Source organism: Streptomyces sp. NPDC049954 (assembly GCF_040656295.1).
In the GTDB taxonomy this organism is placed as follows: domain Bacteria; phylum Actinomycetota; class Actinomycetes; order Streptomycetales; family Streptomycetaceae; genus Streptomyces.
In genome coordinates, this window is the sequence record NZ_JBFALS010000003.1 from 228,121 (window position 1) to 285,791 (window position 57,671).

General features: G+C 73.6%; 43 protein-coding genes, 1 tRNA gene and 2 pseudogenes (2 of these 46 only partly in view). 20 read left to right on the forward strand and 26 right to left on the reverse strand.

Annotated elements, in window-relative coordinates; all coding sequences use genetic code 11:
- Positions 1 to 918: the 5' end (the start) of a S8 family serine peptidase gene (locus AB0J21_RS07515; protein WP_363144903.1), read on the reverse strand. Its footprint begins 2,820 nt before the window's first position; the window shows 918 of its 3,738 coding nt (coding positions 1-918); the start codon lies at positions 916 to 918; its stop codon lies beyond the left edge, outside the window.
- A 213-nt stretch (positions 919 to 1,131) separates the two neighbouring features.
- Here AB0J21_RS07515 and AB0J21_RS07520 point away from each other — a divergent pair, with 213 nt between their 5' ends.
- Entirely contained in the window at positions 1,132 to 2,016 is an 885-nt protein-coding gene (locus AB0J21_RS07520) for a helix-turn-helix transcriptional regulator (RefSeq protein WP_363144904.1), read from the forward strand.
- 30 nt (positions 2,017 to 2,046) lie between these two features.
- Here the strand turns inward: AB0J21_RS07520 and AB0J21_RS07525 are convergent, their stop codons facing one another.
- From AB0J21_RS07525 to AB0J21_RS07535, 3 genes are all read right to left on the reverse strand, one after another.
- Positions 2,047 to 6,213 carry a S8 family serine peptidase gene (locus AB0J21_RS07525; protein WP_363144905.1) on the reverse strand — a complete coding sequence of 1,389 codons (4,167 nt, stop codon included), beginning with the start codon at positions 6,211 to 6,213 and terminating at the stop codon, positions 2,047 to 2,049.
- A 449-nt stretch (positions 6,214 to 6,662) separates the two neighbouring features.
- Entirely contained in the window at positions 6,663 to 7,268 is a 606-nt protein-coding gene (locus AB0J21_RS07530) for a response regulator transcription factor (RefSeq protein WP_363144906.1), read from the reverse strand.
- Positions 7,265 to 8,479, reverse strand: coding sequence for a histidine kinase (locus AB0J21_RS07535; RefSeq protein ID WP_363144907.1), 1,215 nt, complete (start codon positions 8,477 to 8,479; stop codon positions 7,265 to 7,267). The genes AB0J21_RS07530 and AB0J21_RS07535 overlap by 4 nt, the downstream gene beginning before the upstream one ends.
- Before the next feature lie 166 nt (positions 8,480 to 8,645).
- Between AB0J21_RS07535 and AB0J21_RS07540 the strand changes: the two genes are divergently transcribed.
- Positions 8,646 to 9,125: a hypothetical protein gene (locus AB0J21_RS07540; RefSeq protein WP_363144908.1), complete on the forward strand. Its 480-nt coding sequence runs from the start codon at positions 8,646 to 8,648 to the stop codon at positions 9,123 to 9,125.
- Between the two features lie 234 nt (positions 9,126 to 9,359).
- Here the strand turns inward: AB0J21_RS07540 and AB0J21_RS07545 are convergent.
- From AB0J21_RS07545 to AB0J21_RS07555, 3 genes and pseudogenes are all read right to left on the reverse strand, one after another.
- Positions 9,360 to 9,491, reverse strand: a pseudogene (locus AB0J21_RS07545) (VapC toxin family PIN domain ribonuclease); the annotation flags it as partial.
- A 180-nt stretch (positions 9,492 to 9,671) separates the two neighbouring features.
- Entirely contained in the window at positions 9,672 to 10,814 is a 1,143-nt protein-coding gene (locus AB0J21_RS07550) for a Fic family protein (protein ID WP_363144909.1), read from the reverse strand.
- A gap of 175 nt (positions 10,815 to 10,989) precedes the next feature.
- Positions 10,990 to 11,065: transfer RNA gene (locus AB0J21_RS07555), tRNA-Arg, on the reverse strand.
- A gap of 309 nt (positions 11,066 to 11,374) precedes the next feature.
- On the opposite strand from AB0J21_RS07555, the gene AB0J21_RS07560 reads away from it, so the two are divergent.
- From AB0J21_RS07560 to AB0J21_RS07590, 7 genes are all read left to right on the forward strand, one after another.
- Entirely contained in the window at positions 11,375 to 13,003 is a 1,629-nt protein-coding gene (locus tag AB0J21_RS07560; protein ID WP_363144910.1) for a dynamin family protein, read from the forward strand.
- On the forward strand, positions 13,000 to 15,537 hold the full coding sequence (locus AB0J21_RS07565) for a GTPase (protein WP_363144911.1): 2,538 nt from the start codon (positions 13,000 to 13,002) through the stop codon (positions 15,535 to 15,537). The genes AB0J21_RS07560 and AB0J21_RS07565 overlap by 4 nt, the downstream gene beginning before the upstream one ends.
- Positions 15,538 to 15,808: 271 nt before the next feature.
- Positions 15,809 to 16,426: a single-stranded DNA-binding protein gene (locus tag AB0J21_RS07570; RefSeq protein WP_363144912.1), complete on the forward strand. Its 618-nt coding sequence runs from the start codon at positions 15,809 to 15,811 to the stop codon at positions 16,424 to 16,426.
- A gap of 418 nt (positions 16,427 to 16,844) precedes the next feature.
- Positions 16,845 to 18,245: a Cys-Gln thioester bond-forming surface protein gene (locus AB0J21_RS07575; RefSeq protein ID WP_363144913.1), complete on the forward strand. Its 1,401-nt coding sequence runs from the start codon at positions 16,845 to 16,847 to the stop codon at positions 18,243 to 18,245.
- 271 nt (positions 18,246 to 18,516) lie between these two features.
- The gene (gene ettA / locus AB0J21_RS07580) at positions 18,517 to 20,181 is read left to right on the forward strand and encodes an energy-dependent translational throttle protein EttA (protein ID WP_363144914.1); all 1,665 of its coding nucleotides are present in this window, start codon (positions 18,517 to 18,519) and stop codon (positions 20,179 to 20,181) included.
- Positions 20,182 to 20,187: 6 nt separating this feature from the next.
- Positions 20,188 to 20,637: a thioesterase family protein gene (locus AB0J21_RS07585; protein WP_363144915.1), complete on the forward strand. Its 450-nt coding sequence runs from the start codon at positions 20,188 to 20,190 to the stop codon at positions 20,635 to 20,637.
- Positions 20,634 to 21,368, forward strand: coding sequence for a hypothetical protein (locus AB0J21_RS07590; RefSeq protein ID WP_363144916.1), 735 nt, complete (start codon positions 20,634 to 20,636; stop codon positions 21,366 to 21,368). The genes AB0J21_RS07585 and AB0J21_RS07590 overlap by 4 nt, the downstream gene beginning before the upstream one ends.
- 45 nt (positions 21,369 to 21,413) lie before the next feature.
- Here the strand turns inward: AB0J21_RS07590 and AB0J21_RS07595 are convergent, their stop codons facing one another.
- Positions 21,414 to 21,818, reverse strand: a complete 405-nt coding sequence (locus AB0J21_RS07595) for a globin (RefSeq protein WP_363144917.1) — start codon at positions 21,816 to 21,818, stop codon at positions 21,414 to 21,416.
- 136 nt (positions 21,819 to 21,954) lie between these two features.
- On the opposite strand from AB0J21_RS07595, the gene AB0J21_RS07600 reads away from it, so the two are divergent.
- Positions 21,955 to 22,962, forward strand: coding sequence for a methyltransferase domain-containing protein (locus AB0J21_RS07600; protein ID WP_363144918.1), 1,008 nt, complete (start codon positions 21,955 to 21,957; stop codon positions 22,960 to 22,962).
- Between the two features lie 94 nt (positions 22,963 to 23,056).
- On the opposite strand, the gene AB0J21_RS07605 is transcribed toward AB0J21_RS07600, so the two are convergent.
- From AB0J21_RS07605 to AB0J21_RS07670, 14 genes are all read right to left on the reverse strand, one after another.
- Positions 23,057 to 24,109 carry an FHA domain-containing protein gene (locus AB0J21_RS07605; RefSeq protein ID WP_363144919.1) on the reverse strand — a complete coding sequence of 351 codons (1,053 nt, stop codon included), beginning with the start codon at positions 24,107 to 24,109 and terminating at the stop codon, positions 23,057 to 23,059.
- Between the two features lie 96 nt (positions 24,110 to 24,205).
- Positions 24,206 to 25,531 (reverse strand): VWA domain-containing protein, encoded by a 1,326-nt coding sequence (locus AB0J21_RS07610; RefSeq protein ID WP_363144920.1) that lies wholly within the window; start codon positions 25,529 to 25,531, stop codon positions 24,206 to 24,208.
- Positions 25,532 to 25,696: 165 nt separating this feature from the next.
- Positions 25,697 to 27,100: a PP2C family serine/threonine-protein phosphatase gene (locus AB0J21_RS07615; protein ID WP_363144921.1), complete on the reverse strand. Its 1,404-nt coding sequence runs from the start codon at positions 27,098 to 27,100 to the stop codon at positions 25,697 to 25,699.
- Positions 27,101 to 27,103: 3 nt separating this feature from the next.
- Positions 27,104 to 29,923 carry a tetratricopeptide repeat protein gene (locus AB0J21_RS07620; protein WP_363144922.1) on the reverse strand — a complete coding sequence of 940 codons (2,820 nt, stop codon included), beginning with the start codon at positions 29,921 to 29,923 and terminating at the stop codon, positions 27,104 to 27,106.
- A 33-nt stretch (positions 29,924 to 29,956) separates the two neighbouring features.
- The gene (locus AB0J21_RS07625) at positions 29,957 to 31,249 is read right to left on the reverse strand and encodes a hypothetical protein (protein ID WP_363144923.1); all 1,293 of its coding nucleotides are present in this window, start codon (positions 31,247 to 31,249) and stop codon (positions 29,957 to 29,959) included.
- Between the two features lie 267 nt (positions 31,250 to 31,516).
- The gene (locus AB0J21_RS07630; RefSeq protein ID WP_363144924.1) at positions 31,517 to 32,548 is read right to left on the reverse strand and encodes a glutamate ABC transporter substrate-binding protein; all 1,032 of its coding nucleotides are present in this window, start codon (positions 32,546 to 32,548) and stop codon (positions 31,517 to 31,519) included.
- 70 nt (positions 32,549 to 32,618) lie between these two features.
- Positions 32,619 to 34,109: a hypothetical protein gene (locus AB0J21_RS07635; protein WP_363144925.1), complete on the reverse strand. Its 1,491-nt coding sequence runs from the start codon at positions 34,107 to 34,109 to the stop codon at positions 32,619 to 32,621.
- 347 nt (positions 34,110 to 34,456) lie between these two features.
- Positions 34,457 to 35,494, reverse strand: a complete 1,038-nt coding sequence (locus AB0J21_RS07640; RefSeq protein ID WP_363144926.1) for a BadF/BadG/BcrA/BcrD ATPase family protein — start codon at positions 35,492 to 35,494, stop codon at positions 34,457 to 34,459.
- Positions 35,485 to 36,750: a 6-phospho-beta-glucosidase gene (locus AB0J21_RS07645; RefSeq protein WP_363144927.1), complete on the reverse strand. Its 1,266-nt coding sequence runs from the start codon at positions 36,748 to 36,750 to the stop codon at positions 35,485 to 35,487. Before AB0J21_RS07645 ends, AB0J21_RS07640 begins: the two co-directional genes overlap by 10 nt.
- A gap of 4 nt (positions 36,751 to 36,754) precedes the next feature.
- The gene (locus tag AB0J21_RS07650; RefSeq protein ID WP_363144928.1) at positions 36,755 to 37,663 is read right to left on the reverse strand and encodes a carbohydrate ABC transporter permease; all 909 of its coding nucleotides are present in this window, start codon (positions 37,661 to 37,663) and stop codon (positions 36,755 to 36,757) included.
- A 2-nt stretch (positions 37,664 to 37,665) separates the two neighbouring features.
- Positions 37,666 to 38,658, reverse strand: a complete 993-nt coding sequence (locus AB0J21_RS07655) for a sugar ABC transporter permease (RefSeq protein ID WP_363144929.1) — start codon at positions 38,656 to 38,658, stop codon at positions 37,666 to 37,668.
- Between the two features lie 10 nt (positions 38,659 to 38,668).
- Positions 38,669 to 40,009, reverse strand: coding sequence for an extracellular solute-binding protein (locus AB0J21_RS07660; protein ID WP_363144930.1), 1,341 nt, complete (start codon positions 40,007 to 40,009; stop codon positions 38,669 to 38,671).
- 167 nt (positions 40,010 to 40,176) lie between these two features.
- Positions 40,177 to 41,343 carry an ROK family transcriptional regulator gene (locus AB0J21_RS07665; RefSeq protein WP_363144931.1) on the reverse strand — a complete coding sequence of 389 codons (1,167 nt, stop codon included), beginning with the start codon at positions 41,341 to 41,343 and terminating at the stop codon, positions 40,177 to 40,179.
- 333 nt (positions 41,344 to 41,676) lie between these two features.
- Positions 41,677 to 42,750, reverse strand: a complete 1,074-nt coding sequence (locus AB0J21_RS07670) for a mechanosensitive ion channel family protein (RefSeq protein WP_363144932.1) — start codon at positions 42,748 to 42,750, stop codon at positions 41,677 to 41,679.
- 282 nt (positions 42,751 to 43,032) lie between these two features.
- Here AB0J21_RS07670 and AB0J21_RS07675 point away from each other — a divergent pair, with 282 nt between their 5' ends.
- Positions 43,033 to 43,569, forward strand: coding sequence for an HNH endonuclease (locus AB0J21_RS07675; RefSeq protein WP_363144933.1), 537 nt, complete (start codon positions 43,033 to 43,035; stop codon positions 43,567 to 43,569).
- Between the two features lie 78 nt (positions 43,570 to 43,647).
- Here AB0J21_RS07675 and AB0J21_RS07680 read toward each other — a convergent pair whose 3' ends face one another.
- A complete protein-coding gene (locus tag AB0J21_RS07680) occupies positions 43,648 to 44,205 on the reverse strand; it encodes a Uma2 family endonuclease (protein WP_363145210.1) in 558 nt (185 codons plus the stop codon).
- Positions 44,206 to 44,485: 280 nt separating this feature from the next.
- On the opposite strand from AB0J21_RS07680, the gene AB0J21_RS07685 reads away from it, so the two are divergent.
- From AB0J21_RS07685 to AB0J21_RS07700, 4 genes are all read left to right on the forward strand, one after another.
- On the forward strand, positions 44,486 to 44,809 hold the full coding sequence (locus AB0J21_RS07685) for a hypothetical protein (RefSeq protein ID WP_363144934.1): 324 nt from the start codon (positions 44,486 to 44,488) through the stop codon (positions 44,807 to 44,809).
- 60 nt (positions 44,810 to 44,869) lie between these two features.
- A complete protein-coding gene (gene malQ, locus AB0J21_RS07690) occupies positions 44,870 to 46,975 on the forward strand; it encodes a 4-alpha-glucanotransferase (protein WP_363144935.1) in 2,106 nt (701 codons plus the stop codon).
- A gap of 66 nt (positions 46,976 to 47,041) precedes the next feature.
- The gene (locus AB0J21_RS07695) at positions 47,042 to 47,290 is read left to right on the forward strand and encodes a hypothetical protein (protein WP_363144936.1); all 249 of its coding nucleotides are present in this window, start codon (positions 47,042 to 47,044) and stop codon (positions 47,288 to 47,290) included.
- Between the two features lie 449 nt (positions 47,291 to 47,739).
- Complete coding sequence (locus AB0J21_RS07700) at positions 47,740 to 48,153, forward strand: PPOX class F420-dependent oxidoreductase (protein ID WP_363144937.1); 414 nt, start codon at positions 47,740 to 47,742, stop codon at positions 48,151 to 48,153.
- A 15-nt stretch (positions 48,154 to 48,168) separates the two neighbouring features.
- Here AB0J21_RS07700 and pssA read toward each other — a convergent pair whose 3' ends face one another.
- Together pssA and pepN are read right to left on the reverse strand one after the other, a co-directional pair.
- Positions 48,169 to 48,939, reverse strand: coding sequence for a CDP-diacylglycerol--serine O-phosphatidyltransferase (gene pssA, locus AB0J21_RS07705; RefSeq protein ID WP_363145211.1), 771 nt, complete (start codon positions 48,937 to 48,939; stop codon positions 48,169 to 48,171).
- A 349-nt stretch (positions 48,940 to 49,288) separates the two neighbouring features.
- Positions 49,289 to 51,859 carry an aminopeptidase N gene (pepN, locus tag AB0J21_RS07710; protein WP_363144938.1) on the reverse strand — a complete coding sequence of 857 codons (2,571 nt, stop codon included), beginning with the start codon at positions 51,857 to 51,859 and terminating at the stop codon, positions 49,289 to 49,291.
- Positions 51,860 to 52,368: 509 nt separating this feature from the next.
- Here pepN and AB0J21_RS07715 point away from each other — a divergent pair.
- Positions 52,369 to 53,655, forward strand: coding sequence for an FAD-dependent monooxygenase (locus AB0J21_RS07715; RefSeq protein WP_363144939.1), 1,287 nt, complete (start codon positions 52,369 to 52,371; stop codon positions 53,653 to 53,655).
- Positions 53,656 to 53,858: 203 nt separating this feature from the next.
- Here AB0J21_RS07715 and AB0J21_RS07720 read toward each other — a convergent pair whose 3' ends face one another.
- Entirely contained in the window at positions 53,859 to 54,887 is a 1,029-nt protein-coding gene (locus tag AB0J21_RS07720) for an aspartate-semialdehyde dehydrogenase (protein WP_363144940.1), read from the reverse strand.
- Between the two features lie 243 nt (positions 54,888 to 55,130).
- On the opposite strand from AB0J21_RS07720, the gene AB0J21_RS07725 reads away from it, so the two are divergent.
- The 4 genes and pseudogenes from AB0J21_RS07725 to AB0J21_RS07740 all read left to right on the forward strand — a co-directional run.
- Complete coding sequence (locus AB0J21_RS07725; protein ID WP_363145212.1) at positions 55,131 to 55,649, forward strand: sigma-70 family RNA polymerase sigma factor; 519 nt, start codon at positions 55,131 to 55,133, stop codon at positions 55,647 to 55,649.
- A gap of 1 nt (position 55,650) precedes the next feature.
- Positions 55,651 to 56,517: a hypothetical protein gene (locus AB0J21_RS07730; RefSeq protein ID WP_363144941.1), complete on the forward strand. Its 867-nt coding sequence runs from the start codon at positions 55,651 to 55,653 to the stop codon at positions 56,515 to 56,517.
- A gap of 118 nt (positions 56,518 to 56,635) precedes the next feature.
- Entirely contained in the window at positions 56,636 to 57,085 is a 450-nt protein-coding gene (locus AB0J21_RS07735) for an NUDIX hydrolase (protein ID WP_363144942.1), read from the forward strand.
- Positions 57,086 to 57,299: 214 nt separating this feature from the next.
- Positions 57,300 to 57,671, forward strand: a pseudogene (locus tag AB0J21_RS07740) (TIGR03767 family metallophosphoesterase); it runs 1,397 nt beyond the window's last position.

A 57,671-nucleotide genomic window follows, 5' to 3' on the forward strand; every position in this document is an offset into this window, starting at 1 on the left:
GGAGCCGTCGTCGCCGAGCACCTTGCCGATGAGCAGCCCGGCCCCGGGCGCCATACCCGCGTACCTCCCGTTGGACGCGGCACCCGTACCGGCGACGGTCGACGCGGTGTGCGTGCCGTGGCCGGTGCGGTCCTCGGCGTCCGCACCGGTGACGAAGACCTTCGTCCCCGCGATCCGCCCGGCGAGGTCGGGGTGGTCCGCGTCGACACCGGTGTCCAGGACCGCGACCTTCACGCCGGAGCCGTCGAGTCCCGCCCGGTGGGCGGTGTCGGCCCCGGTGAGCGGGACGGTCGGGGCGGGCAGGCCGGTGACGGCGGTGCCCCGGACCTTCGCGTCGAGCCAGATCCTGCTGACGCCGCCCGCGCTCCGGGACTGCTTCGCGTCCGTGGGGGCGAGGTCCGCCCAGGCCGCCTCCGCCGTCTTCTTGGTGACGGCCAGTCCGGCGCCGCCGATGGAGTCGAGGCTCGCGGTGGCCCTGACGCCCGGGGTGGCGGCGCGGGGCGAGCGGCCGCCCGCGTACTCGACCACGACGGGCACGGAGTCCGTGTGCGCGTCGTCGTACCCGTCGGCGACGAGCGCGCCGATGTCGAACAGGCGCGGATCGACGAGACCGGCGTCCACCAGCCTCTCCACGCCCTGCGGGAAGACGTAGGTGCTCCTGCCGTCGCGCCAGGTGGCGGCGGGGTGGTCGGTGCCCTGCGCGGTGCGCGGGGAGGCGGACAGGACGGTGCCGTCGGCGTCCACGCGGGCGTCGACGACATCGCCGGTGACGAGGGTGACGGTCACGGGATGCCCGCCGGTCTCCGGGGCGGGCGCGGTCGAGGGATCGGCGGCGGTCGCGACGGGCACGCCGACGGCGAGCAGCGCGACGGCCACGAGCGAGGCGGCGATCGGCCGCCGGGGTCTGCTGCGTCTCACAGATGTCTCCAGGTGGTCCGGGGCCCCTGAGGGCGGGTACGGCCGGAGTGCGGGTGAGCAGCAGCGTCGCCAATCGCCGTGCGCCGTGGGGGGTTTGCCGCTGGCGAGAGAGCGCCATGACGTATTCGCGACAGCCGCGCGCGGGCCCGTCAGAGGTGGGCGGACGGCGGGGACGGGGGTGACGGTGGTGGCTCACCTGGCGACACTGGAGACATGTCGTCCGATCTTGGAATACCCCTCCGGCAGACCGCCGGCCCCGCCGCCTCCCCGTCGCCCCACCCCGCCGACGCCCCCGACCCGACCGGCCTGCGCTCCCGCCTCACGGAGCTGCGGGAAGACCTGCGCAGGACCGACGCCTCACTGGACCGGCTGCTCACCGAGTGGCGCCCCGGGCAGAGCGGGGACCCGTACGTCACGGTCACCGAGGGCCGCCGGGCGCAGGCCCGCCGCGTCCACGAGCTGGAGTACGGGGCGCGCTCGACGCTGCTCGTCTTCCAGTCGGGGGCGAACACGGTCGCGCCCGTGCCGACGACACTGCCCGACCCCGAGAACCCCTCGGCCGAGGAGCCGGACCCGGCACACGAAGCCGGACCGGGGGAGGGGAGCGCGGAGCCGGAACCGATGCGCAAGGACGGGAACCCCGACGCCGCCTACCGCGTCGTCGTGGACCGCGCCTTCCTGTCCGAACCGGCCGCGCTGCGCGCGCTCGACCTGCGCCTCGCACGCGGACACGACGTGCGCGTCGTGGACCAGCCGTTGATCAAACTGGTCGTCGCGGACGGCGAGCGGGCCCTGGTGCAGCTGGAGCCCGAGCGGTCGATGGAGCTGCGCCCGCCGCTCGTGCTCCTGGCCACCGAGCTGTTCGAGTCGGTGTGGCGCCGCTCCCGCCCCTACCTGCGCGAGGACGGCGACCTCGGTCCCACGGACCGGCGCATCCTCCAACTGATGCTGTCCGGACTCACCGACGCGGCGACGGCCCACCAACTGGGCACGTCGCCGCGCACGGTGCAGCGCCGGGTGCGCGCGCTCATGGACCTGACCGCCGTGACCTCCCGGGTCCAGCTGGGCTGGTACGCGATGCGCAACAACTGGGTGTGACACGGCGGTCCTGGCCCCCGGGCGGTGGCGTCACATGAGGTCGAGGTAGTCCTCCAGGGTCCTTCCGTGCCACTTCTTCACCGGGTCGGTGTAGTGGTCGGCCGTGGAGTTCTGCCGGAGGTAGTTCGCCTTCACCCAGGCCAGGTCCTTCCTGCCGACCGTGCCGTCGTGGTCGATGTCGGCGGCCCTGCTGTACGTGGTGCGGGCCGCGTACACGGCCGCCGCGTCCCGGACGTCGACGACGTCGTCGCCGTTGACGTCACCGGCCACCAGAGCCGGGTCAGAACCGGCGCTGGTGCCCGCCGTCCCGAAGGCGCCGTGCAGCGCGAGGCCGACGTCCTCGTGCCACGTGAAGTGCCCCGGCACCGCGACCTCGAACCGGTAGGGCTCGTCAGCCGGTTGGATGCCGTCGGCCGACATCCGGGCCGTGGAGTCCGCCGTCAGCGCCCGGCTCGTGCCGTCGGGGGCGGTGAGCTTCGCCCGGAATCCGTCGGCGCTGTAGTCGCGACCGGTGTCGAAGGCGTAGCCCTTGGTGAGCAGCGCCTCGGCGGCGGGCCGCGCGCTGAACGAGGAGGTGGCGTTGAGCAGCCGCACGGAACCGTAGAACTGGATGTTCAGCGGCACCTTGGTGCCCGAGGTGTCGACGGCGGAGGTGGTGCCGGTGATCAGGCCCGCCGAGGCCGTCCCCGGCCGCCCGGTGACCTCGTAGGTGACCTTGAGCAGCGGCATCGAGTCGGCGGTCAGGCCGTCGGGGTCCGGCACGTCGAAGGCGACGGTGCGGTACGAGGACGATCCGGCGGACACGTCGGCGGTGGTACGCACGGCGGACGGGTCGTGGGCGGCGAGTTCGCCGGTCGGCGCGATGTCGAGCAGCTTCATGACGTCGGCGTTGTAGCGGATCTGGGTGGTGTACGACTTCCAGTGCCTGAGGTCGTGCGCGGTCAGCGTGTAGGTGACCTTGTCGCCGGGCCGGGCGGCGGCGGCCCCCGCGTCCCCGACGACGTACGGCACGTCGTCCTTGACGGTGTTGATGACGCGGACGCCGCCGATGTTCCCCGCGGCGTCGGCGGGCCACAGCTTGAACGTCGCGGTGGGCGGTCCGGCGCTCAGCGGCAGTTCGGCGTCCACCGTGCCGTCGGCGGCCACCGGGGCCCGGCCGGTGGGGGCGTTGGCGTTGTTGTACGAGTAGTGCAGGACGTTGTCGTCCTGGCCGATGTCGAGCCCGGAGGCGTGGATGGCGCCGGTCTCCCCGTCGCGCAGCGTGCCGCCCACGTGGAACGTGGTGTCGGCGGCCGGGTGTTCGACGACGACCGGGTGGGCCGGGTCCCAGGTCCCGTACGGGTCGTCGTAGGAGGGGACCTTGGAGTCGACGTAGATGTCGCGCAGTGCGGTGTCGGTCCCGCCGTCCGCGTCGGTCCCGACGATCCGCAGCCGGTAGGCGCCGTCCGGCATCCAGCGGCCGCGCGGGTCGACCGGGGTGGCCTTGTCGCCGGTGAGCGGGAAGTACCAGGGGCCCACGGTGGCCGGGCCGTACAGGACGCCCTCGGTCAGGCCCGTGGTGTTGACGCCGCCGACGTAGCCGAGGTCCCTGCCCTTCTTGTCGGTGAGGAAGATGTCGACGCTGCGCAGCTGTCCGGCCATCTTCAGGTCGAAGGTGGCCGCCCCGCCGCCGACGGCTCCGTCGGGCGAGTTGCGGCCCGTGGACAGCACCGGCTTGGTCATGTCCAGCTCGGCGAAGCCGGACCTGGCGACGCGCAGGCCGAACGGGACGCGCAGCGCCGCTGCGTCGGTGCCCTTGACCGGGGTCGCGGTGACGTGGCCCTCGTAGGAGCCGGCGGGGGCGCCCGCGGGCACGCGCAGCTCGGCGTGGAGCGTGCGCCTGCCCCGCGCGCCGACGGTCACCCTGCCCTCCGTCGTGAGGGTGACGTGCGCCGCCGCCGCGTCCTCGGAGCCGCCCGAGCCACGGCTGAAGCCGGTGGCGATCTCGTAAGTGACGGGCTTGCGGCCCTCGTTGACCAGGGTCAGCCCGCGCTGGCGGCTGCTCTTCTGACCGAGCGGGAGGACGCCGAGGTCCAGGGCGCCGGTGCGCTCGTCCAGCCGGGTCGAGGTGCCGTCGAGCGTGACGTAGGGCGTGGTGGCGGGGACCTGGAGCGTGGCCGTGGTGTGCACGGCGGCGTACGGGTCGACGGCGCCCGCGCCCTGGTCGAAGACGCTGACCTCGCCGGGCAGCGCGGTGGCCGTGTTCATGAGGGCCGTCTTGATCCCGTCGGGCGTGAGACCGGGATCGTGCTGGAGCATCAGGGCGGCCGTACCGGCGAGGAAGGGTGTCGCCATGGAGGTGCCGCTGAGACGGGCGTACGCGTACGTGTAGTCGCCGCCGGCCGGGTCGACGACGTCCGCAGGGACGGACGACAGGACGCTGACGCCGGGACCGGTGATCTCCGGCTTGATGGCGCTGGTGCCGTAGACCGGGCCGCGCGAGCTGAAGTCGGCGAGGGCTCCGCTGCCGAGCCGGAAGGTGCCGGCGGCGGTGAAGGAGACCGGCGCGTCCGCGGCGGCGAGCGCGGCGCCGTCGGTGGCGGTCACCGAGAAGGCCGGCACGTAGGACGGGCCCTCACCGATGTAGAACGGGATGTGCCCCTCGTCGGCGTCGGCGTCGTCGTTGACGAGGAGGACGGCGGCGGCGCCCTCGCTGCGGGCGCGCCGCACCTTCTCGTCGAGAGTGATGCCGCCCCGCCTCACCAGGGCGGCCTTGCCGGTGACGTCCTTGCCGGAGTAGCCGGCCGCGGTGCCGGTACCGGCGTCGACGACCGGGAGGCTCGTACCGTCGAGCCTGTCGAGGGCGTCGCCGTAGGGCTGGGCGAGCAGCCGTCCCTGAGCCTTCGCGGCACCGGCGGTCAGCGTGTACGCGGGCAGGGTCAGCGGCGCGTCGTGGGCGCCGACGGTGAGCGGCAGCGCGGCGGCGCCCGGCGTGGCGAGGCTCCGGGCGTCCGGACCGCTGTTGCCGGCGGCTATGACGGTGGTGACCCCGGCCAGCACCAGGTTGTCCGCGGCCAGGGCCTCCGGGCTGAGCGGGTCGTTGACGGAGGCGCCGAGCGACATGTTGACGACGTCCATGCCGTCTTCCGCGGCCCGGTCCATGGCCGCGAGGATGTCGCTGGTGCTGCCGCCGCCGTAGGGGCCGAGCGCGCGGTACGCGTAGAGCCGGGCGCCGGGGGCCACACCGTGCGCGGCCCGGTCCACGGCCCGGTCGCCCTGCCCGGCGATGATGCCGGCGACGTGGGTCCCGTGCTGGGTGTAGTAGGTCTCCCCGCCGTTCGTCTCCGCCTGGCCGGACGCCTTCCAGTCGGCGTAGGTGGTCTCCATCGGGTCGGAGTCGTCGTCGACGAAGTCGTACCCGCCCTGGTAGACCGCCCGCAGATCGGGGTGGTGGTAGTCGATGCCGGTGTCGATGACGCCGACCTTGACGCCCTTGCCCGTGACGCCTTCGGCGTGCAGGCGGGTGAGGGCCTCGTCGTCGGCGGAGGTGTCCGTCCCGCCGACGGCGGCACCGGTGGCGGCCTGACCGTGGTCGGCGAGCGCCTTCACCTTCGTGTCCGGCCAGACGGCGGTGACCTCGTCGTGGTCGAGCAGGTCGGCGATGCGGTTGCCGGGGAGGCTCAGGCTCACGCCGTCGAAGCTGCGGGTGTAACTGCGGTGGATGTGAACGGCGTTGCCGCTCCCGGCGGCGCCCTTGGAGCCGGAGCCGGAGCCGGGCTTCGCGGACTTCCCGGACGGAGACGTGGTCTTGGTCTCGGTCTTGGGGAACATGCCGTCCAGCGCCCCCTGGAACGTCTGATGCGCCTTCTGCACCGCGGCGTTGGCGTCCGCGTCGCTGAGGCTGCGCCCGTCGGCGGCGGCGAGCAGCCTCGCGGTGCGGGCCGGGGGTGTCCTGAGCTGGACGATGACGTTCACGGGCCGGTCGGAGCGGAGGGCCGCCCGGTCCGTGACGTGCAGGCCGCCCAGGTCAAGGGCGGCCATCCGGTGCAGGGCGTCGATCTCCTGGCCGTCGAGCGAGGCGAGCACCTCGCGCGCGCTCGGCCGGGCGTCCGGGGCGGGCGCGGCGGCCGTCGCCGTGACGGGCAGAGCCGCGCCGGCCACGAGGGCGACGGCCGCCGCCACCACGGTGAGCCGTCTGAGTCCGGGGTCGTACGTCATGGTCGGGTGCTCCGCTCTGCGCTGCGAGAGGCCGCCCGCCGCTGCGTCGGGGCGGGAGAGGACGTCGCACGAGCATGCTGGAGCGGATGATCGTCACGGAAGGGCGGCCCCTGGCGGAAACACGACGTGGCAGCAAGTCGCCAGCGGTTCGCGGCCTTTGCCCCCGTCCGCAGTACGGCGCGAAGCGTCCGTGGCCACCGCGACGGAGCGACGGGCCGCCACTGCGACGGAGCGACGGGCCGCCACTGCGGCAGGGCGACAGTCTGCCACTGCGGCCCGGCAACGGCCCGCGCTCACCGGCGGCTTGCCCGTCCCGAGGCCCGGTCCGGGCGGACGCGGAGGGTGCTTCCCCACGGAGAGTGCCGGCTTCACTGAGGTCAATGGCCGGACACACGTCGGACACGTCGGACACGGCCCCGGGCCCGCCCGCGAGGCGGGGCGCGCGGCCGTCACAGCCAGCCGTTGGCCTCCGCGAGCCGGGCCGCCTCGGCACGGGTGCGGGCCCGCGTCTTGCCGATCGCCGAGGACAGGTGGTTGCGCACGGTGCCCTGGGACAGCCGGAGCGCCCTCGCGATGTCCGCCACGGTGCCGCCCTCGGCGGCGGCGCGTAGCACGTCCGCCTCGCGCCCGGTCAGCGGGCTCGTACCGCCGGCCAGCGCTTCCGCGGCGAGGGCCGGGTCCACGAAACGCAGGCCGGAGTGGACGCGGCGGATCGCGTCGACCAGCTGCTCGGGCGGGGAGTCCTTCACGACGTACCCGGCCGCGCCCGCCGCCATCGCCCGCGAGAGGTAGCCGGGCCTGCTGAACGTCGTGCAGATGACGGTGCGGCAGCCGGGCAGCGCCCGGTGGAGGTCGGCGGCGACGGTCAGGCCGTCCCGGCCGGGCATCTGCACGTCGAGCAGCGCGATGTCGGGCGCGGTGCGCCGCGCGGCGGCCAGCACCTCGGCACCGTCACCGATCTCGGCGACCACGTCGAGGTCGGACTCCAGCCGGAGCACGGCCGCGAGGGCGCCGCGTACGAGTGCCTGGTCGTCGGCCAGCAGGACACGGATCATGTCGGCTCGGCTTCCTGCGAGGGTGAGGGCGCGGGACCGGTGGCCGGGGCCGGACCGCGGGCGACGACCCGGAAACCGCCGCCGGGAGCAGGCCCGTGTTCGAGGGTGCCCGACACGGCGGCCAGCCGTTCGGCGAGGCCGGTGAGCCCGTTCCCGGCGCTCGCCCCGCCGCTGGAACTGCCGTTGTCGACGACCTCGACCCAGTCGGGCCCGACGCGGACAGCGCACACTTCGGCGTCGGAGTGGCGCAGCACGTTGGTCACCGCCTCCCGTACGACGTAGCCGAACACCTCGCGCAGCCCGCCGCGCACGGCGTCGGTTTCGGCGGGCAGATCGGCCCGTACCCCGGCGGCACGCAGGGCCAGGCGGGCGCCGGCCAGCTCGCTGTCCAGCGACAGGGTGCGGTAGTCCGAAACGGTGGCCCGTATGTCGGACAGCGCCGTGCGCGCCATGTTCTCCAGCTCGGTGACCTGGCCGACCGCGAGGGCCACGTCCCCCGAGGACTCCAGGATGCGCCGCGTCAGCCCCAGTTTGACCGTCATCGTGGAGAGGCTGTGGCCGAGGATGTCGTGCATGTCCCGCGCGACACGTGCCCGTTCCTCGTTCACGGCCAGCCTCCTGACCTGCTCGCGCGCCGCCCGCAGGTGACCGATCGTGAAGCTGAGCGCGAAGACGGTGCCGAGTGCCGCGGTCACGCCGACGAGGACGGCCACCTGCACCCAGGCCACCTCCCCCCGGGCGAGGCTCATCCAGAGGATCTGCCCCAGCACCGTGACGAGGCCCAGCAGCAGCGAACGGCGCAGCGGCAGCAGCATGAGCCCGATCGCGAGGGCGTAGGTCAGATCGGTCAGATGGGACGGCGACGCGAGAAGCACCGCCGGTGCGGCCCCGAGCAGGAACACCACGGCCACCATGGCGACGCGCCCCCGGCGCCGCGCCACCGGCCCGTACCAGGCGGCCAGTACGCAGCCGACGCCGTAGCAGGCGACGAGGCCGATCGCGAACGAGGTGAGCAGGGGAGACCCGGAGCCGTGCGCGATGTCCTCGGCCCGTGCGATCAGGGTGAGGGAGGCCAGCGACACGGCCGTGGCGACGGCCACGCGGCCCCGGTTGCGGGCCCCGCCGCCGTCCGGCTGATCCTTCCAGAAACTCCAGTCCGGCCACTGGCCGACGGAGAACTCGTCCGGATCACGTGCAGCCACGTCGGCCATGGTACGGCCCGGCCGCCCCAGGGGTGGGCAGGCTGCGGCCCGGGATGCGGCAGTCATACGGGCGAGCAGCGCCCACCCCTGGCCGGCGCCCCCGTCCGGAACGTCACCCGGTCATGCATGACATTTGGCAGGGGTCCGGCCGGTGGGCCGATGGTGGGATGAGGCCATGCTGCATGCGAAGAGGATCCGTCCGCCCAGCCAGGAGTACGAGTTCACCGAGGACGGCCGGGCACTGACGACGCTCACGTTGCGCGGCGGCGGCTTCGGAGCGCGGTTCACCCTGCACGGGGTCGACTACCTCGTCCGCACCCACCGCTTCAGCGGCGTCTACGCCCTGCACGACGCCACCGGGACGGCCGTCGCGACCACGGACCGGGTGCGCCGACGCTGGAACATCACCTCCCCCGGGAGGGTCGTCCGATTCCGCCGGACCGCGGCGGCCGACCGGGAGTACACCATGCTCGGCGAGGACGGTGAGCCCGCGGGCACGATCCGCCGCACCGGACACGTCCACACCGAGGCGACCGCCGACCTGCCGGGCCTGGAACCCGCGCTCCAGGTCTTCGCGCTCCTCGTCGTACTGCTGCGCAGGCGGCGCAAGCGGACAGCGGCGGCCGTCCGCTCGACCTCCCTCACGGGCGGCTGACACCCGGGCGGAGCGCGCAGACAGCCCCTGCCACCACGGCCTTGGCCGCCGATTCGTGGCGCCCCGAAACCGGCGTCACGGAAAAGGACGTTCCGTGTCACTGCTGCGGAGAGATTCTCAGGGTTCGACGATCATCCCTGGCAGCCTCCCTCCCACGACTAGCGTTGCGCAGGGACCGGGCTGAGCGACGCGGTTGGCGGCCGGCATGATCCCGGTACCCGCTCGGGCGCGGTGTTACCGGTCGTGCGGGATCTCGGGGCGCGCGACCGGCACGATGGTGATCAAGCTGTCGAGGCCCTTGAAGTCATCGGGGTTGGTGGTGAAGAGAGGAAGTTCTTCGGCGGCCGCGACGGCGGCGATCATCAGGCTATTCCGTGCTACCCCGTGCCGGGCGGGGAGCTGTGGCGCGGGTCGTCGATATCACCGCGCAGTCCTGTCGGCATGGGGGAGCCTCCGCAGGTGAAGGCGCTTGCTCGTGCGGCGACGCGCGGCTCGATGCGATGCAGGACACCCGGGCCACCCTGGTCGCGTAAGCGCCGACGGGGGTCATCGCTCCCGCCGGTAGGGGTCCGTGTACGGCTCCATGGACTGACGGACCTCGTCCCGGACCGGATCCATGAGCGGGCCAGGCGCGTAATAGCGGGCGCGGGCCTTGCCGTGGGGGACGAGCCAGCCGCGGGCGACGAGTTCGCGGATGTCGCGGATGGCTTGCTGGTCGCTGAGGTCGGCGTCCTGCTGGTAGACGGTGCGGCGCAGCTTCGCGTCCGAGAACGCGGGCAGCAGGGCGTAGACGACCCGCTCGTCCAAACCGGCGGCCTCGACGCCTTCGACCAGGCGGGTCCAGGCCCGCGACATGACGTCGAAGCGGCGCTGGGCCTGCTGGGCCTGGCGGTGGTGGGCGGTCAGGCAGAACCGGATCCAGGGCCGGGTGTCCCGCTCCGGACTCCAGCGGGGGCCGCCCACGTCCTCCAGGATCTGGTAGTAGGCGTACGTGTTCTGTCCCCGGCCGAGCCATTCCTCGATGGAGGAGAACTCGGGCGGCATCAGGGCCTCGCGGGAGAAAACGAGAGTGGACAGGGCGCGGGACATGCGTCCGTTGCCGTCCTTCCACGGGTGGATCTTGACGAGGTTGAGGTGGGCCATGGAGGCACGGACGTGGACGGGCGCGTCGAGATCGCCCTCATTGAGCCAGTCGGTGAACTCCGCCATCAGAGCCGGAACGTCCGCCTGGTCCGGGGCGGTGTAGGCGGGGACCAAGGGGTCGTCGGGGCTGGTGACGTAGACGGGGCCGTCGCGCCAGCGGCCGGGGCGTTTGTCGAGGTGGTGGCCCTGGAGCATGAAGTGCAGGCCGTTGAGCAGGCCGGCGTCGTACCGGAAGTCGTCTCCGGCGTCGGCGAGAACCTGGATGTAGGTCATGCCGCGCTGGTAGCCCTCCAGCTCGGCACGCGTCTTCTCCCCGGTCTCCAGGGGTTCCTCACCGGACAGGAGGGCCTCCACGTCATCGACCGTCGCGGCGTATCCCTCGATGGTGTTGGACCCGGCGATCGCGCGGGCGGTGAGGTTGCGGCGCAGCTGGCGGGTCCAGCGCGGGGTGGCCCGGAGCATGTGGCACAGGGAGCGGCGCATGCCCTCGATCTCGTCGAGGGCGCGGCGGTCGTCGGCGTCCAGGACGGGAGTGGCGTACAGCATGATCCAATGACACGATAATTGTGTCATTGGGTCAAGCGTGCGATCTGGCCTGGGTCGAGCGGCGGAGGCTCGAAAGAGGGCCCAAGAATCGGGGCATAAGCGCCATAACAGGCGACAAAACCCGCCGCAGTCGATCCTGCGGCGGGTTGAAAGTTCCCTGTGACCTGCCAAAACATGGCGCCCCCGGCAGGACTCGAACCTGCGGCCAAGCGCTTAGAAGGCGCCTGCTCTATCCACTGAGCTACGGGGGCCGATGGTGACCGGTGGCCGGGAGCCCTGGGTGTGGGCGGAGCCTGGACCATGCCGGGGACAAGGATAGGGCTCCCGGCTCCTCGTCTCCGTTGCTTCGCCGCCGCGCCACGATGTGGAGGTTCAGTGAAGCGGTCCCGATAATCGCAGGCAGGTGCGAATCACGCATCGTTTTTGGCCCCCTCGGTGCCGGGTGTTGTGCACTCGTTATGCCCGCGCCCCCGTGCGCCCCTTCCACCGCCCGGGTTCCCTTGCCACGCAGAAGCGGCCAAACGCTTCAATATGTCGCCAAAATTGGGCATTCTGCCCATGTGGTGACCTTGGAAGTACGGCCTCAGCTTCTCGACGCTCTCTCGGACCTGCGCGACCGCGTCGCCGCTGTGCGCTGTCCGCTCCCGCTGCCAGGTGCGCCGCGCGCCCGGGCGAACCGGGACGAACTGCTCGCGCAGCTCGACGACTACCTGTTGCCGCGCCTGCGCGATCCCGGCGCACCGCTGCTCGCCGTCGTCGGCGGATCCACCGGCGCGGGAAAGTCCACGCTGGTCAACTCGCTGGTCGGGCGGCAGGTCAGTGAGGCCGGCGTCCTGCGGCCCACCACCCGCAACCCGGTCCTCGTGTGCCATCCCGACGACCACCGCTGGTTCGCCGGGCTGCGGGTGCTGCCCGAGCTGACCCGCGTGTGGATGCCGAGACAGGAATCGCCGCACGCCCCGGAGGAGGACGAGGACCGCGCGGCGGAACGCGGGCGGGTCCTGCGCATCGAGACCGCCGAGGCGCTGCCCCCGGGCCTCGCGCTGCTCGACGCCCCCGACATCGACTCGCTCGTCGCCCACAACCGGGTCCTCGCCGCCGAGCTGATCTGCGCCGCCGACATCTGGATCATGGTGACCACCGCCTCCCGGTACGCCGACGCCGTCCCCTGGCATCTGCTGCGCACCGCCAAGGAGCAGGACGCGACCCTCGTCACCGTCCTGGACCGGGTGCCGCACCAGGTCCTCGCCGACGTCTCCCGGCGGTACGGCGCGCTGCTCACCAAGGCCGGACTCGGCGAGGTGCCCCGCTTCACCGTGCCCGAACTGCCCGAGTCCACCGGGGGCGGGGGACCGCTGCCCGCGACCGCCGTCGCCCCGTTGCGCGCCTGGCTCAGCCACCAGGCCGCCGACCCCTCCGCCCGCAACCGCACCCTGGCCCGTACGGCGCGCGGCGCGCTCGGCTCGCTGCGCCGCCGGATGCCGGAGATCGCCTCCGCCGTCGCCGCGCAGTACGCCGCCTCCGTACGCCTGGTCGCCGCCGTCGAGGAGGCGCACGCGGCCGAGCACGCCCGGCTGCACGAGCGGCTGCAGGACGGGGCCGTACTGGCCGGGGACGCGCTCAAGCGCTGGTACGCGTATCCCGTGGACTGCAGCCCGGCCGAACTCCTCGACGCCCTCGTCGACAGTCTCGGCGCCCTCCTGCTGTGCGCCTCCGCCGCCGCCGACGAGCACATCGACGAACGCTGGCGCCGCGAGCCCGCCGCCCGCGCCCCCGAACTGGCCTCGCCGGTACGGGAATGGGGCGGCGGCACGGTCGACCACCGGGTGGGCGTCGCCGTACGAAGGTGGCGGCGCGTCGTCGAGGAGTACGCCGAGGACGAGGTGCGAGCGCTCGACCACACCACCGCCCCCGACCCGGAGACCGTCACCGCGCTGCTGGTCACGGCCCTGCTCGGCGGCCGGCGCGGCGGCGTCGCGGGGGAGCAGCTGGCCGACCGCATCGGCGCCGAGGCCGCCGTACGGCTGCGGGACCGGGGCGGGGAACTCCTCGGCGAATGCCTGGACCGGGTCCTGAGCGCCGAACGTGACCGGCGTCTGGCCCCCCTCGACGCTCTGGGCCTGCGCGCGGAGCCGCAGGCGGAACTGATCGCGGCGCTGTCCGTGCTGGAAAAGGAGAAGGAGAGGTGAACGCGGTGAGCACCGCGACCAACACCACCGGAACGACCGAGACAGCCGGGCCCACCGAACCGACCGTGGTCGCCGCGGCGGGGGAAGCCGTGGCGGCGACCGACGCGTCCGACGCCTCCGATGCCGTCGGGGCCGACCACGAGGCCCGAGGCGGCGCGGACGGCGCGCAGGATAGCCGAGGCGGCGCGCCGGACGGCGCCCGCGCGGACCAAGGTGCTGACGGCCTCGCAGAGGAGGGCACGGGTCTCTCGGCGACCGCCGGGACCCCGCCGCCCGCCGCCGTCCCCGTCGCCTCCATCTGCCCCGGCCTCCCCGCCCCGTCCGTTCCCGGGCAGGGGCAGGGGCAGGGGCAGGGGCAGGGGCAGGGCGTCCCCGGGCTCGTCCTTCCCGCCGCACCCGTCCTCGTCTACACGCGTGGTGTCGTCCCCGCCCCCGGTGGCGAACCGGAGACAGTGCCTCGTACGGAGCGGTCGGGCCCCTCGCCCCAGGCACCGGAGGACGAGGAGCACGAGGAGCGCGCGGAGGCCCGCGAGGAAGCGGACGCGGACGGGGGCGAGGACGGGGGCCGGGCGCCGGAAGGCTCCCCGGCGCCCGCCGCCGGGAAGGACGAGGAAAGCGGCGGCACGGGGGAGTCGGCGGACGCTACGGAGGACGGCTCCGGTGCGCGTGGGACGGCCGCCGTCCCGGCCGCCGCGCTCGATGACGGGCTCATCGCGCGCCGTGGCCGGCGTACCGAGCGGGCCCCCGCCCCGGAAGCGGTCGCGCCGCTCGCGGTTCCCGCCGAGATCGCCACCGGCGTGTGTCCGCCCCCGCCCGCGCGGGGCGCCGCGCACACCGAGGTCGCCGGGTTCCGCGAAGGGCCCCTGCGCGAACGGCTCGACGCGCTGCGCGAACTCGTCGGGCTGTCCCGTGCCCGGCTGGACGAGGAGACGCTCGCCGAGGCCGGACAGGTGCTCGACGAGGCCGCCGCGCGGCGCCGGCTCTCGGGACGGCACACCGTCGTCGCTCTCGCCGGAGCGACCGGAAGCGGCAAGTCCACGCTGTTCAACTCCCTCGCCGGGGTGAACATCTCCGACACCGGCGTACGGCGCCCCACGACCTCCGCGCCCCTCGCTTGCAGCTGGACGGACGGGGCGGCCGGACTGCTGGACCGGCTCGGTGTCCCCGGACGGCTGCGCCGACGGCCCGTACAGGGGCCGGACGGGGAGGGGGAGCTGAGCGGGCTCGTCCTCATCGACCTGCCCGACCACGACTCCGCCGCCGTCGAGCACCGCGCCCAGGTGGACCGCATCCTCGGCCTCGTGGACGCCGTGATCTGGGTCGTGGACCCGGAGAAGTACGCGGATGCCGTCCTGCACGAGCGCTACCTGCGGCCCATGGCCGGACACGCCGAAGTCTCCTTCGTCGTGCTCAACCAGATCGACCGGCTGCCCGGGGAGGCCGCCGACCTCGTCCTCGACGATCTGCGCCGGCTCCTCGACGAGGACGGGATCGCTCTCGGCGAGCACGGCGAACCGGGGGCCACCGTGCTCGCGCTGTCCGCCCTCACCGGTGAGGGCGTCGGGGAACTGCGCGAGGAACTCGGCCGGTTCGTCGGCGAACGGCGGGCCGCCGCCCGGCGGGTCGCCGCCGATCTCGACCTCGTCGCGGCCCGGCTGCGCCCCGTGTACGCCGCCGGCCGGCGCGCCGGACTCAGCGAGGACGCCCGCGACGAGTTCGCCGACCGGCTCGCGGAGGCGGTCGGCGCCGCAGCGGCCGGAGAGGCCGCGGAACGCGCGTGGCGCAGGAACGCGGGCCGGGCCTGCGGCACGCCGTGGCTGCGGCTGTGGCACTGGTACGAGGGGCGCAGGCGGCCCGAGAACACACCGCCCGCGCCCGAGGCCCCCGCCGAGACGGAGGCCACCGCACGGCAGCGGGTGGAACAGGCGGTACGCACGGTCGGCGAGGAGGCCGCACAGGGGCTGCCCGGCCCCTGGGGCATCGCGGTCCGGGAGGCGGCGGCGCGCGGGGCCCGCGAACTGCCGCAGGCGCTCGACGAGCTGACGGCCGCCGTGGGGGAGCCCTCCGTACGGCCGCCCCGGCCCGCCTGGTGGCCCGTCGCGGTGCTCACCCAGGCGGCCATGACCCTGCTTCAGGTCATCGGCGCGCTGTGGCTGGTCGGCCAGATCGCCGGAGTGCTGTCCCCCAACCTGGGGGTGCCCGTGCTGCTCATGGTCGCCGGGATCGTGGGCGGCCCGTGCGTCGAGTGGTCCTGCCGGATCGCCGCCCGCGGACCGGCCCGCCGCTACGGCACGGACGCCGAACGCTGCCTGCGCGAGGCGGCGGCCGGCTGCGGCCGGGCCAGGGTCCTCGACCCGGTCGCGGCGGAACTGCTGCGGTACGAGGAGGTGCGCGAGCAGTTCGTGCGGGTGGTCGGGGACGGACCGGCCGCCGGCACCGCGGCGGTGCTGCCCGCGCCGCTGGGCGGCTCCCCGGACCGGGGGGACGGGGTGCGGTCGACGGAACCGGAAGGCATCCCCGCACTACTGCGCTGACCGCCCCGTATTGGCAAGTGCCTGACCGCCCCGCGCGGCGAGCGCCGGGACCGAGCACGTGCCGCAAGTGCCGTGCACGGGCAGTGCCTCACTCACACGGGTGAGGCACTGCCCCGTTCACGGCACTTTCCGTGACTGTCTGTCGGTGAGTTATCCACAGGCCCTGCGGGGATCGCCGGAATCGGTCACTCTGTGTGCACGGCATCGGACGGTGCCGGTACGGCAGAGGCAGGCGAGGCGCCGGGAAGCGGCGCGGCAGGGGGAGTGCACGATGAACGAGACGATGGTGACCGTGGTGGGCAACGTCGCGACGACGCCCGTGTTCCGGGAGGTGCCGACCGGGGCGCTCACCCGGTTCAGGCTCGCGGTGACCGCGCGGCGCTGGGACCGCGAGAAGCAGATGTGGCTGGACGGGCACACCAACTTCTTCACCGTGCTGGCCTGGCGCTCCCTGGCGCAGAACCTGGCCGCCTCCCTGTCGGTGGGGGAGCCCGTCGTCGTGCAGGGCAGGCTGCGGGTGCGGGAGGAGGAGCGCGGCGGGCAGCACTGGACCTCGGTGGACATCGACGCGGTCGCAGTCGGCCACGACATGGCCCGCGGCACCTCCGCGTTCCGGCGGGTGCGGCGCACCTCGGAGGACGCAAGGACCGCCGCGGCCGCCGAGGCCGCCGAGGCGGTGGGCCGCCCGGGAGGCCCGGGCGACCCGGTCGACTCCCTGTTCCTCACGGACGAGTCCGCGGGGGCCGCTCCGGACGTGGGCGTGATGAGCAGTCAGGACGAGCCTCCGGCGGGCCAAGGCGCCCCCGGGGCAGCGCAGTCGGCGGCGCCCGCGGGGAAGAGGGCGGCGGCGAGGCCGCGGAGGAAAGCAGCCGGAGCGGCGGTCGGTTAGGCACGCCGAGCGCAGGCGCGGGCCGCCCGGGGGCGGGGCGGGGGCCGGTTCCGGCCGGGCAGCCGTGCGCGCCCGCGCGGTCGCCCGCCGGGGCGCGGCCGACGGCCTGTAGCGAGGTCGGCCGCAGTCGGCCGCCTTGTCGCCCGATCACCGACGCATCCGAACTGCGGCTTATCGGGGCGTCCATGGCGGTGACTTGTCGATACGGGCGGGTCAACGCGCCTGTCGTGGATAACGATTGCGATGCGAACTGGTTGTCAGACGGTATGACTGGGAAGAGAGTGGCGCTCCGTACCTAGGATTCCTGGCGAGGCCCGCGGGGTGTGACCCGCTGCGGCCCATGGGGCACTTGGCACTGAATTCTGCTGGTGGGACCCCACCCCACGATCTGTACGGGTCCTGCCCGGAGGGGAATTACATGTTTTCTGTACGTAGGCGGGGTGCCGCCCGCCTCGCCGCGGCAGCGGTCGTGTCCGGCGTCGTCGCCACCGGTGCGATAGCCGGCGCGGGCGCGGCCGCCGCGGCGGACGAGGCTTCGCAGCACCAGGGAGGTGCCTCCGCCACGCTCGGCGGACTGAGCGACAAGAGCGGCGACGCCGTGATCCACGGCGACCAGGACAAGTCGGTCAAGGCCGGGCTGTTCACGATGGAGGTCGACCAGGGCGGAACGCTCCAGACCTACTGCATCGACATCAACCACCCGACGCAGCCGGACGCGAAGTACCAGGAGACGCCCTGGAGCGGGACGTCCCTCAACACGAACCCGGAAGCCGGCAAGATCCGCTGGATTCTGGAGAACTCGTACCCCCAGGTCAACAACCTGGCCGAGCTGGCCCAGAAGGCCGGTGCGGGCAGCCTGACCGAGAAGACGGCCGCCGCGGGCACCCAGGTCGCCATCTGGCGCTACTCGGACGGCGCGGACGTCGACGCGGTCGACCCGGCCGCCGAGAAGCTCGCCGACTACCTCCAGAAGAGCGCGCAGAACATCGCCGAGCCGAAGTCCTCGCTGACGCTCGACCCGCCGGCCGTCTCCGGCAAGGCGGGCGAGAAGCTCGGACCGGTCACCGTGCACACCAACGCGGGCAGCGCCGGCCTGGAGGCCTCCGCCGACGCCGCGGGCGCCGGGGTCAAGATCGTCGACAAGGACGGCAAGCCCGTCACCTCGGCGGCCGACGGCAGCCAGCTCTTCTTCGACGTGCCGGCCGGTGCGGCGCCCGGTTCGGCCGCGCTGACCGTGCGCGCCACCACGACCGTCCCGGTCGGCCGGGCCTTCGCCTCGGACACCCGCAGCCAGACGCAGATCCTGGCCGGCTCCAGCGAGTCGACCGTCTCCGCCCAGGCCACCGCGAACTGGGCCGAGAAGGGCGCCATCCCCGCCGTCTCGGCGGAGAAGAACTGCGCCAAGAACGGCGTGGACGTGACCGCGAGCAACCAGGGCGACAAGCCGTTCACCTTCGAGCTGGCCGGTCAGCAGCACACCGTGGAGGCCGGTAAGACGGCCACCGTCACGGTGCCGGTGAAGGAGGACGAGACCTACGACTTCACCATCACCGGGCCGAACGGTTTCCAGAAGGAGATCAAGGGCGTTCTCGACTGCAAGGTCGCGTCCGCCGGCGGCGAGAGCGTGAAGGGCGAGCAGTCGCCGATGCCGAGCGCATCCCCGGCGGGCTCCGGCTCCGGCAGCGACTCCGGCAAGGGCGGCGACCTCGCCGCGACCGGTGGCTCCAGCGCGACCCCGGTCATCGCCGGTGTGGCCGTCGTGCTCGTCGTCCTCGGCGGCGGCACCGTGTTCTTCCTCAAGCGGAGGAAGACGGCGTAACCGCAGTACCAGGAGTCGGCTCACCAGCAGCCGACACCACTGAGCGCACCGCACCCGGTGCGTTCGGTGACGAGGCCGGGGCCCGGACGTACCGGGCTTCCGGCCTCGTGCCGCTTGTGCGCCCGCCGCGTGGCGGCGCTGCGCACGGGTACCCCCGGGGGGAACCCGTTTTCGCCCCAGCCCCGTGGTACGGCAAGATGGATGCATCTGCCCGCACGCGGCGGAGCCCTTTTACGACACTGTCAGATCCACGACTGCCGGACGGTTTCTCTTGGCTGAGTACATCTACACCATGCGCAAGACGCGCAAGGCGCACGGCGACAAGGTCATCCTTGACGACGTGACGCTGAGCTTCCTGCCGGGCGCGAAGATCGGTGTCGTGGGCCCCAACGGCGCCGGCAAGTCGACCGTGCTCAAGATCATGGCCGGTCTTGAGCAGCCCTCGAACGGTGACGCGTTCCTCTCGCCCGGCCACAGCGTCGGCATCCTGCTCCAGGAGCCCCCGCTCGACGAGACCAAGACGGTCCTGGAGAACGTCCAGGACGGCGTCGCCGAGACCATGGGCAAGCTCAAGCGGTTCAACGAGATCGCCGAACTCATGGCGACCGACTACTCCGACGCGCTGCTGGAGGAGATGGGCAAGCTCCAGGAGGACCTGGACCACGCCAACGCCTGGGACCTCGACGCGCAGCTCGAACAGGCCATGGACGCCCTCGGCTGCCCGCCCGGCGACTGGCCCGTCGTGAACCTCTCCGGTGGCGAGAAGCGCCGCGTCGCGCTCTGCAAGCTGCTGCTGGAAGCCCCCGACCTGCTGCTGCTCGACGAGCCCACCAACCACCTCGACGCCGAGTCGGTGAACTGGCTGGAGCAGCACCTCGCCAAGTACGAGGGCACCGTCGTGGCCATCACCCACGACCGGTACTTCCTCGACAACGTCGCCGAGTGGATCCTCGAACTCGACCGGGGCCGCGCCATCGGCTACGAGGGCAACTACTCGACGTACCTGGAGACGAAGCAGACCCGTCTCAAGGTCGAGGGCGCCAAGGACCAGAAGCGCGCCAAGCGGCTCAAGGAAGAGCTGGAGTGGGTGCGCTCCAACGCCAAGGGCCGGCAGGCCAAGTCCAAGGCGCGCCTGGCCCGTTACGAGGAGATGGCCGCCGAGGCGGAGAAGACCAGGAAGCTGGACTTCGAGGAGATCCAGATCCCGCCGGGCCCGCGTCTGGGCAGCATCGTCGTCGAGGTCGACCACCTCAACAAGGCCTTCGGCGAGAAGGTCCTCATCGACGACCTGTCCTTCACCCTCCCGCGCAACGGCATCGTCGGCGTGATCGGCCCCAACGGCGCCGGCAAGACCACGCTGTTCAAGATGCTCCAGGGCTTCGAGGACGCGGACTCCGGGAGCATCAAGGTCGGCGAGACCGTCCAGATCTCCTACGTCGACCAGAACCGCTCCAACATCGACCCGAAGAAGACGCTGTGGGAGGTCGTGTCCGACGGGCTCGACTACATCAACGTCGGCCAGGTCGAAATGCCCTCGCGCGCCTACGTCTCCGCGTTCGGCTTCAAGGGCCCCGACCAGCAGAAGCCGGCCGGGGTGCTCTCCGGCGGCGAGCGCAACCGCCTCAACCTCGCGCTCACCCTCAAGCAGGGCGGCAACCTGCTGCTCCTCGACGAACCGACCAACGACCTCGACGTCGAGACCCTGTCCTCGCTGGAGAACGCGCTGCTGGAGTTCCCCGGCTGCGCCGTGGTCGTCTCCCACGACCGGTGGTTCCTGGACCGCGTCGCGACGCACATCCTCGCCTACGAGGGCGACTCCAAGTGGTTCTGGTTCGAGGGCAACTACGAGTCGTACGAGAAGAACAAGATCGAGCGGCTCGGCGCCGACGCGGCCCGCCCGCACCGCGCCACCTACAAGAAGCTCACCCGGGGCTGAGCGGCGATGGCGCGACACCTCTACCAGTGCCCGCTGCGCTGGGCCGACATGGACGCCTTCGGGCACGTCAACAACGTGGTCTTCCTCCGTTACCTGGAGGAGGCCCGTATCGACTTCATGTTCCGGCTCAAGCCGGAGGGCGACGGACCGTCCTTCTCGGGCGGCTCGGTCGTCGCCCGGCACGAGATCGACTACCTGCGGCCCCTGGTGCACCGGCACGCGCCGGTCACCGTCGAGTCCTGGGTCACGCAGCTGCGTGCCGCGTCCCTGACCATCGCCTACGAGGTCAAGGACCCGGAGACGGCCGGGCGGCCGGAAGAGGTGTACGCGCGGGCCTCGACCGTCGTCGTGCCCTACGACCTCCAGGCGCAGCGCCCCCGGCGGATCACCGCCTACGAGCGCGAGTACCTGGAGAAGTACCGCGACGACGGCTCCTCACAGACCCTCGCCGTATGAGCACCACCCTGCGCTGCGCCGACCCGGGGGAGGCCGCCGACCTGGCGGCCTTCCTCGGCCGGCTGCTGCACTACGACAAGGCCGCCGCCGTCCGCCTCCGGGGCAGCGGCGCGACCCTCGCCGTCTTCGGCCGCCCCCCGTCCTTCGAGGTCCTCGCGATCCGGACGGTCCGGCTCGAAGAACGCGCCCCGGGCGGGGCAGCGGACGAGATCGACGTCACCGTGTCCGCCGGGGACCTCCTGGAGGCCGTCGACGAGGCCACCGCCTCCCTCACCGTGCCCGCCGCCGTCACCGGGCCGCCCTGGGCCGGGCTGCTGCCCCCGCGCGGCGGCTGGCGCCGCGAACCGGTGCCGCTGCTGCCGCAGGCCGTACGCGCCGCCGTCTCCGCCGCCGTCACCGAGTTCCGCACCCGCATGGAACGGCTCGCCCCGCCCGGCCGCACCCGCGGCGAACTCGACCGCATCGGACGGGAGGTGTGGTCGCGCACCGTGGGCGACACGAGCCTGCCGGTACGCGCCGCGCACGCCGCGCACTCCCTCGGCTTCCTGCGCCCCCACCGGCCGCAGACCGGGGGCGCCGTCTCCCGCGCCGCCGCGAGCCCGCAGACCGGCGCCGACGAACAACTCGCGCTGTACTCCTCGGGGCCCTGGCTGCGCCTGCACACGCCCTACGGCTCGATCGCCGTACGCCGCTCCGGGCTCGGCGGCCTCAGCGTCACCCCGCGCGGCTGAACCCCGCCGGGTCGAACGCCCCGGCCCACCCGCCCGGTTGACGGCTCACTCCGCCCGGTTGACCATCGAGGCCGCCGCGTACGTGAGATACGTCCACAGCGTGCGCTCGTGCTCCTCGGACAGGCCGAGGTCGTCCACCGCCGTACGCATGTGCCGGAGCCAGGCGTCGTGCGCCGCGCGGTCCACCGCGAACGGCGCGTGCCGCATCCGCAGCCTCGGATGGCCCCGGTTGTCGCTGTAGGTGCGCGGACCGCCCCAGTACTGCATGAGGAACAGCGCGAGCCGCTCCTCCGCCGGGCCGAGGTCCTCCTCCGGGTACATCGGGCGCAACAGCGGGTCCTGCGCGACGCCCTGGTAGAAGACGTGCACCAGGCGCCGGAAGGTCGCCTCACCGCCGACCTGCTCGTAGAAGGTCTGCTCCTGAACCGTGCCGTGCGGGATCTCGTTCACCCCACCATCGTCTCAGACGGCCCGGCGGAGGACCTGAGACCTAAGGCCCGGACCCCGGGCCCCGGGACGGAAACCGCCCGCCCCGTCATCGCGTCGCGTACTCGCGCCGGGAGCGCCCGCGCAGGACAGTGGAGGCATGAGCGAGCCGCAGCGCCAGCCGCCAGCAACCGACACCGGACCCGACGGGGAAGCCGAACGCGCCAGGCAGGCCAGGAAGGCCCTGGTGGACGCCCTCCTCGCCGACGGCAGCCTCACCCCGGGCTCCCCCTGGACCGACGCCTTCCGCGCCGTGCCCCGGCACCTGTTCGTCCCCTGGTACTACACCCGGTCCCGGGAGGGCGGATACGAGCGCCTGTGGGGAGAGGACCCGGACGCGCGACGGCGGGAGCGCTGGATCGACGGGGCCTACGCCGACGCCCCCCTCGCGACCCGGCTGCGCGACGGGGAACTCGTCTCCTCCAGCAGCCAGCCCTCCCTCATGGCCCGCATGCTCCGCGACCTCGACGTGCACGAAGGCCACCGGGTCCTGGAGATCGGCGCCGGCACCGGCTACAACGCGGCCCTGCTCAGCCACCGGGTCGGCGACGGACACGTCACCACCGTCGACCTCGACCCGGAGATCACCGAGTCCGCCCGCGCCCACCTCGCACGCGCCGGATACCGCCCGCACGTCGTCACCGGGGACGGCGCCCGCGGCTGGAGAGGCGACGCGCCCTACGACCGGACCGTCGTGACCTGCGCCATCGGGACCCTGCCCCGCGCCTGGCTGGAGCAGAGCGCCCCCGGGGCGCTCGTCCTCGCACCCCTCGCCACCGGCCTGCTCGCCCTGCGGGTGCGCGACGCCGAACACGCCGAGGGCCGGTTCCTGCCCATCCCCGCCTACTTCGTGCCGCTGCGCGGCGGCGACCAGCGGCTGGTCCCCTCGCCCTACCTCGGCGGAGTGCCCCACTGGGCCGCCCGCGACGAGGACTTCCGCTTCCTGCTCGCCCTCACCGTAGGACAGCTCGACCCGCACGAGGCGATGGCGCTGTGGCAGCGCGAGAGACTCCCCGGCCGCGAACGCTTCGGCGTCAGCGTCCGTGGACCGCACCAGTGGGCCTGGCTCGACGAACCCGACGGCCCCTACGCCTGGTCGCTGCCCTAGGAAGCCCGAGAGCCCCAAACGACGGACGGGCCGTACGCCGGGGGCGAGCCCCCTGGCGTACGGCCCGTCCGGGCGCCGTCGGACACGCGCCGCGTCAGTCCCGGCGGATCGTGATCGTCGTCCAGGCGCCGACATGCACCTGATCGCCGTCGGCCAGCGGCACCGTCACGAAGGGCTGGATCGGTTCCTCACCGCCGTTGATCGTCGTGCCGTTGGTCGAGTTCTGGTCCACCACGGCCCAACTGCCGTCATGCTGCTGGGACAGCACCGCGTGCTGGTGCGAGACCCCCGGGTCCTCCGGCGGCACCGACAGATCGATGTCCGGGGTGTCCCCGGTCGAATGCCGGCGACGGCCGATCGTCACCTGGTTCCCCGTCAGCGGCAGATGCTGCTCCGGCGAGTAGGCCGGCATGTTGAGCCCCGCCGCCTCCGGGCCGCTGCGCTGCATCATCGCCATGAAGTAGTCGCGGTCCGGGGCGATCGTCGCCGACCAGGTCCCCGGACCCGCCGGAGCCGAGGGCGGATACTGCGCCGAGGGCGGAGCCACCAGCCAGTCGTCGTCCCCGCCGCCGAACCCGTGCCCGGCACCAGGACCCTGCTGGGTGCCCTGACCGCCGTGCCGGCCGCCCTGCGGAGCGCCCTGCGCGGGCGGAGCGGGCGGATACGACTGCTGCTCACGCTGGTACGGGTCGGGGAAGCCCGGCGGGGCCGGGGCGGGCGGCGGCGCCCCCGCACCGGTCGAGTAGCCGCCCGCCCCCGGATCGCGCGGATCGGGACTGAACGACTCGGCGGGCCGGTTCATCTGCGAGGGCCGCGAAGCCTGGTACTCGTGCGGCTCACGCCCCGGGAAACCACCCGGCGCGCCCGGAGCGCGCGGCGCCGGAGGCACGTACGAGGTCGCCGTGTTGGTCAGGAAGTTCCAGCGGCAGTGCTCACAGAACGGGGCGTTGGCCTCACGCTGCGTACCGCACTGGGGGCACAGCTCCGGCTGCTGCCCCGCACCCTCGCCGGGCTGCGGGTAGCCGTACGGGGGAGCGGGCTGCGGGGAAGGCGGCGGCACAGGTCCGCCCGACCCGGCCATGCGGTGGCCGCAGACCTCGCACCAGTCGTCGGAACCCGACTGGTGTCCGTTCGGGCAGGTCGGCATGTCGGCGCTTCCTCCTCTCCTTCTACTCCGGCCGGGCGGCCGGTCTCACGCAGTCCTTCACGTCTCACGACGGCACACTGCTTCAGTTCTTCACGTTCACTTCTTCACGCGAACCGTCTTCGTCGACCGGGTTTCGAGAGTCATCTCGTCGGCCTCCGCGACCTTCGCCTTCAGTCGCACAGTACCCGCAGGGGCATCCAGCACATCCACCACCTTCGCCAGCAATTTCGCCGTATCGTCATTGCCGGAGGCGTTCGCCAACTGCACCGCGCGGCCCAGTTTCGCCGTCGCCCCGTCCTCGTCACCCGCCTTGCGGGCGTCCAGGCCCTCCTGGATGACATGCGCCAGCTCCGCCTGACCCGTGTAGTGCGCGACCTGCGGGTTCATCGTCGTCGACGCCGCCATGTCGTCCGTCCACACCGCCCGCACCAGGCCCTGCGCCAGCGTCTGCACCCCGCCGTCCGCCTGCGGGACCACCAGCGAGACCCGCGCCGCGAGCATCTCCTGGCCGACACCGGCCGGAGGGACCCGGACACACACGTGGTAGTCGCGCGACTCGTCGCCCCACGAACCCGTCGGATAGTCGCCCGCCCGCGCACCCGCCTCGCTGCGCCGCGCGGTCAGGTCCTCGACGCTCGGTGCGACCTGTTTCACAAAGGCGATCTCCGCGCCCTGCGGCGTCCACAGCCGCAGACCCACGTCCGCGACCTCCTTGCCCATCGCCTTCTCCATGATCCCCGTGAAGTCGGCCGCGAGATGCTGCGGATCGGCCACGATGTCCGCCGTCCCCAGCAGCGCCGAGGCGATCCCCGTGACCTCCTTCACCTCCCAGTCGGTGCCCACACCCCGCGCGTCACACGTGAAACGGCCCGCGCACGCCGCCAGCGTCGCCCGCAGATCCTCCGGCGACTCGTGCTCGTTGCGGCCGTCCGTCAACAGGACCCCGTGCCGGATCGACACCTGCGCCGAGGACAGCAGCCGGTCCGCGAGCCGCAGCCACGTCCCCACCGCCGTACCGCCACCCGCGCTCAGCGAACGCAGGGCCTGCCGCGCCTGCTCCCGGGTCTGCTCGCCCGCCACCGCCAGCCGGCCGCCGCCCGGATAGACCTCCTTCGCGACATGCGTACCCGCGATCACCGCGAAGTGCACCCCGTCGTGCAGCGTGTCGATCGCCGCCGCCGTCGCCGCCCGCGCGTTCTGCATCTTCGTCGGCGGATAGTCCATCGAGCCCGAACAGTCGACCATCAGCGCGACCGCCGCGTCCTGACCCCCCGCCGCCCCCGGGAACGCCCCCGCCGTACCGCCGCCCGTCGACGTCACCGTCACGATCGCGTTGACCTCGCCCGCACCCTCCGGCAGATGGGCGTTCTGGTACACCTCCGCGGAGAACCGCGGCACGGCCGGCTTCGAGAAATTCGCCATCTTGATAAAACCCCCCTTTTTTTGGAGGCTCGGTTCGCCTCCGGGCGCCTCAGTCGGTGTCGGGAGTACGGTCGTGCTCAGCCCTCCTTCGTCGGGCCCGCGCGCGGCCGCACTCCCGACACCGACGCGCCCTTCGGCTCACTCGCCTCTGGAATGCAGGCCGCCTCACTCGCCTGCGGTCGTCGTCGGCGCCGTCCGGAACGGCAGGATCGCCACCGTCACGTTGTCGTGGCCGCCGCCGTCCAGCGCGTGGCCCACCAGGGTCTGCGCGCTGTGCAGCGGGCGGCGCGCCGCGTCCGCCGGGATCACCCCGGCCATCTCCCGCGCGCTCTCCGCGTAGTTCCACAGACCGTCCGTGCACACCACCACGACACCAGGCCGGTCCGGCTTGAAGGAAGCCGTGTGCGGCTCCAGTTCGTACGCGTCCGCGCCCAGCCAGCCCGTGATCGCGTGGGCCCGCTCGTCCGCGTACGCCTCCGCCTCACTCATCAGCCGGGCCGCGACCATCTGCGCCGCCCACGAGTCGTCCTCCGTCAGCCGGTGCGCCGGGGCCTGCGGATCGTCCGGCACCCAGTACACCCTGCTGTCCCCGACCCAGCCCACGACCAGCAGACCCGCCCCCACCACCGCGCCCACCAGCGTGCAGGCCGGGGCGTTCTGCTGCGGACGGTCCGAGACCGGCGGCAGGCCCTGGGCCAGGGAGTTGACCGCCTCCGAGGCCGCCAGGATCGCGTCGTACATGGCCTGCTGCGGATGCGTGCCCTGTGGCAGCGCCGCCATCAGCGAGGCGTCCGCCGCCCGCGCCGCCGCCAGCGAGGCCTCGTCCGGACGGGTCGCCGAGGACACCCCGTCGCACACGATCGCCGTGGCCACCGCCGTACCGTCCGCGAGCGTCGTCGCCGACACCGCGAACGCGTCCTCGTTGCGGTGATGGCGCAGCCCCCGGTCGCTGACCGCCGCGACCGCGCTCAACTCCTGCTCCATGTGATCCCGTTCCCGGGGCTGGGCGTGACCGCAGTGCTCGCAGTACCCGTCCGGGTCGACCTGCCCCGCCCGGCAGGCCACGCACAAGGGCCCCGGCCGCGCGGGAGAGGGCACGGCCGTCCGCGGATCGGCCGGGGCGCCGGACGCCGGTGACGGGGGCGGCGCGGCGGGCGGCGCGGCCGGGGACGGAGGCGGCGCCGGGACGGCCGCGCCCGGTGCGGGCAGCGCGTAGTCCTCGCCCCCGCCCGGTCCGTCCGGTCCGTCCGGTCCGTCCGGTCCGTCCGGTCCGTCCGGCGGCTCCGGATGGCCGGCCGGAAGCTCCGTGCCGTCCGAGGCCGTACCGCGCACGTCGGTACCCCGGTGCACGGGCGCCGGCCTGCCCTCGCTGTCCGCCTCGCGCGCGGCCGGCCAGGCCTCGGCCCGGCCCACCCCCGCGCCCGCCTGTGCCGGCGCGCCGCCGGGAGCCTGCGCCGGGGGCCTGGGCACCGCCGACAGGTCGTATCCGCAGGCCCCGCAGAACAAGTCCCCCTCGTCGAGGGACTCCTCACAGTTGGGGCACGCGGAAAGCTGGTGCATCTGCGACATCAATCACACCCACGTCCGGGGGCGGAGGCGGTTCGCCCGCTCCACCAGTTCGATCCGCTCCTCGCCACTGCGGGCGAGCCTGGCCAGGGTCCGGTACGCGCGTTCCAGACCGAAGCGCAGCCCGCGCTCGTCGAGCGCGCAGCCGAGCAGGGTCCCCGCGGTTCCCGCACCAGTGCCGGACGGTGCCACAGCGGCACCGCCCACCGCGGTCCCGCCGCCCGCCTGGCCCGGGGCGCCGCCTGTCGCGAAGCCGCCGGAGGCGGAACCGGACGGGGCACCGCGATTCCCCGAGAGTACCCAGTCCAGAGCCGTGCCCAGCACCTCGGTGGTCAGCAACTCCTTGCGCACGGCGTCCAGACCGGCCGCCTCCAGCGCCTCCACCTGCCGCGCCGCCGCCCGCAGATCGTCCAGCAGGGGCTCGTGCGCCACCCTGCCCCGCAAACGGGCGCGGACCGCCGCCGTCCGCGCCGCCGTGCAGTGGATCGACACCTCGGGCACCGACTCCAGGGCCCGCACCGCCGCACGCCGGTCACCCGCCGCGAGATGCACCCGGGCCAGCCCGAAGGCCGCGCTCACAAAACCGGGGTCTGTCACCCAGACGAGGCGGTAGTACTCCGCCGCGTTGTCCAACTGCCCCAGCTCCTCGGCGCACAGGCCCAGGGCCAGCTTCGGCGCGGGCTCGCCCGGGAACGCGTCGTACACCGCGTCGAAGGCCAGCGCCGCGTTCTCCCGGTCACCGCCCACGAGCGAGGTCACCCCCCGGTACCAGACCACCCGCCAGTCGTCCGGATACCGCGACTCCAGGTCCGCGAGGGACTGCGCCGCCGAACCCGTCTGCCCCAGGTCCAGCCGCGCCCGCAGCTCACGCAGCCGCACCTCCAGGGACTCCCCGGGCGCCGCGCGCAGGGCGCTGATCAGCTCGGCGGGCGCCGAGGCCATCAGGCCCGCCAGGAAACCCGCGTTCGGATCGCCCGGGTCCACCCGGGGCACCGGCAGCGCCAGCGCCGTACGCGTCGGGTCGAGCGCCCGCAGCGCGCCCGCCGCGCCGCTCTCCGTCGCCGGGGCGGGGGAGGAGGGGGCGGACGCGGCCGGGGCGGACACGAGCGCGGAGCCGGCCTGACCGGGCGCCGTCCCCGGCGCACCCGGAGCGCCGAAACCCGTCCCGAGCGCCTGCGGCTGCGCGCCCGCGGCCGGCAGCGCCGCGGAGAACCCGCCCTGCGCCTGCTCCGGCAGCCCCGCGCCCACCGCGCTCACCGGGCCCGCGCCCGCGAGTGCCGCGCGTCGTGCCCGGCGGCCCTGCGGCGCCGAACGCAGCCCCAGCCGCGAGACCCCGGCGCCCGCCGGGACGAACAGCTCGGTGTCCGCGACCCCCAGCTCCGGGCCGAACAGCGTGGACAGCGCGGGGCGCGGCCGGTCCGTCTGGAGCGCCACGACCTCCCGCAGCACGCCCGTCAGCTGCTCCGACATCTCCTGCGCCGAGCCGAACCGCCGCGCCGGATCGGGGTCGGTGGCCCGCACCAGCAGCCGGTAGAAGGACTCGTAGGCGCGGAACACCTCGATGTGGTCCGGGTCCGGCAGGCTGTCCGCGTACACCGTCGTGTAGCCCTGGAAGTCGAAGGTCAGCACCGCGAGGGTACGGGCCACCGTGTACAGGTCCGAGGCCACCGACGGGCCCACCTCGGCGACCTCGGGCGCCTGGTAGCCGACCGTGCCGTAGATCGCGGACTCCTCGTCGTCCATCCGGCGCACCGCGCCCATGTCGATGAGCTTGAGCTGGTCCTCCGTCTGGATCGCGTTGTCGACCTTGAAGTCGCAGTACAGCAGCGAACGGCTGTGCAGATGGCCCAGCGCGTCGAGCGCCTCGATACCGAAGGCGCAGGCCTGCTCCACCGGCAGCGGATCACGCAGACCCGCCGCGTTCCTGCGCGCGTTGGCGATCTCCTTGAGCGACTTCCCGCCGACGTACTCCATGACGATGTAGCCGTCGAGGGACCCCGTGCGCTGGTCCAGGTGCTCCACGAAGTTGTAGATCCGCACGATGTTGGAGTGCTCGATCTCGGCGAGGAAGCGGCGCTCCGAGATGGCCGCCGCCATCGCGTCCTGGTCTCCCGTGTCCAGCAGGCCCTTGAGCACCACCCAACGGTCCGACACCGCCCGGTCTATCGCGAGGTACACCCAGCCCAGGCCGCCGTGCGCGAGGCAGCCCACGACCTCGTACTGCCCGTGCACGATCGTGCCCCGCGTCAGCTTCGGCACGAAGGAGTACGGGTGGCCGCACTTCGTGCAGAAGCCCTCCGTACGGCCCGGCCTGCCGCCGCGCGAACGGCCCACCGGCGCCCCGCAGTCACCGCGCGAGCAGAACCGCTTGCGCTCGGGCACCTCCGGGTTCTCCTGCACGACCTGGCGCGGATCGGGGCGCGGCACCGGCGGCACCGTCACCAGACCCGCGCCCAGCCGGCCGCGCGCCGAGGCCCCCGAACCGGTGCCCGCGCTGCGCGCCGTGACCGAACGCGAGGCCACCCGGCCGGAGAGCCGCGCCGACACCGAACGCCGCGAGGACTTCGAGGACTTCGAGGAACGGGAGGAGCGCGAGGAGTGCGAGGAGTGGGTGGCGGCGGACGCCGACCCGGCGGACCCGGAGCCCGCACGCGCGCCCGCGCCCCCTCGGGCCGAGGCGCCCGTGAGCCCGGTCGGCGGTGAGGCGATCAGCCCGTCGGGCGAGACGACCGGCGCCAGACCGCAGGTGCCGCAGTACAGCTCGCCGCCGCCCATGTCCTCGTACGCGCCCTCGCAGCCCGGCCGCTGGCACTGCCGCTCACTCATGTCTCCCCCTGCTCGTGCTGCTCGTGCGGTACGTCATGGCTGCCTCCGGTCCTCGGGGCGGCCGCCGCCCAGGGTCTCGGCCGCCGCGTGCTGGTAGCGCAGGACCGCCTGCTCCGCCGCGCGCAGATCGCAGGGCGCGCTCCACAGCATCCGGCGCGCGAGGTCGTAGCGCTCGACCAGCAGCAGGTCCTCGGCCAGCCCGTGCCGGGCGATCTTCGCCTTGTACGCGTCGAGCCTCCCGCGCAGCTCGGCGCGGATCGCGAGCGGGGCCGCGACCGCCGACAACTGCTCCCGGGCACGAAGCAGTTCCGTCTGCGCTCGGGATTCGAGCGACTCCAGCAGCGGGGACAGCCGGGACCAGTGGCCGCGCCTGCGGTACTCGGCGGCGCGCGCCAGCTCCTCCTGGAGCGCGGTGGGCGGTCCGCTGACCGCCGGGACCTCGGAGGCCGCGATCTTCGCGAGCACCTCGCCGCGCGCCGCCCGCGCCTCCGCGAGGGTCCGGTCGGCGCGCGAGAGCACGTCCCGCAGCGCGAGCAGCCGCTCCTCCGCGTCCTGCCGTACGTCGATGACCGCCTCGATCTCCCGGCGCACCTCGTCCAGGGCGCGGGCCTCCCGGTCGTAGCGGCGGGTGTCGCAACGGCCCGCGCCGGGAGAGGAGGCGCCCTGCGTGGCCTGCCAGAACTCCAGCGGGTCGCTCACCACCTGCTCGCGCAGCGCGGACAGCACCCGCGCGATCCGCTCCAGGTCGTCGCCCGCCGGATGCTCCCCGGGCCGCACGCCCACCGAACGGGCCAGTTCGCGGGTGCGGTGCAGCTCGGCGGAGAGCAGGTCGATACGGGCGGGCAGCGCCGACCACACCGCGTCGGCCGCGATCACCACGTCGAGGGAGCGCGCGTACAGCTCGTTCATCCGCTCGACCAGTTCCTCCAGGCTGAACCGGACGCTGAGCCGGGAGTTGTCCGGGCCGGTCAGCGAGGAGGACAGCCCGCCGGGCGGGCCGGCGGCCGCCGCCTCTCCGGGCACCGTGACGCTCTCGCCCTCCAGCAGCTCCGTCAGCTCCGTCAGGTCCTGGCCGCCGGGCCAGCGACGCCGCGCCCGCAGCGCGCGGGCCTTCGACAGGGCCTCGGTGTACGCGTCGAAGTACGACCACAGCAGCGTGATGGACCGCTCGGTCGCCGCCCAGCGCTCCCGGGTCACCCCGGTCAGCCCGGCGCCTTCGAGCAGCCGCCGCCCCGCGTGGTCCTGGAGCGCCAGCAGCGAGGTCTCGACGGCCTCGTGCTCCGCCGTGCGCCGGGCCAGGGCGCGGTCGACCGCGTCACGGTCCATCACCGCGCCGTCCGGACCGGCGGGAGACGCCGGTGACGTCCCCGGCGATCCGGACGGCCCCTCGGACCGCACCGGCCCGACGGGTCCGGGAACAGATCGCGTGGCACGCATCGCTCACCCCTCCGCTCGGCGGAACCGGGCACGGAAACCGGCCGCCCCGGCCGGTCCGGGAGGCTTCCGTTCACCACGTCCGCTGTCTCTTCCACACCCTGCCCCTCGCCACCCCGCGTTCACTCCTCACCGGCCCGGCCGGCCGCCGGTCCGGCCTCACGGGGAGACCTCGGGGCCCGGAGGCTTCGCGCCCCCGCCGAGGTCGGCCGCCAGCCACTTGTCGTACGAGGCGGACCAGCCCGACTTCCGGTAGTCCTCCAGGACGCGGTTGACCCGCGCCACCAGGTCCGTCGCGTCCTTCTTCATCGCGATGCCGTAGTACTCCTTCGTGAACGGGCTGCCCACCAGGTGCACCGCCGGGTCCTGGGCGGCCTGGCCCGCCGCGAGGGCGCTGTCGGTCACGACCCCGTCGACCTGCCCGAGCTGGAGCCGCACCAGACAGTCCAGCTGATTGGGGACCTGGGTGCGGATGTCCGCGCCGAAGCTCTTCTTCTTCAGCTCCCCGAGCGCCGTGGAGTTCTCGGCGCTGCACAGGCGGCGGCCCTTCAGCGAGTCGTCGTAGCCCGTGATCGGGGAGCCCTGCGGGACGAGCAACTGCTGGCCCGTCTCGAAGTAGACGGTGGAGAAGGCCACGTCCGCCAGCCGCTCGCACGTGATGGTCATCGTGCGCACGACCATGTCGACGTCGCCGTTCTGGATCGCCGCGATGCGCTGGTTGGTCGGGATCGTCTTGAAGGCCACGGCCTTCTCGTCCCCCAGCACCTCCTTGGCGATCCGCCGTACGAGGTCGATGTCGAAGCCCTCCAGGTCGTTCGTCTGCGGGTTGCGGAAGCCCCAGCGGTAACTGTTCTGGTCCACGCCGACGATGAGCCGGTTGGGCTTGTCCGTCCGGGTCTTGATGTCCTTGATGGTCGGCCCCTCGGCCGTGGACGGCGGCACGCTCTTGTACAACTCGTCGTTGGTGCAGTCCTTGCTCGCGCTCACCCCCGAGGCGTGCGCCGTGCCGCCGGAACCGGCCGCCCGCGCCGGTCCGCCCGCTCCCGGTCCGGCGGACGGGACCAGGAGCAGCCCCGCGACCAGGGCGCCGGTGCCGGCCACCGCCGCCACCGCCGCGCCCCGGCGCCCCGTCAGGGCCCGGGACCGCCACTGGCCCGCCCCGCCCTCCACGTGCGTGCGTCGCCGCGTCATCGTGCCTCCTCCCGTCCACCCGGGCCGCCGCCCGTACGGTCGCGCGCGGTCCGTCCGCGCGCGGCCCCGCTCACCGGTACTCCGAGAGCCTGCGGCCGATGCCCAGCACCGCGCCCGCGCCGCCGAGCAGCGCGAGCACCCCCGAGCCCACCGGCATCCCCGTCATCGCGCCCTCGCCGTCCTGCGCGGAGCCCCGGAAATCGGCCTGCTCCGCCGTGATCCCGCCGCCGAGGGCCTTGTCGACGGCGTCGAAGGACTGCGCGGTGGGCCGGGCGTTCCCGGCTGTGCCGATCACCTTCTCCAGGGCCTTCTTGTACTCGCCGTCGTCGTCCAGCCGCCGGGCCTCGCCGTGCCGGTTGCGCCACTCCTGCGCGCGGGCGCGGGCCTCCTCGACGGCCCCCGTGCCCGCGCCGCTGTCGGCCAGCTCCAGGGCCCGGCCGAGGTAGCCGCCGTCCTTGCCGTGCCCGGACTGCTCCGGACCGGCCAGCGCCTTCATCTGCTGCTGGTACGTGTACTCGTAGGCGTCGACGGTCTTGTCACCGACCTTCCGGGTCACCGCGCCCCGGTTCACGAGCGTCAGGTTCTCGCTCGCCCGCGCCTTGAGCGAGGCGATCCGCGCGTCGTTGAGCACGCGCAGCGAGGCGACCCCGCTCTCCTTCGAGTTGTTCAGCTCACCGCGTGCGACCGTGTGACCGGCCGTCACCCACAGCAGCAGGACGAGCGTGGCGGCGCCGGCCGCGACCAGGCCCTGGTTGAGGACCCGGCTGGTCCTGCGGTAGTCCCGCACCTGGGCCCGGGCGAGCGCGGCCAGTGTCAGCACGCCGAGACCGATCGCGAGCCACGGGTACGGCGTCGCCCGGTCGTAGTCCTCGCCCAGCCGCTCGTTCTCCGCCTGGTACAGCCGCTCGGCCTGCTGGAGCATGTCGGTCTGCATCAGTTCGCTCGCGTGCCGCAGCCAGGCCCCGCCCAGCGGGAGGCCCTGGCGGTTGTAGACCCGCGCGGTGTCGATCTCCCCGGTGTAGACCGGGAGTTTCCGGTTCAGCTTCGCTATGGCCTCGGCCGAGGAGGAGGAGACACCGCTGTTGGAGGCGGCGGCCGCGAGCTTCTCCGAGGCCAGTTCGATGTCGCGGTCATAACGCTCGCGTGTCTTCGCCGGCTCCTGCCCGCCGGAGAGGAAGCCGGTCGAGGCGGCCGTGTCCGCGTCGGCGAGCGCCTGGAAAATGCTCGCCGCGTCGTTCGTCAGCGGCTGGCTGCGGTGCAGTACGTCATGGGCGGCGGCCGAGCGTTCCGCGGTCTGCCACGCCGTCACCGCCCCGAAGGCCACGACGAGCAGCGCGAGCACCAGCCCGATCAGCCGCAGCCGCCCCGGCTCCGTGCCGAGCGCGTACCGCAACCGGTCCACGCCCTCCGCCCAGGCGGAGCGACGCGGTACGGGCGCCCCGGGCGCCCCACGCTGCGCGGGCACGGTGGGCGCGGCCGGTGGGGAGGCGGGCGCGTTCCCGGGAGCCTCGGACAGCACGCTGCCCCCGGGTGCGGCCCTGCCGTTCGGCGGGTGTGTCACTGCGACCTCCCCCTCGGTCGTTCGGCGTTCGCTCCCCTTCGCGTCGGCGGGGAGAAGTGCTGGGCCGCCAGTATGGTCCCCGGCCCCCGTGTCCACGCCAGCGTTTCATCGATCTTGCGTGGTGCGCTCCCGTACGCGTCGGTCGCGGGCGGACGGACCGCGTGCTCACGTTCCGCGACCGTGACCGTACACGGCGCCCCGGGTCGCGGTCGCGCGCCGCTGCCCTTCTATACGCCGGCGCACCCGCCGCCGGTTCCCGTACGGCACCGGTACGGGCGGGGGAGGAGAAACCACGCGTGGCCGTTCCGCTTCGAACGGAACGGCCACGGGTGAAGGAGAGGCGGTGCTCAGACCGCGGGGACCTCCTGACGGGGGACCTGCCGCGGACCGGCCCAGTGCGCGCGGGCCCGGTCGTGCGCCGAGGTCGGCAGCCGCAGGTGGTCCAGGCCCAGCAACGCGGCGCCCAGCACCGGACGTTCGGCCACGACCCGGGCCACGGCGTGCGGGGCGCGCTCGGCCAGCAGCCGCACGATCCGACCGTTCAGCCCCGGGTGCCCGGCGGCGAGCACCCCGCCGCCCAGCAGCACCGGGACCTCCTCACCGAGCAGGCCGAGGCGGCGCAGGGCGACCGTCGACATCGCGACGACCTCCTCGGCCATCCGCGCCACGAGGGCTTCGGCGACCGCGTCCCCGGAACCGGCCACCGCGAACAGCACCGGGGTGAGTTCGTGCCGGCGCGCGTACGGGATGCGGCCGAGGTGGAAGGCCTCGATCAGCTCGTACATCGTCTCCAGGCCGAAGTGGGCGGGCAGCGCCCCCCTCAGCCGGGTCTGCTCGCCCCTGCCGTCCTCGGCGCGCGCCGCGCACCACAGGGCCTCCTCGGCCAGGCCCCCGCCGCCGCCCCAGTCGCCCGACAGCTTCCCGATCGCGGGGAAGCGGGCGGTACGGCCGTCCGGCAGCATCCCGGCGCAGTTGATCCCGGCCCCGCACACGACGGCGACCCCGCGCGGCTCGGCGTCCTCCAGGAGACCGGCCCGCAGCACCGCGAAGGTGTCGTTGAGCACCGTCGTCGTACCGCCCCAGCCGCGCGCGTCGATGGCCCGCGCCAACTCCTCCTCCTCGACGGGGAGATCGGCGTTGGCCAGACAGGCCGAGACGTGCTGGACCCGGGCGTCGGCCGGCAGGCCGGCGTCCGCGAAGGCGCGCTCCACCGCGTCCTGGAGGACGTCGACGGCGGTGCGCACCCCGACCTGCGGGGGCTGGAAGCCGCCGCCGCGCGCCGCGCCGAGGACGGTGCCGTCCGCGGCGAGGAGGGCGACGTCGGTCTTGCTGTTGCCCGCGTCGACCGCGAGGACGGCGGCGGACGCGGGAGTGCTCAGGCCCACGCCAGGTGCTCCCGGTTGTGCGCGATCAGGGTGTCGGTCAGCTGGTCCGCGTACTCGATCTGGCCGACCAGCGGGTGCGCGAGCAGCGCCTGGAACACCGCGTCCCTGCTGCCGTTCAGCGCGGCCTTGAGCGCGAGGTCCTCGTACGCCGTGGTGTGCGCGATCAGACCGGCGTACAGCGGGTCGAGCTTCTTGACGGGCAGCGGGACGACGCCCTCGTGGCCGACGCTCGCCTGCACCTCGATCACCGCGTCGTCCGCGAGGAAGGGCAGCGTCCCGTTGTTGAAGGTGTTCACGACCTGGTACGGCGATCCACCGCTGCCCAGCAGGGAGGCCGCGAGGTCCACGGCCGCCTCCGAGTAGAAGGCGCCGCCGCGCTTGGCGAGCAGCTCCGGCTTCTCGTCGAGCTTCGGGTCCCCGTACATCTGAAGGAGCTGCTTCTCCATCGCGGCGACCTGGGAGGCGCGCGTGGGCTTCGTCCGCGCCTCCCGTACGACGGCGTCGTGCTGGTAGTAGTAGCGCAGGTAGTACGAGGGGACGACGCCGAGCCGGGTCACGACCTCGCGCGGCATGTGCAGGTCGTCGGCGACCGCGTCCAGGTGCTCGGTGAGCAGCCGGGGCAGGACGTCCTCGCCCTCGGGGCCGCCGAGGCGGACGCCCGTCTCCCACGTGAGGTGGTTCAGGCCCACGTGGTCGAGGTGGATCTCGGAGGGCGCGAGGTCCAGCAGTCGCGCGAACTTGCGCTGGAAGCCGATGGCGACGTTGCACAGGCCGACGGCCTTGTGCCCGGCGGTCAGCAGCGCCCGGGTCACGATGCCCACCGGGTTGGTGAAGTCGATGATCCAGGCGTCCGGGTTGGTGCGGCGCACGCGCTCGGCGATGTCGAGCACGACGGGCACGGTGCGCAGGGCCTTGGCGAGGCCGCCGGCCCCGGTGGTCTCCTGTCCGACGCAGCCGCACTCCAGCGGCCAGGTCTCGTCCTGGTCGCGGGCGGCCTGGCCGCCGACGCGGAGCTGGAGCAGCACCGCGTCGGCGCCCTCGACACCGGCGTCCAGGTCGGAGGTGGTGGTGATGGTGCCGGGGTGGCCCTGCTTGGCGAAGATCCGCCGGGCGAGGCCGCCCACCAGCTCCAGCCGGTCGGCCGCGGGGTCGACCAGGACCAGTTCCTCGATCGGCAGGGTGTCGCGCAGTCGCGCGAACCCGTCGATGAGTTCGGGTGTGTAGGTCGAACCTCCGCCGACCACGGTGAGCTTCATGGATCTAGCCCTTTACTCCGGTGAGAGTGACGCCTTCGACGAAGGCCTTCTGTGCGAAGAAGAAGACGATGACCACGGGGGCCATGACCAGCAGGGTCGCGGCCATCGTCATGTTCCAGTTGACGCTGTGGGCGCTCTTGAAGGACTCCAGGCCGTAGCTCAGGGTCCAGGCGCCCGGGTTCTGCGCGGCGTAGATCTGCGGGCCGAAGTAGTCGTTCCAGCAGTAGAAGAACTGGAACAGGGCCACGGCGGCGATGCCCGGCTTGGCCATCGGCACGATGATCCTGAGGAGGGTCCGCAGCTCACCGCAGCCGTCGACGCGCGCCGACTCGACGTACTCCTTGGGGATGGTGAGCAGGAACTGCCGCAGCAGGAAGATCGAGTAGGCGTCGCCGAAGGCCATCGGGATGATCAGTGGCCACAGCGTGCCCGAGAGGTGGAACTGCTGGGCCCACACCAGGTACATCGGGATCACGATGACCTGCGGCGGCAGCATCATCGTGGAGATGACCAGGACCATCGCCGTCCTGCGGCCCCGGAAGCGGAACTTGGCGAGGGCGTAGGCGACGGGCACCGAGGAGCAGACCGTGAACAGGGTGCCCAGCACCGCGTACAGGAGCGAGTTCTTCCACCAGTCGAGGAAGCCGGGCGTGTGGAACACGTCGGCGTAGTTCGACCAGTGCCAGGAGGTGGGCCACAGGCTGCCGCTCATCGCCTGGCTGTCGCTCATCACCGAGGTGAGGAAGACGAACACGAACGGCAGGACGAAGACCAGGGCCAGCGCGATGGCGACCGTGTGCACGGCGATCCAGTTCAGGATCCGCTTGCGGCGCGCTCTGCCGTTGTCGCGGGCGCTGCCCGAGGCCGCCGGGCGCGCGGCGGTGACCGGCGCGTCGAGGGTGGTGGTGGTCATGATCAGTCCTCCGCCGTCAGCAGGCCGGTGCTCTTGCGCATCAGCAGCAGGGTGACGGCCATGGCGATGGCGAACAGTACGAGCGAGAGCACGCACGCGGCACCGGTGTTGAAGTTCTGGAAGCCCAGGGAGTAGACGAGCTGCGGGACCGTCAGGGTCGAGTGGTCGGGGTAGCCGGGCTGGATGACCGAGCCGGGGCCGACCGAGACGCCCGAGGCCAGCTTCCCCGCGACCAGGGCCTGTGTGTAGTACTGCATGGTCTGCACGACGCCCGTGACGACCGCGAACATCACGATCGGGGTGATCGCGGGCCAGGTCACGTAGCGGAACTTGCCGAGGGCCCCGGCGCCGTCCAGCTCGGCGGCCTCGTACTGCTCCTTCGGCACGTCCAGCAGGGCGGCCATGAAGATGACCATGAGGTCGCCGATGCCCCACACGGAGAGCATCACCAGGGAGGGCTTGGACCAGTTCGGGTCGTTGAACCAGTTCGGCCCGTCGATCCCGAACCAGGACAGGACCTCGTTGACCGGACCCGTCGACGGGTTGAGCAGGAAGACGAAGGCGACGGTGGCGGCCACCGGCGGGGCCAGGTACGGCAGGTAGAACGCGGTGCGGAAGAAGCCCACACCCGCCTTGATCCTGGTGACCAGCAGGCCGATGCCGAGGCCGAAGACCACCCGCAGCGCCACCATGACGACGACCAGCCACAGCGTGTTCCACAGGGCGGGGCCGAACAGCGGCATCTGCGTGAAGACGTACTTCCAGTTCTTCAGCCCCACGAAGTCGGGCGTCTCGATCTGGTTGTAGTGCATGAACGAGAAGTAGACGGTGGCGATCAGCGGATAGCCGAAGAACACCGAGAAGCCGATGAGCCAGGGCGACAGGAAACCCAGGGTGCGCAGCCGGGCGCGGTTCTTCTTGCGGCGCAGCGGGGCGCTGTCCTTGACCGGCGCGCGCCGGGCGGACTTCGCCGGGCCGGGGAGGGGGAGTGCCATCTGGAGTTCCTCAGTTTTCCGACTGGAGGTTGTCGGCGTCGATCTGGTCGTCGAGCTTCCTGAGCCCGGCGTGGAGGTCGTGCTCCTTGCCCTCTTCCACGGAGTACGAGAAGTCCTGGAAGGAGGTGATGTACTGGCCGCCGTTGTTCGAGGGCGGGATCGCCTGGCTGTGCGGGTTCTGGGCGATCCTGATGAAGGCGCGGAACGCGGGGTCGGGGTCCAGGTCCGGGGACTTGAGGGCCGCGAAGGTCGAGGGCACGTTGTGGATCGCGTTGGCGAAGGCCACGACCTGCCGCGTGTCGGTGGTCAGGAACTTCACGAGTTCGAAGGCCGCGTTCTGGTGCTGACTGCTGTGCGCGACGCCGGCCACGGTCCCGGTGAGGTAGCCGCGCCCGTAGGTGCCGGCCTGGTCGTCGGGGACCGGGAGCGGGGCGACGCCCCAGTCGAACTTCGCCTTCGACTCGTTCAGCATGAGGCCGCGCCACTCACCGTCGAGGTGCATCGCGAGCTTCCCGGTGAGGAAGCCGTTCTGCGAGGACATCTCGTCGCCGAAGGTGCCGCGCAGCCGCTCCATCTTCTGGAAGCCGCCCTGCGCGTCGTCGAGCGCCTTCATCGCGGCGTAGAACTGCTCGGTCTTCGGTTCCTCGGCGAGCCTGGCCTTGCCGTCCGCGCCGAAGTACTGCGGGCCCCACTGCGCGAACATCCGGTCGGGGCTGTTCTGGTAGAGCCGGAAGCTCGGCATGAAACCGACCTGCTTGAGCGTGCCGTCGCCGTTCTTCCGCGTCAGCTTCGCCGCGTCGCGCTTCATCTCGGAGATCGTGTGCGGGGGCCGTGCGATACCGGCCGCCCTGAACTCGTCCTTGTTGTAGTACATGCCGTAGGCGTCGGCGAGCAGCGGCAGCGCGCACTGCGTGCCCTCGTACTGGGTGTAGTCGAGGAGGGTCTTCGGGAAGACCTTCTTCTTGTCGATCCCGCTCTTCTTCAGGAACGGGTCGAGGTCGGCCCACATACCGGAGGAGCAGTACTGGCCGACGTTGTTGGTGGTGAAGGAGGTCACCACGTCGGGGGCCTGGGAACCACCCGCGCGCAGCGCCTGGTTGACCGTCGCGTCGCTGACGTTGCCGGTCGACCTGACGTGGATGTTCGGGTGCAGCTTCTCGAAGCGGGCGATGCTGTCGTTGATCGCCTTGACCTCGCCGGGGGCCGACCAGCCGTGCCAGAACTTCAGCGTCACGGGCTTGGCCGGGTCGTCGTTTGCGCTGCCGGTGCTCGGATTCGCGCAGCCGGACAGGAGCAGTCCGGCTGCGGCAAGCGACGCGGCCATACAGGTGCGTATGCGCCAACGCGGCATGGCGGACTTCCTTTGCGGGAGGGGGACTCGGGGAATCCCACGTAGGACGGGACGGGGGGGGAGGGGCGGTGATACGGGAGTGCGGGGGTCTGTGGGGCCGCAGGAGGACCGGAGTCAGGTGCGGGGGCCAGTGGGGGCCAGCGGGGGCCAGTGGGTGTCAGCGGGTGTCAGTGGGTGTCGAAGACCGTGTCGCGGGTCCGGGTGAGCGCGGAGCGCAGCGCGCCGACGAGGATGGGGTCCCCGGCCAGCTCGCTGATCCGCAACAGGGGCCTGGGCAGGGCGAGACCGGTGAGTTCGGCCTCGACGCGGCGGCGCAGCTCCTCGCCGCCCGCCTCGGCGACCTGCCCGGACAGCACGACGAGTTCGGGGTCCACGACGGCGACGACGGCGGCGAGTCCGGTGGCCAGGCGGCGCGCGGTCTCCTCCAGCACGCTCCGGTCGCTCAGCGCCTCGGCGAGCGGCCTGCCCCCGGCCAGGGCCCGGACCGCGGGCACCGACACGAGGGACTGGAGGCCGCCGCCCCCGTCGTCCCCGGCCGTCGCGTTCTCGCCGCCGCGTGCGAGCGGGGCGCCGGGCAGCGGCATGTAGCCGATCTCGCCCGCGCCACCGGTGGCCCCGCGCAGCAGGTTGCCGCCCAGCACGATCGCGGCGCCCACCCCCCGGTCCACCCAGGCCAGGACGAAGTCGTCGTGGTCCTGCGCCGCGCCCTCGTACTGCTCGGCCATCGCGGCGAGGTTGACGTCGTTCTCGATGCTGACCGGGGTGCCGATCTCCTCGGACAGTTCGGCGAGCAGGCTGCGGGAGTGCCAGCCGGGCAGGTGCGGGGCGTACCGCAGTTCCCCGGTGTCCGGGTCCAGGGCGCCGGGGGTGCCGATGACCGCCCGGTGCAGGCGCCCGGCGGGCAGCCCCGCCTCGGCGAGTGCGCCCTCGACGGCCTCCCGGGCGAGCCGGGCCGCGGGCCGGGCCGCGCCCCGCGCGGCGCTCTCGGCCTCGACGCGGCTGCGGCCGACCACGGTGCCGGTGATGTCGGCGACCACGGCGCTGATCCCGGTGTGGCCCACCGAGAGCGCGGCGACGTGGGCGGCGCCCGGGTTTATCTCGTACAGCAGGGCGTTGGGGCCGGGGCGGCCGCTCTCGCTGCCGGTGGCGCGGACCAGGCCCGCCTCCTCCAGCCGGCTCAGCAACTGCGAGGTGGTCGGCTTCGACAGGCCGGTCAGCTCGCCGATCCGGGTGCGGGTGAGGGGACCGTGCAGGACGAGGAGGTCGAGGGCGGCCCGGTCGTTCATGGCGCGCAGCACCCGTGGAGTACCCGGGGTTCCAGCGGTCGTTGCCATGCGAGACGCACCTGTCCTTCGGCTTGCCGAACCTTCCTGACCACACTGTTAGGAAGGTTTCCTATCGGTGGGAGGAACGTAGAACGCGTGTGAAGAGCGCGTCAAGAGTCCGGGCGGCCGGAAAACGCCGGAAAGCCCCCGGGCAACGGGAGAGTTGCCTGCGGGGGCTTTCCGGGAAACGGCTGCTACCTGCGCAGACGTGGGCGGGAGCCGGTCGCGGCGAGGTGCTTGTGTGACGCAGGTATCAGCGGCTTCCGGCCATCCGGCGCGGGGGCGGGCGGGCAGCCGTCCGGGGCGGACGGGGCCGCCCGGCCATCGGGCGTCGGCCGGGGGCTACTTGGACAGCGGCGGGGAGGGCGGCGGCACGATCGGCGCGGCCGCGAGGGACTGCGGGGAGGTCGTCGAGGCGTACGCGGAGGGCGCCGCCATCCCGGCCGTCGGATCGGCCGGGGCGGCCTCCGGGTCGGTCCCCACGGGCATTCCGCCGACGATCCGCAGACCGGCCGCGTCGAAGGCCCGCTTGATCCGCCAGCGCAGCTCACGCTCCACGGAGAGCGCCTTGCCCGGCATCGTCTTCGCGGAGACCCGCACCACCATCGAGTCCAGCAGCACCGACTCCAGGCCGAGCAGTTCGATCGGGCCCCACAGCCGCTCGTTCCACGGCTCCTCCTTGCTCATGGCCGAGGAGACATCGGTGAGCGTGGCGGCGACCTTGTCGAGGTCCTCGTCGGCGCGGACCGTCACGTCGACGCCCGCCGTGGCCCAGCCCTGGCTGAGGTTGCCGATGCGCTTGACCTCGCCGTTGCGGATGTACCAGATCTCCCCGCTGTCCCCGCGCAGCTTCGTGACCCGCAGGCCCACCTCTATGACCTCCCCGCTCGCCACCCCCGCGTCGATCGTGTCCCCGACGCCGTACTGGTCCTCCAGGATCATGAAGACCCCGGAGAGGAAGTCCGTCACGAGATTGCGGGCGCCGAAACCGATCGCGACGCCCGCGACCCCCGCCGAGGCCAGCAGCGGGGCCAGGTTGATCTGGAAGGTCGACAGGATCATGAGCGCGGCCGTGCCCAGGATGAGGAAGGAGGCGACCGAACGCAGCACCGAGCCGATGGCCTCCGAGCGCTGCCTGCGCCGCTCCTGGTTGACCAGCAGCCCGCCCAGCGCCGTACCGTCCACCGCCTGCACGGTGCGGTTCATCCGCGCTATGAGCCGGGTGATGGTCCTGCGCACGACGTGCCGCAGCACCGCCGCGATCACCACGACGAGGATGATCCGCAGACCCACCCCCAGCCAGTCCGACCAGTTCTCCTGGACCCAGCCCGCAGCGTCCGTGGCACGCTCCTGGGCGTCCTCGAAGGTGACCGGCTCCGGGGTTTCCTCGGCGGCCGACAGGACGGACGGCAACACGGCGGGACCTCCATGCGGGGGGAAGAGAACAGACCAACCACACTAACGGGGCAGCGCGGGCCGACCGGCGCGCTCACCCGCGCCGAGACGCGACTCACCCGCCCCCGGCGCGTCACCGCACCGCACCGCACCGCCCGCGCGCCCCCGCGCGGGGCCCGCTGTGGGCGAAAACACTCCGGGCCCGTTACCGGCTCATGGTGGCGCCACGACCAGCGTTGAGGGGACACTGGTGCGGATCGTCCCGGCGCGAGCCACGCGCCGCCGGCGTACAAGGAGGCATACGTGCCGCATGTCCTGGTCCTCAACGCGTCGTACGAACCCCTGGGCGTCGTCCCCCTGCGCCGCGCGCTGGTGCTCGTACTGGAGAACAAGGCCCTGTGCCTGGAGGAGTCCGGCTCCTACCTGCACAGCGCCACCCGCACCGTGCCCGCTCCCAGCGTGGTCCGGCTGAAGCGGTTCGTGCGGGTCCCCTACCGGGGGCCCGTCCCCCTCACCCGGCGCGCGCTGTTCGCCCGGGACGGCGGGAAGTGCGCCTACTGCGGCTCCGCCGCGACCAGCGTCGACCACGTCGTCCCGCGCAGCCGGGGCGGCCTGCACGCGTGGGACAACGTCGTGGCCTCGTGCCGCCGCTGCAACCACACCAAGGCCGACCGCCACCTCGTCGAACTCGGCTGGCGCCTGCGCCACACCCCCGCCCCGCCCACCGGCCTGGCCTGGCGCATCATCGGCACCGGCCACCGCGACCCCCGCTGGCTGCCGTACCTGCGCCCCTTCGGCGCGGACGACGCCCTGGAGCGCATCGACGGGATCTCGGCCTGAGGGGGCGCAACCGGGGGGCGTACGCGGAGCCGGCCGGCGGCCGGAAGCCACCGGCCGGCCGGGTGCGCGCCGGCCGGGTCAGCGCACCCAGTTCTTCAGCGGTTCGGTGTCCAGGCCGAAGCCGACCGACTCCGGAAGCTCCACCCACTTCCCGAACGGCACCGTCTCCACGCGCTCGTACCGCGCGCCGTCCGGCCGGCTGTGCACCTTGACCTCAAGGGAGTCCCGGTCGACGAGCAGGTAGACCGGGATGCCGGACTCGGCGTAGGCGCGCGGCTTCTCCTTGCGGTCCCTGCGGTCCGTGTCCGAGTCGTAGGAGGTGACCTCGACGACCATCAGGACGGGGGAGGGGTCGGCCCATTCGCCCTGTCCGACGAAGGCGTCGGCGGGTACGAGCAGCCCGTCCGGCCGCGCGCGCCCCTCCCGGTACGTCTCGATCACCAGCCCCTGCGCCGGGTCGAGCCACAGGTCGGGCCTGTGCTGCATGCAGATACGCGTCAGCCACTGGATGATGCGTCCGTGATCGCCGTCCGGCAGGGCCTTGCCCCCGATGTGCCCGCCGATGAACTCCAGCCTCGCCCCCTCCACGGTGCGGGCGGCTGTGCGGGCGAGTTCCTCGAACTCCGAGGCGAGCATCTGGGGGCGGTCACCGGGAGCCTGCACGGGTCCTCCAGCCGTCGGCGGAATCGTGATTCAAGATAAGCGGCGCCAGACGGGAGGGGGCGCCCCGTTCCGGGCGGGCGAGGGCAGCGGCTCGCGGGGGCCCGGCCCGGCGCGCCGTTGGCCCGTGCCCGCGCCCGGGGCGCGCAAAATGTGACGCGGAGCACGTCCTCCGCAATAAAATGTCTGGCTCCGGGTCCGCTGGGTAGGGCTGCCGTGACCGTGTAACGGACACACTCGACCGAAGGAGGCCCTCGTGGCCGCATCGGCTCATCTGCTGCTCTCGGCCCTGTCCAAACGCCCGGACCTGCCGGCCCAGCCGGTCGTCCGCGCCGAACTCCCGGACCAGCGCTGGTCCGAGGGTGCGGGGCGGCCCGACCTGTCGGCAGTGTCCGACCCCGACGCGGGGCTGGAGGGCGCGAGTTCCTGCACGTGCCTCGAAGCCCCCCTGACCAGCGAACCCCCGCTCGCCGACGCGGCCCCGCTCACGAGCGAGCCGCCCCTGCCCGACGCCGCGCCGCTCACCAGCGAGCCCACCGCGAACGGCACGGCCTACGAACCCGAGTACGCGACCGTATAGCCACCCGCACGGCACCCCGACCGGCCGGCCGGACACCGGACAGACAGGCGGAACACACCGATGGCACTGGCCCGACTCGCCGCCCTGCACGGGGTCGCCACGTCCTACGCCCCCTCTCCCGAGGAGACCGTCGAGGTCCCCGAGGCCGCCGTGGTCGCCGCGCTCGCCGCCCTCGGCGTCGACGCGCGCACCCCGGAGGCGGTCTCGGCCGCCCTCGCCGCGCACGCCCGGGAGGCGGAGCGCCGTCTGCTGGCGCCGACCGTCGTCGTGCACACTCCGCCCGACGACCCGGACACCGCTCCGGTCGCGCCCCCGCCGGCCCTCGACGCCCTGCCCGAGGGCACCCGCGTCGAGGTCCGCACCGAACAGGGCTCCGTGGTCACCTGGACCGTCACCCCCGGCGAGGCGCCGCCCGCGCTGCCGCTGGGGGTGCACGGGCTCCAGGCGGTCGCACCCGACGGGCGCGGCGCCCAGGTCCACCTCGTCGTCGCGCCCGACCACGTGCCCGCGCCCGAGGGCCGCTCCACCGGGCTGCTCGTCCAGCTCTACTCGCTGCTGTCCGGCCGCTCCTGGGGCATGGGCGACCTCGCCGACCTCGCCGCGCTCGCCGCCTGGTCCTCCCGTACGTACGGACTCGGCTTCGTCCAGGTCAACCCGCTGCACGCGGCCGTGCCCGGAAGCCCCACCGACCCCTCCCCGTACCGCCCCTCCTCGCGCCGCTTCCCCGACCCGGTGCACCTGCGCGTCGAGGACGTCCCCGAGTACGGCTACCTCGACGCGGACGCCCGCGCGCGCGTCGCGCCCCTCCTGGAGCGGGCCGCCGCGCTGCGCTCCGCCGTGCTCACCGGGGACGCCCTCATCGACCGCGACGCCGTGTGGGCCTGCAAACTGCCCGTACTCGAAGAGGTGTGCGCCGTCCCGCTCGACCCCGGCCGGCAGGGCGCCTACGCGGCCTTCCTCGCCGCCCAGGGGCAGCCCCTGGAGGACCACGCCACCTGGTGCGCGCTCGCCGAGGCGCACGGAGCGGACCCGGTCGCCTGGCCCGAGGGGCTCGACGACCCCCGGTCCGCCGCGACCGGCCGGGCCCGCTCCGCGCTGCGCGAGCGCGTCGAGCTGTACCAGCGGCTCGCCTGGCTCACCGACACACAGCTCGTCGCCGCGCAGGACACCGCGCGCGCCGCCGGGATGGCCGTGGGCCTCGTGCACGACCTCGCGGTCGGCGTCCACCCGCAGGGCTCCGACGCGTGGGCGCAGCGCGCCTTCCTCGCCCCGGGCATGTCGGTGGGCGCCCCGCCCGACGCCTTCAACGCGCGCGGCCAGGACTGGGGCCTGCCGCCCTGGCGCCCCGACCGGCTCGCCGCCTCCGGCTACGCGCCCTTCCGGGAGCTGCTGCGTGCGCTGTTCCGCTACGCGGGCGCCGTCCGCATCGACCACGTCATGGGCCTGTTCCGGCTCTGGTGGGTGCCGGAGGGCCGCGAGCCCACCGAGGGCACGTACGTCACCTACGACGCGGAGGCGATGCTCGCCGTCCTCGCCCTGGAGGCGCACCGCGCCGGTTCCTTCGTGATCGGCGAGGACCTCGGCACCGTCGCCCCGGGGGTCCGCGAGACCCTCGCGCGGCGCGGCGTCCTCGGCACCTCCGTGCTCTGGTTCGAACGGGACTGGGCGGACGGCTCCCGGCCGCTGGGCCCCGAGGAGTGGCGCACCGGCTGCCTCGCGACCGCCACCACCCACGACCTGCCGCCCACCGCCGCGCGCTACACCGGCGAGGACGTCCGGCTGCGCGAGAGCCTGGGCCTGCTGGCCCGCCCGTACGCCGAGGAGAGCGCCGAGGCCGCCGGGGAGCTGCGGGAATGGCTCGGGGTGCTCTCCACCCTCGGGCTGCTGCCCGAGGGGCCCGGCGACGAGGAGGGCGCGATCCGCGCCGTGCACCGCTTCCTGCTGCGCACCCCGGCCCGGCTCACCGGCGTCTGGCTGCCCGACACGGTGGGCGACCGCCGGCCGCAGAACCTGCCGGGCACCTGGGACCAGTACCCGAACTGGCGGCTGCCGCTGTCGGACGCCGAGGGCCGCCCCCTGACGCTGGAACAACTGACGGCCGCCCCGCGCCTGCGGGCCTTCTTCGACGGGCTGCGCCTCGCCCCGCCGTCCGGTCCCCTCGGCTGAGCGCGGGCGGGCCCCGTACGGACCCCCGCCCGCGCGGCCCGCGAGCGGCCCGGTTAAGTTGATCCCGTGGACAAGAAGGTGGACAAGAACGCTCTGCGCGCCGGCGCCCTCGCGGCCGGTACGACGCTGCTCATGCTGGCCATGACGTCTCCGGCCCTCGCCCTGACCCGCGACGACGGCGACGACCCGGGCCCGGGCCTCAACGTGCTCCAGACCCTCGGTCTGTTCGTGGGCATCCCGATCCTGGCCTTCCTCGTGATCGCCGGCCTCGTGACGCTCGGCACGAAGAAGACGGAAAAGCTGCCGCACGCCTGAGCACACCCCCAGCCTTACCGGCCGGGCCCCCGCCCCCGCACGCACACACCGCGGGCGGCGGGGGCCCGGCTGCGCGCGTGCGCGCAGGGGCGCGGTGTCAGCCGTCCGCGTGCGGGTTCCGCACCGGGGCTGCGGGTGATGCGCCGGTCATCCGCCGCCGCGCGTCCACGGCGAGGCACATTGCTCCGATCGCGTTGAGCACGGCGCTCGCCCAGGCGCCCCGGCCGTCCTCGGCGCCCAGCGCCCGCCCCGACGTGGAGCCCGCAGTTCAGAGCCAGGCACACGGCTGCCACGATCTGCGTCGGGCCGTCGTTCCAGCTCCTCGATCCCCTCGACCTCTTCGGTGTCCGGTCTCCGTGCTTCAGCGGAACTCACCCCCTGCGAGGGGGTTCCCCGGCGGGGGCGGAAGACCCCTGTGGCGGCCCGGCCCGCGGGGATACCCTCCCGGCATGACCACCACGCTGAGCGCCGCCGCGCGCGCCCTGCTCGAACAGCCCCTGTACGCCGTGCTCGCCACGGCCGGGGCGGACGGACGGCCCGCGAGTTCCGTCGTCTGGTACGGCCTCGACGGGGACGATCTCGTCGTCTCCTCGCAGGAGGGGCGGCTCAAGGTGCGCAACGCCCGTGAGCGGCCCGGGGTGAGTCTGTGCGTGTACGACCCGGCGGCCCCGGAGACCTCGTACGTCGAGGTGCGTGGCACCGCGAGCGTCGAGGAGGACGAGGGGCGCGCGCTCGCCGTCCGTCTCGCCGAGCGTTACACGGGCCCCGGGGCCGGCCAGGAGTTCCTGGACCTGCCGCCCGAGGCCCGCCGCGTCGTCCTGCGCATCCGGCCCGACAAGGTCACGGGCGACGCGGCACGTTGAGGACGGCCGGGCCGCTCAGCCCGCGCGCAGCGGGCCCCGGCCCGACACCCGCCGTACCCCGGCGGCCAGCGGGAGCGCCGCCGCCAGGGCCACCTGGAGGCCGCAGCCCGTCACCAGCAGGGCCTCGCCGCCGGGGGAGTTCAGCGCCCACGCCGTCAGACAGGCCACGTTGACGGCGCCCCACAGCGCGGTCGCGACCGCGAGCCGGCCGGTCGGCTTCGGGTAGGCGACCCGGCTCACCATGAGCCAGGCCACGGCGAGCACCGCGAGGACCGTCACCACGAACGACAGCTGGAGCAGGACCACCGACAGGACGGTGAGCGCGGCGAACGGGATCGGCATGCCCTCGAACACGCCGTCCCGCATCGTCGTGCACGAGAACCGGGCCAGCCGCATCACCCCGCCGAGCAGGACCGCGACCGCCGAGACCACGACCGGCGCGAGATGGTTCTCGCCGCCGCCCACCAGCCCCCACACCAGGACGAAGTAGGCGGGCGCCAGACCGAAGCTGATGAGGTCCGAGAGGTTGTCCAGCTCGGCGCCCATCCCGGAACCGCCGAAGCGGCGCGCCACGATCCCGTCGCACAGGTCGAACAACGCGCCCAGCAGGATGAACAGGACGGCGGAGGCCGCGCCCTGCCGCACGCCGTCCCCGGTGTCCCCATCGAGCAGGTGCGGGATGAGGACGGCGGTCGTGACGCAGTAGATCGCCGCGAAGCCGCACACCGCGTTGCCGAGCGTCAGCACGTCGGCCAGGGACAGCCGCAGGCGTTCGGGGGCGGGCAGTGGTTCGGGCTCCGCCGGCGCGAGCGGCTCGCTCGGCGGTGCCCAGGGCGGGGTGGTCGTCTCCGGTCCGGTGACGGTCAAAATCATGCTCCTTGGGGGGAACTTGAGGGTGCTCCGGGCACGACGGGCGTTCGGGCCGGGCGTCGGCGCGCGACCGCCTGCCGGAGGTCCGCGGCGGGGTGGCACGTCAGCGAAGGGGGACGACGCGCCCGGGCCCTGACGGCCCGTCACCGCGAAGGGGCCACTGTAGCGAGACAGGGGGCGCCCGGGGACTCCGGGCACCCCCTCCGGAGTCGCGATGCCTCCCACGAGGGGACGAGGCACCGCAACTCCGGTTCTCACAAAGGCGTCAGCGGCCCGCGGCGGCGTCCGCGGCCTGCGCCTTCAGCGCGCGCTCCACCCCGGCCCGGGACTCCGTCACCAGGCGCCGCAGCGCCGCCGAGTGGTTCGCCGAGGCGAGCCACGCCTCGGTCGCCGCGACCGTCTCCCGCGACACCTGGAGGGCCGGGTACAGGCCCACCGCGACCTGCTGCGCGATCTCGTACGAGCGCGCGTTCCACACCTCGCCCACGGCCGCGAAGTACCGCTCCGTGAACGGGGCGAGCAGTTCGCGCTGGTCGGTCTGGACGAAGCCGGCGATCACGGCCTCCTGCACCGCGTTCGGCAGCTTGTCCGACTCGACCACCGAGGCCCAGGCCTCCGCCTTGGCCTCCTCGGTGGGCCGCGCCGCCCGCGCCGTCGCCGCGTGCCGCTCACCGGCGGCGGTGCGGTCCCGGTCGTACTCGGAGCCGATCTCCTCCTCGTCGTAGCGGCCCACGGCCGCCAGCCGCTCCACGAAGGCCCAGCGCAGGTCGGCGTCGACGGCCAGGCCCTCGATGGTCTGCGTGCCCTCCAGCAGGCCCACCAGGATGTCGAGCTGCTCCGGGGTGCGCGCGGTGGCCGCGAACGCCCGTGCCCACGCCAGCTGGTGGTCGCTGCCGGGAGCCGCCGCACGCAGGTACGCGAGGGTCGCGTCGGTCCACCGGGTCAGGCCGCTCTCGCGCCAGGCCGGGTCCGCGTACTGGTCGACGGCGAGCTTCGCCTGCCGCTGGAGCGACTGCACGACACCGATGTCGGTCTCCTTGCCGACCCCGCGCAGCACCAGCTCCAGGTAGTCGCGGGCGGGCAGTTCGCCGTCCCGCGTCATGTCCCAGGCCGAGGCCCAGCTCAGGGCGCGCGGCAGCGACTCCTCGAAGTCCCCGAGGTGCTCGGTGACCACGCGCAGCGAGTCCTCGTCCAGGCGGACCTTGGCGTACGACAGGTCGTCGTCGTTGAGCAGGACGACGGCCGGGCGCGCCTTGCCCACCAGGGCCTCGACGGGCGTCAGTTCACCGTCCACGTCCAGCTCGACGCGGTCGGTGCGCACCAGCTTGCCGCCCTGCAGCTCGTACAGGCCGATCGCGATGCGGTGCGGGCGCAGCACGGCCTCGCCCTTGGCGCCGGCCGGAAGCGCGGGCGCCTCCTGCTTGACGGCGAAGGAGGTGATGCGGCCCTCGGTGTCCACGTCGATCACCGGGCGCAGGATGTTGATGCCCGCCGTCTGGAGCCACTTGCGCGCCCACGTCGACAGATCGCGCCCGGAGGTCTCCTCCAGCGCGCCCAGCAGGTCGGTCAGGCGCGTGTTGCCGAAGGCGTGCCGCTTGAAGTACGCCTGCACGCCCTGGAAGAACTCGTCCATGCCGACGTAGGCCACGAGCTGCTTGAGGACGCTCGCGCCCTTCGCGTACGTGATGCCGTCGAAGTTGACGAGGACGTCGTCCAGGTCCTTGATGTCCGCCATGATCGGGTGCGTGGAGGGCAGCTGGTCCTGCCGGTAGGCCCAGGTCTTCTCCGTGTTGGCGAAGGTGGTCCACGCGGCGGGCCAGCGCGAGCCGGCCGCGTGCGCCTGGCAGGCCACCGAGGTGTACGTCGCGAAGGACTCGTTGAGCCAGAGGTCGTTCCACCACTCCATGGTCACGAGGTCGCCGAACCACATGTGGGCCAGCTCGTGCAGGATGGTCTCCGCGCGCCGCTCGTACGCCGCGTCCGTCACCTTGGAGCGGAACACGTACTGGTCGCGCAGGGTCACCGCGCCCGCGTTCTCCATCGCGCCCGCGTTGAACTCCGGGACGAAGAGCTGGTCGTACTTCTCGAAGGGGTACGCGTAGTCGAACTTCTCCTGGAACCAGTCGAAGCCCTGCCGGGTGACCTCGAAGATGTGCTCCGCGTCGAGGTGTTCGGCGAGCGAGGGGCGGCAGTAGACGCCCAGCGGCACCCGCTGCCCGTCCCGCTCGTACACGCTGTGCACCGAGTGGTACGGGCCGACGATCAGCGCCGTGATGTACGAGGAGATGCGCGGGGTCGGCGCGAACGTCCAGACGTCGTCCGTGGGTTCGGGGGTCGGCGAGTTGGAGATCACGGTCCAGCCGGCCGGCGCCTTCACGGTGAACGCGAAGGTCGCCTTGAGGTCGGGCTGCTCGAAGCTCGCGAAGACCCGGCGCGCGTCCGGCACCTCGAACTGGGTGTACAGGTACGCCTGGTTGTCGACCGGGTCGACGAAACGGTGCAGCCCTTCACCGGTGTTGGTGTAAGCGCAGTCCGCGACGACCTTCAGCTCGTTGCGGCCCTCCAGCAGTCCGGACAGCGCGATCCGGGAGTCGGCGAAGACCTCCGCCGGGTCCTTGGCGGCGCCGTTCAGCACGACCTCGTGCACGGTGGGGGCGATCAGGTCGACGAAGGTCGAGGCCCCCGCCTCGGCCGAGTCGAAGCGCACGGTCGTCACCGAGCGGTAGACGCCGCCCTCCTGCGCGCCGCTGAGGTCCAGGTCGATCTCGTACGCGTCGACCGTCAGCAGACGCGCCCGCTCCTGCGCCTCTTCACGGGTCAGATTTGTGCCAGGCACGCGGTCAGCTCCTCGGTGTAGATGTCTGTGCGTCCCGACGCCAGGACATGAGGGGCGCCGGGCGGTGGGACGCGGTCGCGTCCGCGCCCCGGCGTCCGTCCGCCGTGGTGACGTCGGTACGTCGATGGCGTCGTATGGGGCGTTTATCCGCCCCATCCTTCCACGCGGGGCGCCCCCGGTCGGCGTGGGGCGCCGGACGGCTCGCGGGGGCGTGCGGGGGAGTGGGAGCGATGAGTCGACAATCCGGCGCACGCCCCCGAGATGGTCCGGACCATCCCTGACGTGGTCCAGACCATCCTTGGAGCGGCCCGGACCATCCGGGGCACTCCGGACTTTCCCGCGCCCCCGGAAGGCGCCCCCGCACGCCTGTTTCGCGCGCCGGTCCGCCGCGCCCTTCTCGCGGGCACCTCCGGGCCGTCCCGTGCGTTCTGCACTCAGTGCCACCCGGGGTACGATCCGCGCGCCGCGGCCCCGCCTCCACCGGCCGCGCGCAGGAGGCCGGGGCATCCGTGAACACCCGGCGCCGGTACGAGAGGCGGTGCGTGCCCGTGCGCGAGGAGCACGACGTGCTGGTGGCCGGAGCCGGCATCGGCGGCCTCACCGCGGCGCTGTGCCTGCACGCCGCCGGGGTCCCCGTCAGCCTGGTGGAGGCCTCCGCGCTGCCCCTGCCCGCCGGGACCGGCGTCACCCTGCTGCCCGCCGCGGTCGCCGAGCTGACCGCCCTCGGCCTCGGTGAGCACCTCGCCGCCCTGGGGGTCGCCCCCGCCGTCCTCGTCCACTACGACCGGCACGGCAGCCCGCTGTGGTCACAACCGCGCGGACTCGCCCTGGGGCACCCCGTGCCGCAGTACGGCATCCACCGCGCCGCCCTCCAGGACCTGCTGCTGCGCGCCGTGCACGAACGCCTCGGCCCGCACGCCCTGCGGACCGCCACCTCCGTCGTCCGCTTCGACGAGGCCGACGACCACACCGTGCGGATCACCCTGCGCGACGGCGTGCGCGGGCGCGACCACACCGAGCGGGCCCGCGCCCTCGTCGGCGCCGACGGACTGCGCTCCGCCGTCCGCGCCGCGCTGCACCGCGGCGAGGGCCCACCGCGCTGGGACGGCACCTGGCTGTGGCGCGGCCTCGTCCCCTGGCGTCCGGTGCTCGGCGGGCGCACCGTGGCCCTCGCGGGCGGCGGCGACGCCCGCCTCCTGGTCCAGCCGGTCTCCCGCACCGCCGAAATGGGCGGACTGGCCCTGCTGCACTGGAGCGCCACGGTCCGCTTCCCGCCGGGGCGGCCCGGCACCGTCGGCGTGGCCGACTGGAACCGCAAGGGACGGCTCGCCGACCTCCTCCCGCACTACACCGGCTGGCGCCTGGGCGACCTCGACGTGCCCGCGCTGCTCGCCTCCACCCCGCAGATCCACGCGAGCCCGGTCGTGCGGCGCCCGCCCCTGCGGCACTGGGGCCAGGGCGCCGCGAGCCTCCTCGGCGACGCCGCCCACCCCTTCCTCCCGGCGGCCCTCGACGGCACCAGCCAGGCCGTCCTGGACGCCGCCGTCCTCGCCCGCTGCCTGGCCCGCACCACCCCCGACCGCGCCATGGGCCTGCGCCTGTACGAACACCACCGGCTGCCCCGCGCCCTGGCCCTGCATCCGCCCGGGCCGCTGCCCGCCGACACCCTCTTCGACCTGGTCACCGCCCGCGCCCCGGACGGCTTCGACCACGTCGAGGACGTCCTCACCCCGGCGGAACTGGGCGACTTCGCGCGGACCCACCAGGAGCTGGAGGCGGCGGCGGGGGCGTGGTGACCCCGCCACCGCCCCGGGCCCGCCCCGCGCCGGCCCGCCGGGTCCTGCGGGCACGGGTCCTGCGGGCACGGGAAGGGGCGGCCACCGGAGTCCCGGTGACCGCCCCTTCCCGCCGCACGCGGACGAGTTCCCGCCCGCAGGAGTACGCGCGGCGTCAGCCCTTCACGTACGCGCGGCGCCGCTCTTCCCGTACGCGCGCGGCGTCAGCCCTTCAGCTCCGCCGCGACCAGTTCGGCGATCTGGACGGCGTTGAGCGCCGCGCCCTTGCGCAGGTTGTCGTTGGAGACGAACAGGGCGAGGCCGTTGTCCACCGTCTCGTCGGCGCGGATGCGGCCCACGTACGAGGGGTCCTTGCCGGCCGCCTGGAGCGGGGTCGGGATCTCGGACAGCTCGACGCCCTCCGCGTCCTTCAGCAGCTCGTGGGCGCGCTCGACCGACAGCGGGTTCGCGAAGCGCGCGTTGATCTGGAGGGAGTGGCCCGAGAAGACCGGGACGCGCACGCAGGTGCCGGACACCTTGAGTTCCGGGATCTCCAGGATCTTGCGGGACTCGTTGCGGAGCTTCTGCTCCTCGTCGGTCTCGTAGGAGCCGTCGTCCACGAGGTTGCCCGCGAGCGGCAGCACGTTGAAGGCGATCGGGCGCTGGTAGACGGCCGGCTCGGGGAAGTCGAGGGCCTCGCCGTCGTGGGTGAGGCGGTCGGCCTCCGCGACGGTCTTCTGGGCCTGACCGTGCAGTTCGGCGACGCCCGCGAGCCCCGAACCGGACACCGCCTGGTACGTCGCGACGACGAGCGCTTCGAGGCCCGCCTCGGCGTGCAGCGGCTTCAGCACCGGCATCGCGGCCATCGTCGTGCAGTTCGGGTTGGCGATGATGCCCTTGGGGCGGTCGGCGATCGCGTGCGGGTTGACCTCGGACACGACGAGCGGGACCTGCGGGTCGCGGCGCCAGGCCGAGGAGTTGTCGATCACGACGGGGCCCTGGCCGGCGACCTTCTCGGCCAGCGCCTTGGAGGTCGAGCCGCCCGCCGAGAACAGCACGATGTCGAGCCCGCTGTAGTCCGCCGTCGAGGCGTCCTCGACGGTGATCTCCTCGCCCTTCCAGTCGAGCGTCGAGCCGGCCGAGCGGGCCGAGGCGAACAGCCGCAGCCCGGTCACCGGGAAGTTGCGCTCGGCGAGGATCCTGCGCATGACCGTGCCGACCTGACCGGTGGCTCCGACGATTCCGACCCTCACGGGGACTCCTTCTCAGCTGCGGCTCTGGCCTGTCCGGCTTGGCCTGCGGACACCTGCGGATATACGACCATGATGCGGCTGCCCAGGACCGGTCTGTCCAATGCATTCTCCGGAACGTGGGACGCGCCACAGCGACCGGCGGACACCGGTATGGCGCAGCTCACACACTGGCCTTCCGTGCCGCCGAACGCATCCGGGCCCCCGGGCGTCGTAGGGGCAGGCACGGCGAAGGGGGAGGCCGGGGTGCTGCTCAGACGAGGGGGCGCGGGAGATCCGCTCGACGCCGCGCTGGAGGACAGGGTGCGTGCCGTGCTGACCCTGGGCGGAGTGCCGTACGCCGATCTGCCCGACGGCGTCCAGCAGGTCAGGCTGCGCCTCCTGGAGCGCGCCCGCCGGGGACAGGAGGAGCTGCGGGACGTCTCGGCGTGGGTCGCGGTCGTCGCCTCGCACCTCGCGATGGACTGGCACCGGGCCCGCCGCCGACAGGAACGCCTCGGCGAACGGCTCGCCGCGCTGCGCCCCGAGGAGCGCGCCGAGTACCGCGCCGCCGACGAGTCCCCGCTGCTGTCCCTCGCCGTCGCCCGGGGCCTGGACGAACTCCCCGACGCGCAACGGCAGGTCGTCGTCCTGCGCTTCTACGCCGACCTCGCGGTACGGGACATCGCCCGCGAACTGGACATCCCCGAGGGCACGGTCAAGAGCCGGCTGCACGCGGCGGTACGCGCGCTGCGGGACCGGCTGCACGAGGACGAGGTGGTGTGAGGTGGCAGAGGAACACGGACCCGAGCACCGGCCCGAGCACCGGCCCGAGCACCGGCCCGAGCACCGGACGGACCACCCGGTCCGCGGCGCGCGCGGGCTGGAGGCCGGGACCTCCGGCCCGGCTGAGCCGGCGGGGCCCGCCGCCCCTGCCGAGCCGGCCGGCCCCGCCGAACTCGCCCATCCCGCGGAACTCGCCGCCCTCGCCGGTGAACCGCTGCCCGAGGACGCCGGGGCCGCCGACCGCGAACGGTACGAGCACACGCGCCGGGACCTCGCCCTGCTCTCCCGGCACGTGCACCACGTGGGGGACACCCTCGCCGCGCGGCGCCCCCCGGCCGCCCGCCCGGTACGCCGCCCCGCGTACGGCCGCCACCTGCTGACCACGGCGGCCTGCCTGCTCGGGGCCTCGGCCCTCGGCGGGCTGCTCTGGATCGGCGTCTCGCAGGGCGGGGGCGGGGACGCCGACAGCAGCCGGTCGGCGAAGTCGGCCCAGGACGGCGGCGACCTGCGCCCCCCGCACGCACGCGAGGACTACATCGCGTGCTCCAAGGTGCTCGCCGAGGGCGTCGTCAGGGAACTGACCCCGCTCGACGGCGGGCGCGTGCGGGTCGTCCTGACCGTCGAGCGCTACCTCCGGCCCGAGCGCCGCACCCCCGCCACCCACCCCACCGTCACGATCACCCTGGGCGGCGCGGCCGGGGAGGAGCTGAAGGTGGGCGAGGACGCCCTCGTGCGCACCCCGCTCACCACCGGCGGAGAGGAGAGCTACGAACCGGGCTGGGGCGCGAAGGACGCGCTCCCCGACCTGCTCCGGGCCCTGCCCCGCGCCGAGGGCCGCGCGTGTCCGCAGGGCTCCCCGTACCGCTGAGACAGGGCGGCGCGGGGCAGGGCGCGGGGGCGCCCGCCCGGGGAGACGGGCGCACCCGCGAGCGGTAATCAGGCACCGAGCGCCGGACGGCCGCCGGATGAACGGCTAACGTCAGGACGTGCGCTGGGAATTGAGGGTGGCGGCCTACGCCGTATGCGTGCGGGACGAGCAGATCCTGCTGGCCCGCTGGGTGGCCGCCGACGGCCGACGCCTGTGGACCCTGCCGGGCGGCGGCATGGAACCGGGCGAGGACCCCTACGACACGGTGATCCGCGAGGTCGCGGAGGAGACCGGCCTCACCGCCGAGCCCACGGCCCTCCTCGGCACCGACTCGATCCGCCGCGAACACCGCCGCCTGGGCGCCGCCACCGCCTTCCACGGACTGCGCCTGGTCTACGAGGCGAGCATCACCGCCGGAACCCTCCGCAACGAGATCAACGGCTCGACGGACCTCGCCGCCTGGCACCCCCTGACAGCCGTCCCCGACCTCCCGCACGTCGAACTCGTCGACGTCGCCCTGACCTTGTGGCGGGAGCGGCCGGCGGTGGGGAGGGTGGCGGGGCGGTAGCCCCGCCACATGAACCCAAAGTGACCGCCACCCGTCCGCGTGACGAGGGGCCGGCGGCAGGGCCGCGCCGTGGTGATCCACGTTCTGCGACTCACGTGTGGCGTTGCCATGCCGTTCACGTGCGGCTCACCCCCGGTGTCAACGCTCCTTCCTGGGGGAGGGATTCGCCTCCCTCCGGTACGCCGAGGCGTGCCGTGCTCGGGGAGGGACGCGCATGTCGCGCACACGCTCTGTCGTCAGGCCCGATCAGGACTCCGGGCGCTCGGGTGCCCCCGTCGTGCCCCGGCGGGCGCTGCTCGCCGCCGCCGGGGCGGTCTCGCTGTCCGCCGGGATCACCGTCGCCCTCGGGCGGTCCGCCGGGGGCGCCGCCGCCTCCCCGGCCGCGCCGCCCGCTCCCGCCGTACGGGCGCTGTCCCGGCCGGCGCCCGCCGCGCCGCTCGCCCCGTACACGCGCGGTACGACCCTCGGGGCCGTGTCCACCCCTTCGGGTCACGGGCCCTACCGGCGGCTCGGGGAGGGGCCGGCCTGGCGGCGGGTGGTGCGGGCGGACCTGGCGGGGGCACACCCCGGACGCGAGGCGCGGCGG

What these genes read in the sequence shown, in the direction of transcription:
- AB0J21_RS07520 (WP_363144904.1), top strand. Translation starts at nt 1,132, where the DNA reads ATGTCGTCCGATCTTGGAATACCCCTCCGGCAGACCGCCGGCCCCGCC.
- AB0J21_RS07525 (WP_363144905.1), bottom strand. Translation starts at nt 6,213, where the DNA reads ATGACGTACGACCCCGGACTCAGACGGCTCACCGTGGTGGCGGCGGCC.
- AB0J21_RS07530 (WP_363144906.1), bottom strand. Translation starts at nt 7,268, where the DNA reads ATGATCCGTGTCCTGCTGGCCGACGACCAGGCACTCGTACGCGGCGCC.
- AB0J21_RS07535 (WP_363144907.1), bottom strand. Translation starts at nt 8,479, where the DNA reads ATGGCCGACGTGGCTGCACGTGATCCGGACGAGTTCTCCGTCGGCCAG.
- AB0J21_RS07540 (WP_363144908.1), top strand. Translation starts at nt 8,646, where the DNA reads ATGCTGCATGCGAAGAGGATCCGTCCGCCCAGCCAGGAGTACGAGTTC.
- AB0J21_RS07550 (WP_363144909.1), bottom strand. Translation starts at nt 10,814, where the DNA reads ATGCTGTACGCCACTCCCGTCCTGGACGCCGACGACCGCCGCGCCCTC.
- AB0J21_RS07570 (WP_363144912.1), top strand. Translation starts at nt 15,809, where the DNA reads ATGAACGAGACGATGGTGACCGTGGTGGGCAACGTCGCGACGACGCCC.
- AB0J21_RS07575 (WP_363144913.1), top strand. Translation starts at nt 16,845, where the DNA reads ATGTTTTCTGTACGTAGGCGGGGTGCCGCCCGCCTCGCCGCGGCAGCG.
- AB0J21_RS07585 (WP_363144915.1), top strand. Translation starts at nt 20,188, where the DNA reads ATGGCGCGACACCTCTACCAGTGCCCGCTGCGCTGGGCCGACATGGAC.
- AB0J21_RS07590 (WP_363144916.1), top strand. Translation starts at nt 20,634, where the DNA reads ATGAGCACCACCCTGCGCTGCGCCGACCCGGGGGAGGCCGCCGACCTG.
- AB0J21_RS07600 (WP_363144918.1), top strand. Translation starts at nt 21,955, where the DNA reads ATGAGCGAGCCGCAGCGCCAGCCGCCAGCAACCGACACCGGACCCGAC.
- AB0J21_RS07605 (WP_363144919.1), bottom strand. Translation starts at nt 24,109, where the DNA reads ATGCCGACCTGCCCGAACGGACACCAGTCGGGTTCCGACGACTGGTGC.
- AB0J21_RS07610 (WP_363144920.1), bottom strand. Translation starts at nt 25,531, where the DNA reads ATGGCGAATTTCTCGAAGCCGGCCGTGCCGCGGTTCTCCGCGGAGGTG.
- AB0J21_RS07615 (WP_363144921.1), bottom strand. Translation starts at nt 27,100, where the DNA reads ATGTCGCAGATGCACCAGCTTTCCGCGTGCCCCAACTGTGAGGAGTCC.
- AB0J21_RS07620 (WP_363144922.1), bottom strand. Translation starts at nt 29,923, where the DNA reads ATGAGTGAGCGGCAGTGCCAGCGGCCGGGCTGCGAGGGCGCGTACGAG.
- AB0J21_RS07625 (WP_363144923.1), bottom strand. Translation starts at nt 31,249, where the DNA reads ATGGACCGTGACGCGGTCGACCGCGCCCTGGCCCGGCGCACGGCGGAG.
- AB0J21_RS07630 (WP_363144924.1), bottom strand. Translation starts at nt 32,548, where the DNA reads ATGACGCGGCGACGCACGCACGTGGAGGGCGGGGCGGGCCAGTGGCGG.
- AB0J21_RS07645 (WP_363144927.1), bottom strand. Translation starts at nt 36,750, where the DNA reads ATGAAGCTCACCGTGGTCGGCGGAGGTTCGACCTACACACCCGAACTC.
- AB0J21_RS07650 (WP_363144928.1), bottom strand. Translation starts at nt 37,663, where the DNA reads ATGACCACCACCACCCTCGACGCGCCGGTCACCGCCGCGCGCCCGGCG.
- AB0J21_RS07655 (WP_363144929.1), bottom strand. Translation starts at nt 38,658, where the DNA reads ATGGCACTCCCCCTCCCCGGCCCGGCGAAGTCCGCCCGGCGCGCGCCG.
- AB0J21_RS07660 (WP_363144930.1), bottom strand. Translation starts at nt 40,009, where the DNA reads ATGCCGCGTTGGCGCATACGCACCTGTATGGCCGCGTCGCTTGCCGCA.
- AB0J21_RS07665 (WP_363144931.1), bottom strand. Translation starts at nt 41,343, where the DNA reads ATGGCAACGACCGCTGGAACCCCGGGTACTCCACGGGTGCTGCGCGCC.
- AB0J21_RS07680 (WP_363145210.1), bottom strand. Translation starts at nt 44,205, where the DNA reads ATGCTCGCCTCGGAGTTCGAGGAACTCGCCCGCACAGCCGCCCGCACC.
- malQ (WP_363144935.1), top strand. Translation starts at nt 44,870, where the DNA reads ATGGCACTGGCCCGACTCGCCGCCCTGCACGGGGTCGCCACGTCCTAC.
- AB0J21_RS07700 (WP_363144937.1), top strand. Translation starts at nt 47,740, where the DNA reads ATGACCACCACGCTGAGCGCCGCCGCGCGCGCCCTGCTCGAACAGCCC.